This window comes from Roseiflexus sp. RS-1 (genome assembly GCF_000016665.1).
Lineage (GTDB): Bacteria > Chloroflexota > Chloroflexia > Chloroflexales > Roseiflexaceae > Roseiflexus.
In genome coordinates this window covers 115,343-173,013 of sequence record NC_009523.1, presented here as the reverse complement: position 1 = coordinate 173,013, position 57,671 = coordinate 115,343, and the positions used below count along the sequence as shown (strand labels likewise).

43 protein-coding genes and 1 pseudogene (2 of these 44 running past the window's edge) are annotated in these 57,671 nt (G+C 61.3%); 20 read left to right on the top strand and 24 right to left on the bottom strand.

Annotation, left to right across the window (positions count from 1 at the left end; all coding sequences use genetic code 11):
• A protein-coding gene (locus ROSERS_RS00695) for an alpha-amylase family glycosyl hydrolase (RefSeq protein ID WP_011954936.1) crosses the window boundary here: on the top strand, positions 1-902 show its 3' portion. The gene continues 1,297 nt to the left of window position 1, outside the view; only the last 902 of its 2,199 coding nucleotides appear in the window; its start codon lies beyond the left edge, outside the window; its stop codon occupies positions 900-902.
• A gap of 74 nt (positions 903-976) precedes the next feature.
• Here the strand turns inward: ROSERS_RS00695 and ROSERS_RS00690 are convergent, their stop codons facing one another.
• Positions 977-2,254: an NAD(P)/FAD-dependent oxidoreductase gene (locus ROSERS_RS00690; protein ID WP_011954935.1), complete on the bottom strand. Its 1,278-nt coding sequence runs from the start codon at positions 2,252-2,254 to the stop codon at positions 977-979.
• Between the two features lie 80 nt (positions 2,255-2,334).
• Between ROSERS_RS00690 and ROSERS_RS00685 the strand changes: the two genes are divergently transcribed.
• Both ROSERS_RS00685 and ROSERS_RS00680 read left to right on the top strand, forming a co-directional pair.
• Positions 2,335-3,087, top strand: a complete 753-nt coding sequence (locus ROSERS_RS00685) for a sugar phosphate isomerase/epimerase family protein (protein ID WP_011954934.1) — start codon at positions 2,335-2,337, stop codon at positions 3,085-3,087.
• 71 nt (positions 3,088-3,158) lie between these two features.
• Positions 3,159-4,274, top strand: coding sequence for an STAS domain-containing protein (locus tag ROSERS_RS00680; protein ID WP_011954933.1), 1,116 nt, complete (start codon positions 3,159-3,161; stop codon positions 4,272-4,274).
• 200 nt (positions 4,275-4,474) lie between these two features.
• Here ROSERS_RS00680 and ROSERS_RS00675 read toward each other — a convergent pair.
• The 7 genes and pseudogenes from ROSERS_RS00675 to ROSERS_RS00645 all read right to left on the bottom strand — a co-directional run bounded on the left by ROSERS_RS00675 (position 4,475) and on the right by ROSERS_RS00645 (position 21,192).
• Positions 4,475-7,218: pseudogene (locus tag ROSERS_RS00675) on the bottom strand (cation-translocating P-type ATPase).
• A gap of 1,401 nt (positions 7,219-8,619) precedes the next feature.
• A complete protein-coding gene (murJ, locus tag ROSERS_RS00670) occupies positions 8,620-10,206 on the bottom strand; it encodes a murein biosynthesis integral membrane protein MurJ (protein ID WP_011954932.1) in 1,587 nt (528 codons plus the stop codon).
• Positions 10,207-10,216: 10 nt separating this feature from the next.
• On the bottom strand, positions 10,217-11,278 hold the full coding sequence (locus ROSERS_RS00665) for an LCP family protein (RefSeq protein WP_011954931.1): 1,062 nt from the start codon (positions 11,276-11,278) through the stop codon (positions 10,217-10,219).
• A 67-nt stretch (positions 11,279-11,345) separates the two neighbouring features.
• A complete protein-coding gene (locus ROSERS_RS00660) occupies positions 11,346-12,389 on the bottom strand; it encodes an NAD-dependent epimerase/dehydratase family protein (protein ID WP_011954930.1) in 1,044 nt (347 codons plus the stop codon).
• Entirely contained in the window at positions 12,386-15,100 is a 2,715-nt protein-coding gene (locus ROSERS_RS00655) for a valine--tRNA ligase (protein ID WP_011954929.1), read from the bottom strand. Before ROSERS_RS00655 ends, ROSERS_RS00660 begins: the two co-directional genes overlap by 4 nt.
• Before the next feature lie 134 nt (positions 15,101-15,234).
• Positions 15,235-20,430, bottom strand: coding sequence for a caspase family protein (locus ROSERS_RS27085; protein ID WP_011954928.1), 5,196 nt, complete (start codon positions 20,428-20,430; stop codon positions 15,235-15,237).
• Positions 20,431-20,718: 288 nt separating this feature from the next.
• Positions 20,719-21,192 carry a hypothetical protein gene (locus ROSERS_RS00645; protein ID WP_011954927.1) on the bottom strand — a complete coding sequence of 158 codons (474 nt, stop codon included), beginning with the start codon at positions 21,190-21,192 and terminating at the stop codon, positions 20,719-20,721.
• Between the two features lie 44 nt (positions 21,193-21,236).
• Between ROSERS_RS00645 and ROSERS_RS00640 the strand changes: the two genes are divergently transcribed.
• A complete protein-coding gene (locus ROSERS_RS00640; RefSeq protein ID WP_041332634.1) occupies positions 21,237-21,428 on the top strand; it encodes a hypothetical protein in 192 nt (63 codons plus the stop codon).
• A 500-nt stretch (positions 21,429-21,928) separates the two neighbouring features.
• Here the strand turns inward: ROSERS_RS00640 and ROSERS_RS00635 are convergent, their stop codons facing one another.
• From ROSERS_RS00635 to ROSERS_RS25655, 13 genes are all read right to left on the bottom strand, one after another.
• Positions 21,929-22,786 (bottom strand): IS630 family transposase, encoded by an 858-nt coding sequence (locus tag ROSERS_RS00635; RefSeq protein WP_041332632.1) that lies wholly within the window; start codon positions 22,784-22,786, stop codon positions 21,929-21,931.
• 31 nt (positions 22,787-22,817) lie between these two features.
• On the bottom strand, positions 22,818-23,093 hold the full coding sequence (locus ROSERS_RS26560) for a helix-turn-helix domain-containing protein (RefSeq protein WP_041332630.1): 276 nt from the start codon (positions 23,091-23,093) through the stop codon (positions 22,818-22,820).
• Between the two features lie 912 nt (positions 23,094-24,005).
• The gene (locus ROSERS_RS00625; protein ID WP_011954925.1) at positions 24,006-24,560 is read right to left on the bottom strand and encodes a hypothetical protein; all 555 of its coding nucleotides are present in this window, start codon (positions 24,558-24,560) and stop codon (positions 24,006-24,008) included.
• Between the two features lie 29 nt (positions 24,561-24,589).
• Positions 24,590-25,501 (bottom strand): DNA-methyltransferase, encoded by a 912-nt coding sequence (locus tag ROSERS_RS00620; RefSeq protein ID WP_011954924.1) that lies wholly within the window; start codon positions 25,499-25,501, stop codon positions 24,590-24,592.
• A 67-nt stretch (positions 25,502-25,568) separates the two neighbouring features.
• Complete coding sequence (locus ROSERS_RS00615) at positions 25,569-26,903, bottom strand: TRAP transporter large permease (RefSeq protein WP_011954923.1); 1,335 nt, start codon at positions 26,901-26,903, stop codon at positions 25,569-25,571.
• A 9-nt stretch (positions 26,904-26,912) separates the two neighbouring features.
• Complete coding sequence (locus tag ROSERS_RS00610; protein WP_011954922.1) at positions 26,913-27,509, bottom strand: TRAP transporter small permease subunit; 597 nt, start codon at positions 27,507-27,509, stop codon at positions 26,913-26,915.
• Positions 27,510-27,715: 206 nt separating this feature from the next.
• A complete protein-coding gene (locus ROSERS_RS00605) occupies positions 27,716-28,627 on the bottom strand; it encodes an AEC family transporter (protein WP_011954921.1) in 912 nt (303 codons plus the stop codon).
• Positions 28,628-28,762: 135 nt separating this feature from the next.
• Positions 28,763-32,050, bottom strand: a complete 3,288-nt coding sequence (locus tag ROSERS_RS00600; protein ID WP_011954920.1) for an O-antigen ligase family protein — start codon at positions 32,048-32,050, stop codon at positions 28,763-28,765.
• A 38-nt stretch (positions 32,051-32,088) separates the two neighbouring features.
• Positions 32,089-33,888, bottom strand: a complete 1,800-nt coding sequence (gene recN, locus ROSERS_RS00595) for a DNA repair protein RecN (RefSeq protein ID WP_011954919.1) — start codon at positions 33,886-33,888, stop codon at positions 32,089-32,091.
• Between the two features lie 86 nt (positions 33,889-33,974).
• Entirely contained in the window at positions 33,975-34,604 is a 630-nt protein-coding gene (locus ROSERS_RS00590) for a CDP-alcohol phosphatidyltransferase family protein (RefSeq protein ID WP_011954918.1), read from the bottom strand.
• Positions 34,605-34,653: 49 nt separating this feature from the next.
• Positions 34,654-35,559: a ParB/RepB/Spo0J family partition protein gene (locus ROSERS_RS00585; RefSeq protein ID WP_011954917.1), complete on the bottom strand. Its 906-nt coding sequence runs from the start codon at positions 35,557-35,559 to the stop codon at positions 34,654-34,656.
• Positions 35,556-36,362, bottom strand: coding sequence for a ParA family protein (locus ROSERS_RS00580; RefSeq protein WP_011954916.1), 807 nt, complete (start codon positions 36,360-36,362; stop codon positions 35,556-35,558). The genes ROSERS_RS00585 and ROSERS_RS00580 overlap by 4 nt, the downstream gene beginning before the upstream one ends.
• Entirely contained in the window at positions 36,343-36,507 is a 165-nt protein-coding gene (locus ROSERS_RS25655) for a hypothetical protein (protein WP_157040911.1), read from the bottom strand. The genes ROSERS_RS00580 and ROSERS_RS25655 overlap by 20 nt, the downstream gene beginning before the upstream one ends.
• Positions 36,508-36,650: 143 nt before the next feature.
• Between ROSERS_RS25655 and ROSERS_RS00575 the strand changes: the two genes are divergently transcribed.
• From ROSERS_RS00575 to ROSERS_RS24565, 14 genes are all read left to right on the top strand, one after another.
• Positions 36,651-37,232: a bifunctional nuclease family protein gene (locus ROSERS_RS00575; RefSeq protein WP_011954915.1), complete on the top strand. Its 582-nt coding sequence runs from the start codon at positions 36,651-36,653 to the stop codon at positions 37,230-37,232.
• Between the two features lie 523 nt (positions 37,233-37,755).
• Complete coding sequence (locus tag ROSERS_RS00570) at positions 37,756-38,445, top strand: response regulator transcription factor (protein WP_011954914.1); 690 nt, start codon at positions 37,756-37,758, stop codon at positions 38,443-38,445.
• 53 nt (positions 38,446-38,498) lie between these two features.
• Positions 38,499-39,647: a sensor histidine kinase gene (locus ROSERS_RS00565; protein WP_011954913.1), complete on the top strand. Its 1,149-nt coding sequence runs from the start codon at positions 38,499-38,501 to the stop codon at positions 39,645-39,647.
• 116 nt (positions 39,648-39,763) lie between these two features.
• Entirely contained in the window at positions 39,764-42,046 is a 2,283-nt protein-coding gene (locus ROSERS_RS00560) for a VC_2705 family sodium/solute symporter (RefSeq protein WP_011954912.1), read from the top strand.
• Positions 42,047-42,488: 442 nt separating this feature from the next.
• Positions 42,489-43,004 carry a hypothetical protein gene (locus ROSERS_RS00555; protein ID WP_232282732.1) on the top strand — a complete coding sequence of 172 codons (516 nt, stop codon included), beginning with the start codon at positions 42,489-42,491 and terminating at the stop codon, positions 43,002-43,004.
• 19 nt (positions 43,005-43,023) lie between these two features.
• Complete coding sequence (gene thrS / locus ROSERS_RS00550) at positions 43,024-44,811, top strand: threonine--tRNA ligase (RefSeq protein ID WP_011954910.1); 1,788 nt, start codon at positions 43,024-43,026, stop codon at positions 44,809-44,811.
• A 16-nt stretch (positions 44,812-44,827) separates the two neighbouring features.
• A complete protein-coding gene (locus ROSERS_RS00545; RefSeq protein ID WP_011954909.1) occupies positions 44,828-45,079 on the top strand; it encodes a hypothetical protein in 252 nt (83 codons plus the stop codon).
• Complete coding sequence (locus ROSERS_RS00540) at positions 45,069-46,244, top strand: CinA family nicotinamide mononucleotide deamidase-related protein (protein ID WP_011954908.1); 1,176 nt, start codon at positions 45,069-45,071, stop codon at positions 46,242-46,244. The genes ROSERS_RS00545 and ROSERS_RS00540 overlap by 11 nt, the downstream gene beginning before the upstream one ends.
• A gap of 34 nt (positions 46,245-46,278) precedes the next feature.
• Positions 46,279-47,007, top strand: a complete 729-nt coding sequence (locus ROSERS_RS00535) for a DUF4013 domain-containing protein (RefSeq protein WP_011954907.1) — start codon at positions 46,279-46,281, stop codon at positions 47,005-47,007.
• 15 nt (positions 47,008-47,022) lie between these two features.
• Entirely contained in the window at positions 47,023-47,745 is a 723-nt protein-coding gene (locus ROSERS_RS00530; RefSeq protein ID WP_011954906.1) for a DUF4013 domain-containing protein, read from the top strand.
• On the top strand, positions 47,745-48,311 hold the full coding sequence (locus tag ROSERS_RS00525) for a CDP-alcohol phosphatidyltransferase family protein (RefSeq protein ID WP_011954905.1): 567 nt from the start codon (positions 47,745-47,747) through the stop codon (positions 48,309-48,311). The genes ROSERS_RS00530 and ROSERS_RS00525 overlap by 1 nt, the downstream gene beginning before the upstream one ends.
• 33 nt (positions 48,312-48,344) lie before the next feature.
• Positions 48,345-49,322, top strand: a complete 978-nt coding sequence (locus tag ROSERS_RS00520; RefSeq protein WP_011954904.1) for an isoaspartyl peptidase/L-asparaginase family protein — start codon at positions 48,345-48,347, stop codon at positions 49,320-49,322.
• Positions 49,323-49,325: 3 nt separating this feature from the next.
• On the top strand, positions 49,326-49,592 hold the full coding sequence (locus tag ROSERS_RS00515; protein ID WP_011954903.1) for an acyl-CoA-binding protein: 267 nt from the start codon (positions 49,326-49,328) through the stop codon (positions 49,590-49,592).
• Between the two features lie 448 nt (positions 49,593-50,040).
• A protein-coding gene (locus tag ROSERS_RS24565; protein ID WP_085979421.1) for an IS5-like element ISRfsp3 family transposase occupies positions 50,041-51,098 on the top strand; the annotation gives its coding sequence in 2 pieces (ribosomal slippage) (positions 50,041-50,572 and positions 50,572-51,098; 1,059 coding nt in all).
• Between the two features lie 293 nt (positions 51,099-51,391).
• Here the strand turns inward: ROSERS_RS24565 and typA are convergent.
• The 3 genes from typA to ROSERS_RS24560 all read right to left on the bottom strand — a co-directional run bounded on the left by typA (position 51,392) and on the right by ROSERS_RS24560 (position 56,181).
• The gene (gene typA, locus ROSERS_RS00500; RefSeq protein ID WP_011954901.1) at positions 51,392-53,233 is read right to left on the bottom strand and encodes a translational GTPase TypA; all 1,842 of its coding nucleotides are present in this window, start codon (positions 53,231-53,233) and stop codon (positions 51,392-51,394) included.
• A 147-nt stretch (positions 53,234-53,380) separates the two neighbouring features.
• Positions 53,381-54,355: an ROK family protein gene (locus tag ROSERS_RS00495; RefSeq protein WP_041332618.1), complete on the bottom strand. Its 975-nt coding sequence runs from the start codon at positions 54,353-54,355 to the stop codon at positions 53,381-53,383.
• Between the two features lie 80 nt (positions 54,356-54,435).
• On the bottom strand, positions 54,436-56,181 hold the full coding sequence (locus tag ROSERS_RS24560) for a lamin tail domain-containing protein (RefSeq protein ID WP_157040910.1): 1,746 nt from the start codon (positions 56,179-56,181) through the stop codon (positions 54,436-54,438).
• Positions 56,182-56,407: 226 nt separating this feature from the next.
• Here ROSERS_RS24560 and trxB point away from each other — a divergent pair, with 226 nt between their 5' ends.
• Positions 56,408-57,370, top strand: coding sequence for a thioredoxin-disulfide reductase (gene trxB, locus ROSERS_RS00480; RefSeq protein WP_011954898.1), 963 nt, complete (start codon positions 56,408-56,410; stop codon positions 57,368-57,370).
• A 21-nt stretch (positions 57,371-57,391) separates the two neighbouring features.
• Positions 57,392-57,671, top strand: partial view of a molybdopterin molybdotransferase MoeA gene (locus ROSERS_RS00475; protein ID WP_011954897.1) — the start only. The gene runs 974 nt beyond the window's last position; the window shows 280 of its 1,254 coding nt (coding positions 1-280); its start codon is at positions 57,392-57,394; the stop codon falls past the right edge of the window.

The window sequence follows — 57,671 nt, the reverse complement described above, 5'->3', positions numbered from 1 at the left end:
TGATGGAACAGAGCGGTATCGACGGTTTTCGCGTGCTGGTTGCACGCGATGTGCCGCCGGGATGGCCCCTTGGCGCAGCGATCAGCGGCGGCAGCAGTATGGGCGTGGTGCGTCTGATCGAGATGTTGTACGCCGCAATGCGCCAGGTTCGACCCGACGCGGCGCTGGTCACCGATCTGGCAGGACCGATGCTTGCGCCCTGTCGGGATCTGATCATCGACAAATCGGCGCACCATATGTTTACCTATCTGGCAATTGGAACGCTTGGCGCAGCTGAGATGCAGGAGTGGCTGATCGACAACCTGGCGATCGGTGATTCGGGAGGGCTGCGTGCGTGTTTCACCGAAAGCCATCATTCGTGCGTGAGCAATCCGCTGGCTGATGTACTCCGGGGTTCACGCCCGGCACGCATGATCCTTGCTGGCATGGTAGGGTGCGGCTACGTGCCGTTGATCCGCGCCGGTCAGGAACAGGAACCCGGCGACCGTGACGGTATCACCCGCCTGCTCCACGCACGGGCGCGCAGCGTTGCGTTGCGCCGCGGCGCAATCGATCCGAACGGTGTGCGCTGCGACGACCCGGCAGTCTTTACGGTGCTGCGACGACACCCGGAAGAGTGTGTTGTCACGCTCCTGAACGTCAGTCCCCTCCATCGTCAGGTGACGCTTGCGTTGCCGCTTGCAGACCTGCCGGATGGCGACTGCCTCATTGATGACCTGCTCGATGGCGATCCGCCGCAGAACTCAACGGATGCGCTTCGGCGCGACGATCTGGCGGCATTGTCGATCACGCTGGCGCCATTCGCCGCGCGCATGCTGGCGTTGCGTCCCGCACCGCTGCATCCCGACAACGGCATTGTCGATCACACCGTTCATTCGGATAACGTATCACGAGAGTCGTAGGGAGCGAAGCGATCTCCTGTCAATGAACGTCGTGTGCCTCAGGCGGCGGCTGAAATTGAGTCTCGAGATGCCGTTTATGCCTGCCGGTCTTCCATCACCGCAGCTGCACACTTTTCACCGCTGATCATCGCAGCATTCAGGCTGCTCGCCTCGGTAAACTCACCCGCGAAGTACAGTCCCGGTCGCCCGCTCCGATTGTCGGGCAGGAGAGGATGAATGCCCGGCGCCTGGGGAAACTGTGCATAGGAAAGGCGATAGATGCGCAGCGGTTGATACCCTTCGAGCGCCGCCAGCGCAGCGGTATCACCGGCAAACATGCGCCGCAGATCGGCAAGCGCCGCGCGGGAGAGATCCTCATCACTCAGCGAACTCGCGCCAAGCACCGAAACGCTGAGCAGGTGACGACCGGGCGGGGCGTACTCCGGCGCGACATTGCTGAGCATCTGCGCGTTATTGACCAGCGCATCAGAAGCGGCGTTGAGGACGATCTTGCGTCCCTGATAGACAGGTCGATCGCCGCCGAAGTAGAGCGTGATCGTCTGCAACGCGCCCTGCGGCATTGGCAAACCGCTCAACCGCGCCGCTTCCGGCGCTGGCGTGGCGACCACCACCGCATCGGCAGACAGTTCTTCCCCTGATTCCAGTCGCACGCCGGTCACCCGCCCGCTGGAGTCGATGAGTGCGGTGACCGGAGCGTGCAATCGGATTAGACCGCGTTCGCGCAGCGGGGTGCCAAGTTGTTCTGCAATTGCGCCCATGCCATGCGCCGGCAGCGCTGCTGCGCCCTCACTGAGCATCTTGAAGTCGAACCGGAAGCATTTGGCGCTGGTACGCAGGCTGCGGTCGAGAAAAATGCCGCCGTAGAACGGTCGAAAGAAAACGTTGATTGTCTGTTCGCTCAAGCCGCAGCGCCGGAGATACGCCAGCGTTGTTTCGTCATCGCCTGCCAGCACTGCATCGATTGGCTGACGGCGCAGACGCTGTGCGAGCAGCAGGATGCGCAATTTATCGAACGGCGGGACAATCGGAGCGAGCGCGGCATCGATGGCTGCCGTCGGATCACGCAATGGATCGGTCAGAACAAAACGTCTACCATGGAGACAAATGATCGCGCCCGGATCAAAACGCCGCAGATGCAACCCTTCCATATCAAGATGGCGGCGCGCCGCCGGGTACGCCTCGAATAAGACCTGAAACCCCCGGTCGAACGTGAAACCGTCGGCGTAGTCGGAGCGCACGCGCCCGCCGATGCCATCACCGGCTTCAACAACAGTGACATTTACCCCAAGCGAGTCGAGTATGCGGCCACAGGTCAACCCTGCAAGCCCTGCACCAACAATCAGCACATGCATAGTTGCGCTCGTTTGACAAAACTAACGATACGTGAAACCATTGACAGACGGTGTACATTATATTCTAAAGGATACATCGTATGGCTACGAACCCGCTATCGCTTCAGATGTACACCCTGCGCGACCTGGCATCCGTCGATTATGTTGGGACGCTGAAGAAGGTGAAAGAGATCGGGTATGGCGCTGTCGAAGTGGCAGGCGTTGGCAGCATGGGCGCTGCAGAACTGCGCCGCGAACTCGACGCAATCGGGTTGATCGTGTCGGGCGCTCATGTGCCAATCCAGGCGCTGGAGGGTCAACTCGACACCGTTCTTGCAGACATGCAGACTCTTGGCGCGCCCTATCTGATCTGCCCCTGGATGCCGCCAGAGCGCCGCAGCAGCGCCGACGACTACCGTGCGCTGGCGCGCGTCCTCAATGGCATCGGTGAGCGGGTCAGCCGCGCCGGGTTGACCTTCTGCTACCATCACCACGATTTTGAGTTGCACCCCTTTGGTGACACGACTGGACTGCACATCCTGTTGCACGAATGCGATCCGCGCCACGTGGCGTTCGAGATCGATGTGTACTGGGCGGCGTATGCTGGCGTCGATCCGGTGCAGTTGATCGGCGAGTTCGCCGGGCGCGCGCCGCTGGTTCATCTGAAGGACATGGCACCCGGCAGCCGCACATTCGCCGAAGTTGGCTCTGGAACGCTGGACATCCCTGCGATCCTGAATGCCGCGCGCAACGCCAGTGCGCAATGGTTCGTCGTCGAGCAGGATGTCTGTCAGCGCCCGCCGCTCGAAAGCGTGCGGATGAGTTACGAGTACCTGCGCGGGTTGGCGATGTAGACGTTCCGGATACTGATGGAAACCTGTGCATTGAGTGATGAACATCAGGAGAACGAAGAGGAGGCAGCGCCATGCATCATATGTCGAGGTTGATACGTGTCCGCCACACTGATGAAGATGTACAGCGAAGAGGCGTCAATATCATTCTCATAGCAGCCGGGCTGCAAATCATGGCGCTCTTGCTGACGATCTATGCTGGCTTTGCCGGGCGTCTGTCGACACAAGTTCTGATACCGGTCGCTATCAGTCTCATCGTCCAGACGATAGTAATCGTTCTGGCGCGCAGAGGTTCTGTCGATCTGGCAGGGGGAATCCTCGTCGGTATGGCGATTATCGGTATCACGGGCGGTGCGATCTTCAGTAACGACTCTCTCATCACGCCGATATTTCTCGTGACTCCGCTGCTGATGGCTGCTGCTGCGCTGCGACCGGTCTGGATTATCGTCGCGCTCGTCGGAGTCCTGACAGGAATGGGGCTTATCTATACTATGCCATTACCTGAGGCGATTGCTGCACTACGGTCGGCGATCTTTGTGGTTAGCGGGCTGATCATCCTGTTCGCTGCGCTTATTGGCGTCCTGACAAGTGTCGGTCACACTCATCTCCAGCGCCGGCTGCACGACGAAGTAAAGCGCGCCAATCTGGCAAACGCGGAACTGAAGGTTCTCAATGAAGAACTCGACCGGCGCGTTCAAATGCAAACCGAGGCGCTTCGGAAAACGTTGCAGGAACTCGAACAGCAAACGTTCCATCAGGATCAGTTGCTGAAAGAAATTGCCGGGCAGCGTGAAGTGATCCGTGAACTCAGCCTGCCTATCCTGCCGGTAGGGCGCGAGGTGCTGGTGGCGCCGCTGATCGGGGCGCTGGATCAGGAGCGGATGCAACAGTTGCAGAGCCAGGTTCTGAAACGGGTAGAACGCATACACGCCCGCCTGCTCATCCTGGATGTCACCGGCGTCCCGATCATTGATACCCATGTCGCACAGGGTTTGATGAATCTTGTCCAGGGGCTGCGGCTGCTCGGCGCGAATGTCGCCCTGGTCGGGGTGCGCCCGGAAGTTGCACAGACGATTGTTGCGCTCGGCGTGCACCTGCGTGATATCGAGGTGTTCAGCGACCTTGGTTCGGCGTTGCAGCGCGCTGTGAACCGCACTGGGGCGCGGCGGGACTTTTCAAATCTGTCATAGAATCGTCATCGTTATGCACAAATTGTGGATAACTGTGGATAGAATCCTAAATGTTGGATTACATTCTTCCGTCACACCACAAAAAGGGCGCACCGCTGTTTATGGCATTGGGATGAACCTTTCTGCCCGAAGCGGGCACCCCGTGCAACACCATCGACACAGATGATGGTTGCCGGACTCTTCCGTTCTGCACCATCACGTCACGCTTCAGAGTCCACGCTGCCGAACCAACCCCGACGCTCCATCCACTTGGCGAGTTCCAGCACCGGCACAACCGTAACCGCCAGGCCCGCAACGATCAACCAGTCTGTCGGCGACAGGGCATAGGTGCCGAATGCGTCATGCAGGAAGGGCAGATAGACGATCAACGACAGCAATACCAGTTCCCAGATGATCGCCAGGTTGAGCCATTTGTTGGCAAAGGGCCGCCGCAGCACCGAGTGTCGGTCTGAGCGGAAGTTGTAGGCTTTGAAAAACTGGATCAACACCAGCGAAACGAACGTCATCGTCATTGCCTGTTCCAATCCGCGCCCCGAATTCAGCGCCCAGATGAACAGCCCCAGGTTGACCAGCGCCGACCAGACGCCGCCGAGCGCCATCAGTGTCACGACCGGGCGGGTAAAAATGCCAATGCGCGGGTTGCGCGGCTTGCGCTTCATCAGATCTTCTTCGGGCGGATCGACAGCCAGCGCCAGCGCTGGCAAGCCGTCGGTCGCCAGATTTAGAGGATCTGCACCGCCGAGAGCGGCAGAGGCAGACCGAGGAGCGTCGCGCCTGCCATCAGCCCAATCTCGCCGATGTTGGACGAGAGCAGATACATGAGGTATTTTTTGATATTGCTGAAGACGCCGCGCCCTTCTTCCACCGCCGCGACAATCGAGGCGAAGTTATCATCGGTCAGGGTCATCGCTGCCGCTTCTTTGGTCACATCGGTGCCGGTGATGCCCATTGCAACGCCGATGTCAGCGCGCTTGAGCGCTGGCGCATCATTCACGCCGTCACCTGTCATCGCCACAATATGACCGTTCGCCTGCCAGGCGGTGACGACGCGCAGTTTGTGCGCTGGCGAGACGCGCGCATAGACGCTGATGTTCTGGACCTGGCGCTTCAACTGTTCGTCGGACATGGCTTCCAGTTCGGCGCCAGCGACGATTCGACCGCCATCGAGCAACCCCAGGTCGCGTGCAATCGCCTGCGCAGTCAGTGGGTGGTCGCCGGTGATCATGACCGGGCGAATACCCGCCTGAACGCAGGTGGCGATCGCATCCCGCGCTTCGGGACGCGGCGGATCGATCATCCCGATCAGTCCCAGAAATGTCATCCCGGTCGCAGCATTGTCTGGCGTTGCACCCGGCTTGAATGCAACGCCCAGCACCCGTAGCGCCTGGCTCGCCATGTCCTGCGCCTGGCGCATGATCTGTTCGCGCCTTGCATCGTCGAGCGGTTGAACGCCATCGGCGGAAAGGACGAAATCGCACCCTTCGAGAATGACCTCCGGCGCACCTTTGGCGTATGCCGTGGCGTCCTCCGCCGTCTGGTGCAGGGTGGTCATACGTTTGGTCTCGGATGAGAATGGGATTTCGTGGATGCGGGGGTTTTCCGCATCGAGCGCATCTTTCCACAAACCGGCTTTGGCTGCGGCGACGATCAGCGCGCCTTCGGTTGGATCACCCTTGATCGCCCAACTTCCCTCTTCTTTTTTCAGCAGACGCGCATCGGAAGCAAGCGCAGCCGCTTTCAGGGTGAGCAGCAACGGTTCAGGCGGCGCTACCGGGCGATCTTCAAGGAAGAATTCGCCATCGGGTGCGTACCCTGCGCCAGAGATGACAAAGGATTGACCGGCAGTGAACACGGTGCGCACCGTCATTTCGTTCTTCGTCAGCGTCCCTGTCTTATCGGTGCAGATCACCGATGTGCTGCCCAGCGTCTCTACTGCTGGCAGGCGCCGGATGAGCGCGTTACGTTTTGCCATCTTCTGCACGCCGATTGCCAGCGAAATGGTCACGACCGCCGGCAACGCCTCCGGCACGACTGCGACTGCCAGCGCGATACCAAAAATGAGCATATCGATCACCGGCTGGCCGCGCAGCAGCCCGAGCGCCACGATCAATCCCACAACGACGAACGCCGCGCGCGCCAGCACGTTGCCGACCCGGTCCAGGTTTTCCTGGAGCGGTGTGCGCACTGTCTCGACCGTCTGAAGCATGCGGGCGATCTTGCCGAACTCGGTGTGCATCCCGGTGGCGACAACCAGCGCCCTGCCCCGTCCATAGGTGACCGATGTGCCGGCATACACCATGTTCCGTCGATCCCCCAGGGGAAGGTTGTCATGCCCCAGCGGATGCACATGTTTTTCGACCGGCACGGATTCGCCGGTCAGCGCCGATTCTTCGACCTGCAGGTTGATTGCTTCGATCAGACGCGCATCCGCCGGGATGCGATCGCCGGTGGACAACAGGATGACATCGCCCGGAACCAGTTCGCGCGCGGGAATACGCACCTCTTCCCCATCCCGCATCACTGTCGCAGTCGGCGCAGTCATCTGGCGCAGGGCTTCGATCGCGCGCTCGGCGCGATATTCCTGAACGAAGCCCAGGAGAACCGCAAATAGAACGATGACCGCAATAACGACCGACTCGAGACCATGCCCCAAAAAGAATGAAATAACCGTCGCGATAAGCAGAATGATGATCAGGACATTCTTGAACTGTTCGAGCAGGATCTGCCACGGCGAAATGCGTCGCGTTTCCTGCAACTCGTTGGGACCATACCTCTCAAGACGTTTTCTGGCTTCGCTGCCGGTCAAACCGTCAGGTGTGCTCCGGAGCAGGTCAAAAGCGTCTGGAGCGGGAACAGCATGCCAGAGATGCGTAAGCGCCAGGTCTCCCCTGGATGGATCAGACGCCGGACGATCAAGGTCCGGTTGGACGACTGGAGGTTTCATACACGCGCCTCCCCCTTCTGACTGCAAAAAGAAAAGACCACCGCTCCTCAGGCGATGGTCTTGCGGTTTCGTTCAGGCAACCGGGAAATCTCTTTCCGTGGTGACGACTGCCTGACCCGGACAACCGGGCGCTACTCCCCATCTGTTGAAGTAGAGTATAGCCAGAAGGGTGATTACCGTCAAGTCACATTCCGTCCACGAAGCGCAGGCATCCCGCCCTCACGCGGCGTGGGTTCCATCGCTGCATCAGCATTCCTCAGATACGTTGACCATTATTTCCGCCGTGTCGCGCGAGGACCTCGCTGCTGGTTGAGTGTAGACCGAAATGATGTTCGTTGAGTAATTATTCTGCTCTCGCCCGCGCAGGCGGGCTTCGCATTCCATAGCCGAGGGCTTCAGCCTCACGGCAAGGGCGCATACCGGATGTATTTCTCAATCTCCATTATGTCAGTCGGTAAGAGAAGACATCCGCCATCGTCCCTGTCGTCGGGCGTGACCCGCGGCAGTGCGGGCTAAAGCCCTCCCTGAGCGCACGGAAGCCCCTGCGGGGCTGGCGTTTCAGGTATCCCTGCCATATGCCGGGAGGACCTGGGTTGATCCAGCCCGCAGGGCTTGCCCGACCTCAGCCGGGGCTTCAGCCCGCCGGAGGCGAAGATTGAACGCTCCAGAAATCCAGGTAAGGGGCAACGTCAGTCTCCGCATGCGGGCGAGGACGCCCGCGCACCCAGGCGGATCGCGCGCATCCGGCGTGCACATTTCACCAGTCTCCGTATGCAGGCGAGGACGCCCGCGCACCCAGGCGGATCGCGCGCATCCGGCGTGCACATTTCACCAGTCTCCGTATGCAGGCGGGGACGCCCGCGCACCCAGGCTCGCAAGCGGGCGGGGACGCCCGCGCACCCAGGCTCGCATGCGGGCGAGGACGCCCGCCCACTCAGGCGGATCGTGCGCATCCGGCGTGCACATTTCACCAGTCTCCGCATGCAGGCGGGGACGCCCGCGCACCCAGGCGACGCTCAGTCTGCCGTCTCCGCAAGCGGGCGGGGACGCCCGCGCACCCAGGCGGCGCTCAGTCTGCCGTCTCCGCAAGCGGGCGGGGACGCCCGCGCACCCAGGACGCATATGGTTCAATCATTCTGCACATCGCTCTAAATGCTCAATCTCCATGAGCCCGACGGCACGAGGCGTATACCGGATCAAATTCTCAATCTTCATTAGCCCCACGGCAAGCTCTCCTGTCGGGTGTCGTGTATCGGCTATTCCTCTGCCCAGCAGCAAGCTCTCCTATCGGCTATCGGCTATCGGCTATTCCTCTGCCCAGCAGCAAGCTCTCCTATCGGCTATCGGCTATCGGCTATTCCTCTGCCCCGCGGCAAGAGGCGCATACCGGATGAATGCACCCTATTTGGTAGATTTGATGTGACTGTTCGCGCCACGACGCTGAACGAGCCGCTGGCGCAGCGCCGCAAGCAGAAAGTCGAGCGCTTCGATCCGCAGCGCCAGACATATCCCGGCATACGTCAGCGTCGCAACGCCACCGGCGACTATCAAGGCAACTGGCGGTCCGGCAAACGCCAGAGCGCCACTCAGCACCCAGGCGACTCCGAAGAGCGCCAGGCTGGCGATCAGGCACTTCCAGAGGGTCTCGCCGATGCGAAGACTGCCGAGATCGACCAATCGCCGCGAGAGGAGATACAGGATCAGCGCGTGCCCGATCCACTGCGCAGCATTCGCCAGGATGAGCGCCGCCACCCCCAATGGCGTCAGAAACAGAAGCGGCAGCGCCGTCGCCAGATAGATCAGGATCGCCGCTCCCTGCACCAGATTTGGCGTCAGTGTGCGTTGTCGGGCATAGAACGCGAACAGGATCATCTGATCGAGCGCAGCGGCGGGTAATCCGGGCAGGTAGAGCAGCAGCGCGCGCGCCGTCGCCTGCGTATCCTCGCTGCCAAACGCGCCGCGTTGATAGAGCAGCGCGACGACTGGCTCTGCCAGCGCTGCGAGACCGGCAGTTGCCGGGAGGATGAGGAGCAGCACTACGTTGATCCCCATCGCAAGCGTGCTACGGAACGCTGCCTCATCGCCGACGCTCGCCTGACGCGAAAGGGTTGGCAGAACGGCAAACGACACGGCTGCCGCCACCAGACCGAGGGGGAACTGGATCAGTGCCGTGGCGTAGCGCATGGTCGGGATGGCGTCTGGCGTCAGGCGCGAGGCCAGGTGGCGGTCGATAACAATCCCGACGACCGAAAAGCCGATCCCCAGCGCAACCGGCGCGTAGAGCGCAAGAATGCGACGCACACCGGGATGCGCCAGATCGAACGTCAGGAACGGAATATGTGTCGCATCGCGCAGACCCGGAAGTTGCAGCACAACCTGGAACAGCGCGCCGATCAGCACCCCGACGACCAGGCTGAGCGAACCGAGCCATGGTTGAAGCAGCAGCGCGCCCAGGATGATCCCCAGATTGAACGCGCTGGTGGTGAATGCCGGCAGCAAAAATCGCTGCCGGGCATAGAGCAGAGCGGTGATCAACCCTGAGAGACCCATGAAGAAGACTGCCGGAAGCAGCAACCGGGTCATCACAATCGTCTGATCACGAAGGTCGGGTTCAAAACCGCCCGCCAGCAGCGTCACGACCATCGGTGTCTGCCAGATGAGGATGCCCACCACCAGTGCAATCGCCCCCAGCGCCAGGTTGATGACCGTTGCGGCGACCTGCCAGAAGGCGGCTTCATCTTCTTCAGCGTAGGCGCTGAACACCGGCACCAGGGCCGCGCTGATCGCGCCATTCACTAGCAGGTCATACACAATGGTGGGAACGGTGGAGGCGGCGGTGAAAGCGGCAACATCGGCGCCGCGCCCGAAGAGGCCCGCAATGACCGCCTCGCGTACCATGCCGATGAGCCGGCTGGCAATGTTACCGGTCGCAATCAGCAGCGCCGCAACCGCAACGCGGCGGACAACCGCACCCGAAGCGTGGGGCATGGCGCCATTCCTACGGCGTCGGCGCGCCGCCAGCAATCATGCGGTCCACCATTTCACGAACCGCTTCGGGATCGGCGGTGAAGGTATCGGGGTTGCCCAGCGTAATAATCATCTTCGAGTCAATCGCATACCGCTGGATATTATCGAGGTCGAGCCGGGGCGCGACACGCGCCAGCCGGATCATCTCGCTGCGTGGTATATCGGTGCGCACATAGTCGCGCAACGCACCGGTGTAATCGTCGATCTTATTGATCTGCGACAACAGCCCTCGTTCGCGCACCCGTGCGACCAGCGCAAGCAGCACCTGCTGCTGCCGTTGATTCCGCCCAAAATCGCTGTCGGCGTGACGGGTGCGGGCGTAGATCAACGCGCGTTCCCCGTCCATCCATTGCGGTCCTGGATCGAAGTGCACCTGCATGGTACGCACATCGCCGGGGAACGCATCGACCGGATAACGCGGGTCGTCAATTGCTTTCGGGACATCGATGGAGATGCCGCCAACCAGATCGATCACCTTACGAAAACCATCGAAGTTGATCAACGCAAAATGGTGAATTGGGACGCCGACCAGATCCGAGACGGTTTGTTTGAGCAGTGCGGCGCCATACCCCTTGCCGAGGCGCGTTTCACCGATCAGGTAGACCGAATTAATCTTCCGTCGCCCGAACCCCGGCGTCTCAACTATCAGGTCGCGGGGGAACGAGAGCATGCTGACGCGGCCTGATCGTGGATTGATGTGGATCAGGATGATCGCATCGGTGCGACTGATCTCCTCGCCGATCCGCGCATCGGCGCCGAGCAGCAGGATATTGACCGGATCATCATTTTCTGGCACGCTCGTCGGCGCGACGGTCGGCGTCACAACAACCGGAACATCAACTGTTACGGGGGCGCTGCCTGCGGGTTCGGGTGTTGGTGCAAGCACGACGGGCGTGACAATCATCGCGTCCACATCGTCGAGCGCCTGTTTCCACTCAAACCCGAGGCGAGCAATGGCGACGAGAGCAATGATCGTCGTCACGCCGATCAACCCGAGAACGAAACGGCGACGCACAGCGTGGTGTCGTATCAAGCGCAAAACTCCGCTACGCTTTCAGGCATTCGCTCTGCTACTATACCACATATCTAACAGAGCGATTTCAGAAGAGGATCTTCGCCAGCCGCAGCACGCCCTGCTTCCAGGGGACGCGGTGCGATACGCCGGAAACGCCCTCGAACTCGTTCAGGTGCTCAATATACCAGCGGTAGTTACGAACGAGCGCTTCCTTATTTGAGTACTTCGGCGTGAAACCCAGGACTCGTTCGGCTTTCTCGATTGACACGAACGAGTCGGTGGCAGCGGTTTCGTACACCCACTTGTAGAGCGGCGAGAGGTGCAGCGCCTCCAGAATGCGCAACGCCCAGATCACCGGCGCTGCCGGGAGGGGGATGATTTTCTTCCCGAATCCGGCAGCATCGAGCACCGCCTGATAATCCTCGCGCATTGTGGTAAACTCTTTGGCGCCGATGTTGAACGTGTCATTCACCCGGTCGCGATCAAGCGTTGCGCACAGGTAGATCGCCTCGCACAGGTCTTCGACATCGAGCAACTGATAGCGATTGTTGCCGCTCCCGATCATCGGGAAGTTTTTCCCATCCTTTGCCCAGTCGTAGAGCAGCGCGAATACCCCCAGGCGCTCCGGACCGACGAACGATTTGGGGCGGATGATCGGCACGCACATCCCCTTTGCGCGGTACTCCAGGCAGATCTGCTCGGCTTTCACCTTCGCCTCGCCGTAGGGACCGACGCCGTGAAGCGGGTCGTCCTCGCGCAGCGGATGATGGTCGGGAATGCCATAGACGGCGGTTGAAGAGATGTGGATCACCCGCTCGACGCCGTGCTCGAAGGCTGATTGCAGCACATTGCGCGTGCCGTCAAGGTCGGTGGAGAAAATGTCTTCCTTCCTGTACAACGGCAAAGCCGCCGCCGTATGAACGACGATCTGCACGCCTTCCATCGCCCGATCAACACTTGAGCGATCACGGATGTCGCCTTTGATGGCTTTGATCCGATCCCGTTCGGGATAGTTGAAATCGGCGATATCGAGTGAAACCACGTGATGTCCGCGCGCGAGCAGATAGCGCGTCAGATTAATGCCAAGGAAACCGGCGCCGCCGGTGATCAGGTACGTAGACGCTGTCATGGATGGAATCCTTGCTGCGCCAGGCGATCTTGCAGACGGGCAATGGTTTCGCGCACAGCTGCCAGGCCGTCGCGTTCGCGTTGCACCACTGTCGCCGGCGCCTTTTCAACGAAACCAGGGGTAGCCAGTCGCGCTTCGCGTCGCGCTGCCTCAGCCAGAGCGGCCTCCAGATCCTTGAGCAGGCGCGCGCGCTCGGCTTCCAGATCGATCATGCCGGCGAGCGGCAGATATGCCTCGACGGAACCGATGACGAGGGTTGCGGCATTCGCGGGGCGTTGATCGATCGCCGCACCAATCGTCAACTGGTCGTCGGCGATCCGCGCCAGGCGCGCGATCACGGCGCGCTGCGCTTCGATCAGCGGCGTCTGCGCGCCTGCCACAATGGTGGCGGCGATCAACCGCGCCGGCTCGACTTTGTACTCGGTCCGAATGTTGCGGATGCCGGTGATCAGCGCCTGGACGAGCGCCCACTCCCGTTCGATGCCATCGTCGATCCAGGCTGCATCCGGTTGCGGATACGGCGCAATCATGATCGACGCCGGGGTTGCATCAGTCCGATAATTGCGCACCAGATACTGCCAGGTCTCCTCGGTCACGAACGGCATGAAGGGGTGGAGCAGGCGCAGAGCGCCTTCCAGCGTCGTGTAGAGCACGGCGCGCGTCGATTCCTGGAGGGCATCCTGTTCAAATTGCACCTTGGCGACTTCGACATACCAGTCGGCAAATTCGCTCCAGAGGAACTCCTGGATGCTCCGCCCGGCTTCGCCAAAATTGTACGACCGCATCAGGCGATCAACATCGGTCACCAGGCGATGGTAGCGCGACAGAATCCAGCGGTCAGCCAGCGTCGCCGGTCGGGGATCGCCGGGGGGCGTGTGCGCATCCAGTTTCGACAGCACAAACCGGGCGATATTCCACGTCTTGTTGGCGAAATTGCGCGCCGCCTCGATGCGCTCCGGGTTGAGGTTCAGATCCTGACCGGGTGAACTGCTGGTTGCCAGCATGAACCGCAACGCATCGGCGCCGTGCTGCTCGATCACATCGAGCGGGTTCACCACATTCCCGTAGGTCTTCGACATCTTGCGACCATCTTTGTCGCGCACCAACCCGTGGAGATACACGGTGTGGAAGGGGGTCTTGCCGGTCAGGTAGCACCCCATCATCATCATGCGCGCCACCCAGAAGAACAGGATGTCGTACCCGGTCTCCATCACGCTCGTCGGGTAGAAGCGCCGCATATCGGGCGTATCGTCGGGCCAACCCAGGGTCGAGAAGGGCCAGAGGGCGCTGGAGAACCAGGTATCGAGCACATCGGGGTCTTGCACAAGCCCCTCACCCTGCGGATCGGGGTCGTCGGGACCGGGGACGATCATCTGACCGTCGGGCGTATACCAGACCGGTATCCGGTGCCCCCACCAGAGTTGCCGGCTGATGCACCAGTCCTGGATGTTTTCCAGCCAGTGGAAGAAGACCTTCTCGAAGCGTTCCGGCACGATGCGGGTGCGTCCTTCGCGCACCGCCGCAAGCGCCAGGTCTGCCAGCGGTCTGGCGCGCACGAACCACTGTTCGCTGAGGAGCGGTTCGACGACTTCACCGCCGCGCTGACTGATACCCACCGACATCCGGTGCGGACGCGCCTCGACCAGCAACCCTTCGCGCGCCAGGTCGTCGAGCAGGCGCTGCCGCGCCTCGAAGCGGTCGAGACCGGCGTAGGGACCGGCTTCGGCGTTGAGGGTCGCATCGGGATTCATGATGTTGATCATCGGCAGATTGTGCCGCTGACCCACCAGATAGTCGTTCGGGTCGTGCGCCGGCGTAATTTTCACCGCGCCGGTACCGAACTGCGGATCGGCATACTCATCGGCGATGATCGGGATCAGGCGCCCTATCGCCGGAAGCACGACCGTTCGCCCGATCAGATGGCGATAGCGTGGATCATCGGGGTTCACCGCCACGGCAGTATCGCCCATGATCGTTTCAGGGCGGGTGGTGGCGACGGTGATGAACTCCCGCGCGCCAGACGCCCAGCGACCGCTGCCCCACGCAGCGGGATGCCAGCCATCATCGGCGAGCGGATAACGGACGTGATACATCTGCACGTCGCGTTCCTCGTACTCGACTTCGAGATCGCTCACGGCGGTTTGCAGGTTCGGCGACCAGTTGACCATCCGGTAGCCGCGGTAGATCAGGCCATCGTCGTACAGCCGCTTGAACGCCGCACGCACAGCGCGCGAGAGCATCGGGTCGAGCGTGAACCGTTCACGCGTCCAGTCGCACGATGCGCCCAGGCGCCGCAGTTGACGGGTGATTTCGCCGCCATACTTCTCTTTCCACTCCCAGGTACGGCGCAGGAACGCCTCACGACCGATCTGCTGGCGCGTGACGCCTTCACTCTGCAACAAACGCTCGACCTGCAACTGCGTCGCAATACCGGCGTGGTCAGTTCCGGGCAACCAGAGGGTCGGATCGCCGAGCATTCGATGCCAGCGCGTCAACACATCCTCGATGGCCACGAACATCGCGTGCCCCATGTGCAGTTCACCGGTCACATTGGGCGGCGGCATCGAGATCACAAACGGCGGGCGGTCGAACGTCTCAGGCGGCGTAAAGAAGCCGCTACGCTCCCACCAAGCGTAGAGGCGCTGTTCCACGCGCTGCGCTTCGTAGGCTTTTGCCATCTCAGGCAGTTGCTGCGTATCGGGCGTATCCATAGCACTTCGCTTACCGGATCATCACTCGCAAAAAAGCGCGCAGCGCGCATAGCGCGCCACTGCGACGGTGCATGTATTATAGCGGATTCTGAGTTCAGCACAAGGCAGGCGGATGCCGCGCCGTTCTACTGCCGCTAACCGGCGCGCACGACTCGCTCTACCCAATTGAACGCCTCCGGCAGATCGCCGCCTAGCGTCGGGTACGCACGCAGTAACGAGGCATCAATAGTAAAAAGTTTAGTCAACTCGTCAACAGTCTGCGCCTGCGCCCATGCGCTGACCAGCAGCGCCATGGCGTCATCAATCTGACCGGCGCGGATCAACGCCTGCGCCAGGGCGCGCAGGGCCTCGGCGCGCTCGCGGAGGTCGGCAATCGCCTCGGCGGTCTGCCGGGCATACGCCCACTGCCCCGCGTGCGCCAGCGCGCCTGCCATAGCCACCAGCGCCCTGGCGCGCTCGTAGGGGTCGGCTATCGCCGCCGCGACCGCCCGCGCCTCCTCCCACTGCCCCGCTGCCGCCAGCGCGCCTGCCAGCGCACGCAGCGCTTCGGCGCGCTTGTAGGGGTCGGCAATCGTCTCGGCGACGGCGCGGGCGGCGGCAAAGGTCGCCTGCGCCGCCTGGGTATCACCCGCCTGCGCCAGCGCGCCTGCCACATCCCCCAGCGCTTCGGCGCGCTGGCTGGGGTCGGCTATCGCCGCCGCGACCGCCCGCGCCTCCTCCCACTGCCCCGCCCGCGCCAGCGCGCCTGCCACATCCCCCAGCGCTTCGGCGCGCTGCCTGGGGTCGGCTATCGCCGCCGCGACCGCCCGCGCCTCCTCCCACTGCCCCGCCGCCGCCAGCGCGCCTGCCATAGCCACCAGCGCCCAGGCGCGCTTGTCGGGGTCGGCTATCGCCGCCGCGACCGCCCGCGCCTCCTCCCACTGCCCCGCCGCCGCCAGCGCGCCTGCCAGCGCCACCAGCGCCCAGGCGCGCTTGTCGGGGTCGGCTATCGCCGCCGCGACCGCCCGCGCCTCCTCCCACTGCCCCGCCCGCGCCAGCGCGCCTGCCACATCCCCCAGCGCTTCGGCGCGCCAGAAGGGGTCGGCTATCGCCGCCGCGACCGCCCGCGCCTCCTCCCACTGCCCCGCTGCCGCCAGCGCGCCTGCCACATCCCCCAGCGCTTCGGCGCGCTTGTAGGGGTCGGCTATCGCCTCGGCGCTCTGCCGGGCGGCGGCGAAGGTCTGTTGGGCATCCGTCCACTGCCCCGCCCGCGCCAGCGCGCCTGCCAGCGCACGCAGCACCCCGGCGCGCTGGAGGGGGTCGGCTATCGCCGCCGCGACCGCCCGCGCCTCCTCCCACTGCCCCGCCGCCGCCAGCGCGCCTGCCAGCGCCACCAGCGCTTCGGCGCGCTTGTAGGGGTCGGCAATCGTCTCGGCGACGGCGCGGGCGTCGTCCCAGCGTCTCGCCCGCGCCAGCGCGCCTGCCACATCCCCCAGCGCTTCGGCGCGCTCGTAGGGGTCGGCTATCGCCGCCGCGACCGCCCGCGCCTCCTCCCACTGCCCCGCCGCCGCCAGCGCGCCTGCCACCTTCCGCAGCGCCCTGGCGCGCCGGAAGGGGTCGGCTATCGCCTCCACGACCGCCCGCGCCTCCTCCCACTGCCCCGCCGCCGCCAGCGCGCCTGCCACATCCCCCAGCGCTTCGGCGCGCTGCCTGGGGTCGGCTATCGCCGCCGCGACCGCCCGCGCCTCCTCCCACTGCCCCGCCGCCGCCAGCGCGCCTGCCATAGCCACCAGCGCCCAGGCGCGCTCGTAGGGGTCGGCTATCGCCTCCACGACCGCCCGCGCCTCCTCCCACTGCCCCGCCCGCGCCAGCGCGCCTGCCACATCCCCCAGCGCCCTGGCGCGCCAGAGGGGGTCGGCTATCGCCTCCACGACCGCCCGCGCCTCCTCCCACTGCCCCGCCGCCGCCAGCGCGCCTGCCACATCCCCCAGCGCTTCGGCGCGCCGGAGGGGGTCGGCTATCACCTCCGCGACCGCCCGCGCCTCCTCCCACTGCCCCGCCGCCGCCAGCGCGCCTGCCAGCGCACGCAGCACCCCGGCGCGCTCTCTGGGGTCGGCTATCGCCGCCGCGACCGCCCGCGCCTCCTCCCACTGCCCCGCCGCCGCCAGCGCCCGCGCCAGGGCGCGCAGGGCCTCGGCGCGCTTGTCGGGGTCGGCTATCGCCGCCGCGACCGCCCGCGCTCCAGCAAAGGTGCGCTGCGCCTCCTCCCACTGCCCCGCCGCCGCCAGCGCGCCTGCCACATCCCCCAGCGCCCTGGCGCGCCAGATGGGGTCGGCTATCGCCGCCGCGACCGCCCGCGCCTCCTCCCACTGCCCCGCCGCCGCCAGCGCGCCTGCCACCTCCCGCAGCGCTTCGGCGCGCCAGAAGGGGTCGGCTATCGCCGCCGCGACCGCCCGCGCCTCCTCCCACTGCCCCGCCGCCGCCAGCGCGCCTGCCACCTCCCGCAGCGCTTCGGCGCGCCAGAAGGGGTCGGCAATCGTCTCGGCGACGGCGCGGGCGTCGTCCCAGCGTCTCGCCTGCGCCAGCGCGCCTGCCACCTTCCGCAGCGCCCTGGCGCGCCGGAAGGGGTCGGCTATCGCCTCCACGACCGCCCGCGCCTCCTCCCACTGCCCCGCCGCCGCCAGCGCGCCTGCCACATCCCCCAGCGCTTCGGCGCGCTCGTCGGGGTCGGCTATCGCCTCCACGACCGCCCGCGCCTCCTCCCACTGCCCCGCCCGCGCCAGCGCGCCTGCCACATCCCCCAGCGCCCTGGCGCGCCAGAGGGGGTCGGCTATCGCCTCCACGACCGCCCGCGCCTCCTCCCACTGCCCCGCCGCCGCCAGCGCCCGCGCCAGGGCGCGCAGGGCCTCGGCGCGCTTGTAAGGGTCAGAGATCGCCTCGGCAGCAGCGCGGGCACGACGGAACGCCTCCAACCCGCCGGCAGCGCCGCGTTCCAGCAACGCCCGCCCCACTGCGGTCAGCACCTCTGCCCGTTGTTTCGGATCGCTCAGCAACTCGGCGCGGTCACGCGCTTCGGCGCCTCGCCCCATGGCAACCAGTGCTGTGAACAGTTCCGTCGGCCATGCGTCAACTTTACCCGTCAGGCTGACCCGCAGCAGACTATAGCGCCAGGCCCGCGCCAGCCATGTCGCCATCTGCTGCCGGTCGCGATCCGACGCATCCGCTATTGTCTGCCGCACCCGATCAAGGTCGGCAATGTACGCCCGCAGGCTAGGGTCGGCACGCCGCTTCGCTGCGCCGTACTCATCGGCGTCTAACAGACGCCAGACGTCGTCATACTTCTGCGCCGCTGCCAGATGCGTGACCAGGTGGGTTTGCCCGTAGGCACGCCGTTCCTGTTCGGCAAGATCGGTTGTTGGTTGCCAGAGATGCGCCAGATCACGACCGCACCACGCTGCGATCTGGGCATGACAGGTGATCAGTTCGTCAGCGGCGAACGTCTCCGTGCGCAAATAGTCAATCAGTTTCAGGTGGATCAACCCGTACCTCGGTTGTCCCTGTACATCGCGCACACCAAGCAGCCCCCCCAGGCGCTCAATCGCGGTCTGGATACGATCCTGAGAGACGTTAAGAATCTCGCGCAGAGCGTCGCGGCTGAGCGGCTCCTGGGCAGCCAGCAAGGTGCCCAGCAGGGGGCGCAACACCCTCTCCCACAGGTTCCAGTCGCGCTGCAACCGGTCCAGTGTTGGCGTGAACAGGTCGCGTGGATTGGCGATGACCCGCCGGAGCAACGCGGCGATTTTAGTGTGTGGTGTCTGGCGTATCTCCTGCGCCAGAAATGCCAGGTCGAAGGCATTACCGTGCAGCGCATGGTAGAGTTCCGATTGCTCATGCGCGCTGAGCGTCACGCCGCGATCACGCAGCAGCTCGCCAAAGTCGGCTTCGCTCAGTGGCGGCAGGCAATATTCGCAGTGCGGGGTGCGTAGTTTGAGCGGCTTCAGCGTGTCGTCGGGACGGGTGCCGATCACCAGCACCACACCGGGCGGCAGCCGTTCGGGCAGGAAGCTCAGATCGCGCCGTCCAGCCAGGTCAGGTTCGATCTGATCCAGCCCGTCAATCACCAGTGTCAACGGTCGTTGGGCTGCCAGATCGTTCAGCAGAATCTCGAAGCTGTTGTACAACGCTACGACACTGTCGCCATCGGGCAGGTAGGTGAGCGCATCGGCTTCGCGTTCGGCCAGGGTCAGCAACTCGGCGACCAGGTGACCGAGCAGCGCAGCCTGTTCTGAGGGTCCGGGGGTAAAGCGGATGAAGTAGGCGGGGGTTGGTTCAGGTTCACGGTGGGCGATCAGTTTCGCCAGGATGCTGCTCTTGCCCTGGCCGGCAACGCCGGTCACCAGCAGGTAGCCGCCGGTGGCGCGCAGACGCTCGATCTCTTTAGAAAGTTCACGCAATTCGGCTTCGCGCCCAACAAAGCCGCGCAGCAACTCGTCGCGGCGGGCAGCGCTGCGCGGCGACCGCCAGCGTTTGAGTCGCTGTTGCGCCTCGGCGCGCCGTTGCTCAGCCTGCTGCGCCTCCCGTGCCGCTCGTCGGGCTTCGCGGTGATCGGCGAGCACCCAGTGGTAATCACCTTTGTACTCGGTGAAGGGATGTGACCGGTCGGGGTGCAGAGCAGCATGCTTTTTCACGGCATCTATCAATGCCGGGACCGTGACTAACCCATCACCCTGACCGTCCTTATCGCGCAGACACGCCACCACTGCCTGCGTCAACAATCCGCCACGGTCATCTTCGTAGGCTTTCTCGCCCGGTACAGTTGCCGCCAGATAGGCGCGCAGGCGTCCGGTTGGAACGGTGACGCCGCGAAAGTGCTGTTCAATCGCGTCGCCGATAGATCGCCGCTCGGCAGCCTGTGCGACATTACCGGCAAAGCAGCAATCGAGCGCCAGCACCACACTACGCGGCTTATCCCAGGCGAGCAACTGGGTGTACCACCAGTCGAGGGAGAGGTAGTAGTTGGGGTCGCCGGTAGCGATCTCGCTCTCGTAATCGGCACTGACCAGGAAGGTCGTACCATCGGGGTGTCCAGCCACCGGAGGAATCCAGGCCCCGTGACCAGAAAAGGCTATGAAGAGATCACTCTCGCTGTCAGCCTGCCGTCGCAATCTGGCAACAGCCTTGCGGATGGCATCCGTTGTCGCCTGTTGCCCGATCAGCGATTGCACCGCGAAGCCGCAGTCATGCAGTGCGCTCGCCAGATCATTCGCATCGCGTTCGGCGCTGCGCAGGGGAGCGAATGTCGGATCGTTCTGCGGGCGATTGACGCCGATGATGAGTGCGCGTTTCGACATAGGGCGGTCGGCAAGGAATGGTGTGATGTCTGATCTCGATATTGTTCACTATTGTACACGATAGGGTTGAGGTGGGGGAAGATCCGAGGCGCGTTTGCCCCCTCATCCCCCCGTCCCCCTTCTCCCACAAGAGGAGAAGGGGGAGACGGGGCGTCTTGATGCCCGAAATTGGAGAAGGAACGCCGTTGCCGTCGGGCTGAAGCCCTCGGCTAAGCAAGGCGAAGCCCGCCTGCGCGGGCTACGGCGGATTTTGTATTCAAAGACCATCAGAGAAGAACGCCCGCTCCCTCAATCGAAGGGGGATGGCGGCGGCGGTGGCGAGCCGACCTGAACTTCAACGCTCAGTCGGTCAGGCTCGATCTGGTCGGGAAACGTTTCGCGCAGCAACTGTTCCAGCAGCGCCTGATCGCTGTCGGGAGGCGGTGTGCATGTGGCGTCACCGCAGGTCACAACGACGACGATCGGTGGTTGGTCTCTGGGGGTGCTCGTGTCGCTTTTGCTGAGATTCTTTACCTCCTTCAACAACTGGGCGACGGTAAGCGCCAGGGTTGCAAGTGGAATCAGCGGTTGTGCGGCGTTTGCGGTCTCCACCAGCCACTGATACAGATCGCCGCCCCGCGAACCGTCGTACACCGGTTCGATCCGCTGGTTCTGTTGCACAAGACTCGCCACCACCTGGCGCGCAGTTGCGCTGACCAGCGCCGGGCTTGCGCCGGCATGCGGCGCTGCCCGGAAGATGAGTTTGATACTGGCATACGGCATGACACGCTCCCCAGAGTCTTTCAAGTCCTCATATGAAGACTGAGATGATACACTCCTCCGAATTATACAACCATTGCCGGTTCAGCGTCGCCATTCCGCCGGGGGTCGCCGAGGTGACGCTGCGCTACCGTCCGTGGGATGCGCCGCTGGGCGTCACGCTCTGTGTCGTCGGGGTGGCGATCTCGATCTGGATGTGGCGATCCGAACGTCCAGATACGCCAGTCTCGCCGGTTTGAGCGAAACGTCGGTCGAGAGCGAAGGGCGGCATTGTGCGCTCTGGGTGTGCGGGCGTCTCGCGTCGAACCGGCGTATCTGGCGAAGGCAGTCTATGCGCGCCCCGGGTGCGCGGGCGTCTCGCCACGCCCGTGGGGGGGTAACCGTCAGCACGTTATGGATGCCCCGGGTGCGCGGGCGTCCCCGCCCGCTCCAGACCGGAGATTGCCGGAATTGCCGCCGTCGCTTACCTGCTCTATGGCGAAGGGCAGCATTATTGAATATGCCGAACGTTGTGGCCGTGGGGCTGAGGAATAGCCGATAGCCGATAGCCGATAGGAGAGCTTGCTGCTGGGCAGAGGAATAGCCAATACACGACACCCGACAGGAGAGCTTGCCGTGGGGCTAATATTGAGAATTTGATCCGGTATACGCCTCGTGCCGTCGGGCTGATGGAGATTGAGCATTTATTCCGCTCTATCGCGCTAGCCGTGGGGCTGATGGTCTTTGAATAAATAATCCGCTATCCGAGACCGACATACTGTAAAAGCTTTGACGAGCCGGTTGCAAACGACGCGAAGAAGGCATCCAGATGGCTGCGCAACTGATCGAGATCCGTCGCCCAGCGATGCACGCGGGTGACCTCCTGACGCATCCACCGCCACAGCTTCTCGATCGGATTGCACCACGACGCATACGTCGGCAACGGCATCAGTTGGATGGGCAGGCGGACATCTCCAGCCCGGCGCACGGCCCGTCCACTGGGCGTGGCCGGCCAATTGCCAGGACGGGAAAACGCCCAGCGGGTCGTTTGCGGCTCGAGCGCCACCAGGACATCCGGATGAAAATGGACCGGCCAATTATCCAGAATGACATCGATGCGCTCAGCCTCAGGATAGGCAGCGTGCAGATCCTGGTAGAATCGCACCAGCGTCGCCAGGCCAATCGTCTTCGCCCGCCGGGTGACCACCTGGCCCGTCACGACGTCCAAACTGCCCACGATGCGCAGGTCACCATCGGTCGCCCGACTCCGTTCCGCCCGCACCTGATCGGCGCCTGCCCGTCCATACCCGTTGGCCAGGGTCGGGCGCCGGGTGACCGTGACTTCATCCAGATACACGGTCACCACCTGGTTGGGGTGCGCGCGGGCATCCTCCACCACGTCCGCAATCTCCTGCAGTTTGGCCTGATCGTGAGGATCAGGGCTATGCCCATGACTGCGGGCGCGCTGCCAGGTGATGCCCAACCGATCCAGGATGCGGGCGATCCCGCGCAGCGCGGCGTCGCGTCCCCACACCAACGGGCTGCGGATGGCGTCCAGGGTCCAGCGCGTCTGGGTCAGCCCACACTGCCGCGGGTCACGGCGGACCAGATGCTCCACCTCAGTCGCCGCCGTCTCGGGGTCATGGTGGTCAGGGGGAAAAAGCGGGCTTGCGCCCGCGTCCGTCCCGGATGGGGAGGCTATCGATGCCCTCGGCTTCCCAGCGATTCAGCCAGCGAGAGACGGTTTCCGGATGGCGCGGACGCAGCAAGCGTTCGCGCGCCACGACGGCAGGCGGTACGCCGGACGCGATGAGCAGTAATGCCGCCGCCCGTTCGCGCAAATAGGGCTTGGGAGCGTGATCGCGCAGGTCTTCGAGGGCCTCCCGTTCCTCGATGCACAAGTGAAGGGTCCGGCGTGCCGGCATCGCAACCTCCTGAGCAAGGCTTGACACGGATGAATATTAGTATAACGGAATATTTATTCAAAGTCCATAAGCCCTCGGCTATGGAATGCAAAGCCCGCCTGCGCGGGCTACGGCGGATTATTTCCTCAAAGACCATAAGCCCTTGCTGAGGTCGGGCAAGCCCTGCGGGCTGGATCAACCCCAGTCCTCCCGGCATATGGCAAGGATAACCGAAACGCCAGCCCCGCAGGGGCTTCCAGGCGCTCAGGGAGGGCTTATGGAGATTGAGCATTAAATCCGCTCTACCGCGCTAGCCGTGGGGCTGAAGCCCTCGGCTAGCCAAGGCGAAGCCCGCCTACGCGGGCTATACCGGACTATTTACTCAAAGACCATTAGCCCGCACTGCCGCGGGTCACGCCCGACGACGGGGACGACGGCGGATGTCTTCTCTTACCGACCGACATGCACGGCGGTCGCTGCGCGGGGAGCGCGATGGTGACTGCGGTCATCCGAGGAGGTTCAACCTCTATGAGAACTGCTATACATCCGCTATCCCGAACGAGCCGTCGGGCTGATGGAGATTGAGCATTAAATCCGCATTTTTTATGTACGTCCCGAGTGCGCGGGCATCTCGCCCGCTCCAGATCGGAAGATTGCCGAAATTGCCGCTCGCATGCATCAGACCTGCTCACACAGAGGCGCTAAGGTGCAGTGCGTGGATGCGCAGCACTTACAGGGCCCGTTGGATAAGGCTGCACCTGTTGCCGCAAGCGGGCATCTTGTGCGACACGGCAGACTCAGGCAATGGTCGACGCATCTGAGACTCCGTGGCCACCCATCAACAGACGTCTGCGCTTCTCGCGCCACGTAGCACGATAATTTTGCACTTCGCTACAGTAACAGGCTCCGCAACCGGCGACTGACGATCTGGCATCAGAGATTCGCCTGCCATTTCCGCATAATTTCGTATGCTTCTGCGAGGCTTCCGCCGTATGCTGTTAACCACTCAGGAGGAGACGCTACTGTGACTTGAAGCCAGAACGTATCAGTGCCGCGCCTTCCGGTATGCTGAGGAGTGTGGCCAATGACGTACTGTCGAAGAACATCTTTCGAGATCACCCAGCAATGCGCGTCGAACGGCGAAATGCCGAGGCAGATGACATACTCGTAATCCTGATCGCGAATTTGCTGGAAGTTGTAGATACCACTCTCCCAAAGCATTGAGAATTTGATCTCAACACGCTTTCCAGCAATGACCCGGTCTACCTCTGGTTTTCTGCTTGACGTGACATCAAGTCCTTTTGCCGCACACCAACCAGCCACAAGCTGCTCGCCGATCCTGCCGCGCTGCCGGGAGGGACGTGTCCTAATCCATCCGAATGGGCTATCAGCCCAGGGGTCATTATCCTCATCGCGAACATAGTCTTTCCTTAACATGCCTGCGATTGACACGAGTGTCTGGACATCAGGATCTTTGATCTGTTGCATCCGTTCACCTGATCCCGTCTTGTAGGCATTTAGAACAGCCTATATTGCTTTTCGCCCTTCTGGTACGGCATCGGATCGAAACCGACCCACGTAATACCCCTGATACCATCGAATCGCCTGGCCATCACCTGGAGGGCTTCCTGGCTGTTGTCCACCAGAATGAAACGCCGACCCAACTCCAGCGCCGCTATCCCCGTCGTCCCGCTACCGGCGAAGAAGTCGAGCACGACTGCCCCTGGGTGAGACGATGCCTGGATGATCCGGCGGAGAATCCCCAGCGGCTTCTGGGTCGGATACCCGGTCTTCTCAGAACCGTTCGTCGGAACAATCGTGTGCCACCATGTATCGGTTGGGAGTTTCCCGCGCGCCGCCTTCTCAGGTCCGACCAGTCCCGGCGCCATGTACGGGATGCGCTCGATTGCGTCCAGATTGAACACATGCTGACCGGGAACCTTCGCGTAGAGCAGGATGGTGTCGTGCTTGGGAGGCCATCGGTCCCTCGGACGCCCGCCGTAGTCATAAGCCCAGATAATCTCGTTCAAAAAGCAGGCGCGGTCGAAGATGGCATCCAGCAGCACCTTGCAGTAATGCACCTCGCGGTAGTCCAGGTGAACGTAGAGGCACCCATGCGGCGCCAGAATACGGTGCGCCTCGACAAGACGCGGTTCCAGGAATGCCAGGTAGTCGTCGAAGAGATCGGCAAAGCGCTTCTTCCCTACAACAATACTCTCGTAGCGATGTCCCTGGAAGCCGACACGGTCGCCGCTTTCAGAGCGCACGGTCTTGAGCTGGGTGCGCTCCTGGACTTTTCCGGTGTTGAAGGGGGGATCGATGTAGATCAGGTCTACCGATTCCGACGGAAGGGTGCGCAGCACGTCGATGTTGTCGGCAAGGTAGATTTTGCCGACAACATCGTCCTCAAGGAGATTCGTGTTCATCATTCCACTATTTCCTGCCTTCCCCGCAGCGAAGGAGCGGCAGGCGCATTTGTCATATTCCACACCGGCGCTACCCCGCGACCCGCTCGACCAGCCAGGTAACGGTGCCGGGGAACAGAATGACCAGGATCAGCACAACGAGTTGCAACACCATGAACGGTATTGCCCCTTTGTGAATATCGGCAGTTTCCACTTCCTTTGGCGCCACACTCTGAAGGTAGAAGAGCGAGAAGCCGACCGGTGGCGAGATGAACGCGGTCTGGAGATTGACCGCCATCATGATGCCGAACCAGACCATATCGACGCCGAGCGCACTTGCGGCGGGAACAAAGAGCGGCATGACAATAAAGCAGATCTCGACGAATTCCAGGAAAATGCCGAGCAGGAAGACAACGATGTTACTGACAATAATGAACGCCAGCAACCCGCCCGGAAGACCGGTCAGAATCTCGGTGACAAACTTTGTGCCGCCCAGACCATCGAACACCAGGGAGAAGAACGTGGAGCAGAACAGGATCATAATCACCAGCGTACTGGTGCGCGCCGTGCTGAGCGCCGAGTCTGCCAGCAACTTCCAGCTCAGGCGCTTATTCGCCCAGGCGAGCAGGATCGCACCGACCGCGCCAACCGATCCAGCTTCAGTCGGCGTCGCCAGACCGAAGAAAATACTTCCGAGCACGGCAAAGATCAACGCAATTGGCGGTACCAGCGCCTTCATCGATTTGGCGAACAGCGCCCATCCACGGATCTGGCGCATTTCCAGTGGCAGAGGAGGCGCGAGGTCTGGTTTGAGATAGGCGATGACCAGACAGTAGAGCGCATACGAACCGGCCAGCATCAACCCCGGAATCAATGCGCCGGCGAAGAGATCGCCGACCGAAACGCCGATCTGATCGCTGAGCACCACCAGCACCAGACTCGGCGGAATCATCTGCGCCAGCGTTCCCGATGATGTGATCGCGCCGGTCGCCAGGCCTTTGTCGTACCCCAGGCGCACCATGATCGGTAGCGAGATCAACCCCATCGCAATGATCGTCGCAGCAACAACGCCGGTGGTGGCTGCCAGGAGCGTCCCCACTGCAACAACGGCGAGAGCGATGCCGCCGCGTAGCGGACCGAGCAGAATGCCAACGGTTTCGAGCAGCTCTTCAGCCAGCCCTGATTTTTCGAGCACCGAACCGAGATAGATGAAAAAAGGGATCGCCAGCAACGTAAAGTCGGACATCGTCCCAAACCAGCGGTTCGGCAGCAGGCGGAGCAGGTCGAGTTTGAACGCATCGAGCGACAATCCGATCAACCCGAAGACAATCGCCGTTCCCGCAAATGAGAAAGCCACCGGGTACCCGCTAATCAGGAGAAAGAAGAACCCGACGAACATGGCGATAGCCAGCCACTCGTACCCCATCGTACTCTCCTATTCGACTACAGGTGCATGGTACTCTTCGATCTGCGCCGCCTGTTCGGCGCGAACAGCATTGGTCACAATCGCAAGGTATTTGATCGCCTGGGAGATCGCCTGCAAAAGGAGTAGCACAAAAGCGACGATAATCATCGACTTGATCGGCGCCCGTGGGAGACCATCAGGATCGGGCGACATCTCCCAGGGTCCCCACCTGCCGTTGGGCAGGCGTCCCCAGGAAAACATAACCGGATTGAAAGTCACAATAATCGCAATGATACAGAAGGGGATCAGGAAGAGCAGCGTTCCGGCGAGATCGATCAGGGCGCGGCGCTGTGGGGTCCAGTTCGCGTACCAGAAATCGACCCGTACATTCAGGTTGTGCTTCAAAATATAGGCAAAACCCAGAAAGAACATGATCGAGAAGAGATACCACTGCAACTCGATAATGGCGTTCGAGGTGAGACGGACGCCGATGAAACGCCCGACATAGCGCGCAACAACGTTGACAAAACCGATCGCCACCATCGCCATGACAATGTACGCCGTCTTGCTGCCAATCCATTCATTGAGCGCATCGATAGCATCGCTCACGCGCAAGAGGAACTGCATAGAACGCTCCTGACGCTTTTGTACGGATACCCGGAATGCACCGTTACCACTCTATAAAAAACGTGCAGATCAAAGTACACGTGTAGCCCTGTGCACAGGTACGCACTATCCATGCGTAGCGCACGTATATCTATGACGCGCATCAGACGGACATCACGGGAAGGCAGAGATAAGGATCCGACAACGTTTATTATACCATAACTCTCTCAGACAATCGCCAGAACGATGGTCAATGTGACGATGCTGAGCAGGGTGGAAAACAGGACGGTGGTGATAACAAACTCCGGCAGCAGATCGTTCTCGACCGCAATGATCGACGCGAGCACGGCGGCTGGCATGGCTGCCTGCAACACGCCAACCGCGCGCTCGATGCCGTCGAGACCGAACAGCGGCGCCAGCGCCAGCGCCAGCGCCGGACCTGCCGCCAGGCGGACTGCCGCCGCCAGAACGGTATCGAAGGTGAGGCGCGGCATACCTGCGCCCGAAAGTTGAACGCCGAGCGCCACCAGCATGGTTGGGATCATTGCCGCAGCAAGCAGACTGATCGACCGTGCGATGAGGGGTGGGAGTTCGATCTGCAAACTGTTGACCAGCAGTGCGGGCGGCACTGCGATCAGGGCTGGCGTTTTGACAACAGCAAGGGCTGCGCGCCAGGCGCTGCCGCGGTGCCAGTTTGCCGCCGCCACCCCAACAACGAAGGCAATGCTGGAAATCGCCAGGAAATAGACGGTGCCGGCAACCAGCGCCTGATCGCTGCCGGGAAAGCGGAATTGAATGATAGGAATGCCAAAGTTGCCAACATTGCCAAAAATGGCGATCAGCATATACGCAGCCACCATTTTCGGCGGGCGCCGCAGCGCTGTTGCGACCAGATAGCCCACAGCCGCACAACCCAGGTGAACGACAATCGTATATGCCACCATTTGCCCGGCAAGGGTTGCGCCAATGCGGGCGCTGCTCATGACGTCGAAGGTGAACGCGGGAATAAGAATAAAGTACGAGAAACGGGTCAGCGTCCGCGATTCAAGGTTGAGACGCGGACCGGCGACGTAACCAAAGGACACCAGCAGGAACACCGGCGCGAGCACGTTGAGGAAGATCGACAGCAGAGCAGGCACATCGCACTCCACACAACAGACAGAGCGAACACTGATCAACACCGTTCCGCCGATTCGGAATCGGCGAAACGGTGTTCAAACAGACGCTCCATGGCGAGCAGAAAGGGGTTTCTTTCCTGATACCGACAACCATCATCAACCGCCCGCGCGTTGTCGGAGATAACCGAGCAAGGCTTCGATCGCAGCGCGCTGCTGGTCGGTCGTCTCCTGGCGTTGCGCCGCACGCGTCAACAGTTCCTGCGCCTGTTGCGCCGCCTGATCGTAGCGCAGCAGATCACTGAGCACGATCGTGTAGTTCTGGCGCGCTTCCAGGTTGTCCGGTTGCAAGCGTACCGCTTCGGCAAACGCGGTTGCAGCGGTTTCGAGGTCGCCAGCGCGCACCGACAGCAATCCGATGATCGACGACAGTTGCGGGTCATCGGGGCGGGAAGATCGCGCCGCCAGGTAGCCGTCGCGCAGGCGTTTCATCTGATCAGGATCAGAGGAGAGCGCTGCGGCGATGGCGGTGATCTGCCCATCGAGCGCGCGCGGGTCACGCTCCAGCACCATCAGGTAGTGATCGACAGCGTCGGCGAATTTCCCCTGCGTGCGCAGGATGTCGCCCATCCGCAGAGGCGTATCGTTGTAGAGCGGGTCGAGCCAGCGCGACTTTTCGAGCAACGCCAGCGCCTGATCGTAGTCGCCGGATCGGGCGACGGCGGCAGCGTACTCGTTCAGAATGGCGACATCCTGTGGCGCAATTGCGTGCGCTCGTTGATACCATTCTATCGCCTGCGTCAGCGCTTCGCGATCCTGACCACCGCTCAGGTTCTGGTACCAGAAATTGTACATGCGCGCCAGGTTGGCAGCGTGATCCTTGTTGAGCGGCGCCAGTTGCTGCGCGCGCAGCAGAACGGCGCGGGCATAACTCAGCAGTTCCATCGGCGTGCGTTGCAGCACAAACGACTGCAGCGCCGCCGTGTCATCGAGTTGCAGCAGCGTTGCAACGCTGGCATTCGGGTCGATCTGACCGAGCGATGCACCGTTCTGGCGCGCCTCATTGACGCGCAGCGTGACCATGGTCATCAGCGACCGACCAAGGGTCAGGTAGTAGAAGTCCTGATCCGGCTCCATGCGGATCGCGTCGAGCAGATAACTGGCGCCGATGATCTGTTGTTCCAGCCTGCCGCCCGGATTGTCGATATACCCCTGCGCCTGTTGCAGCCGCATATCCGCGAGCACGCTGTCCACATTGAACGCCCAGACGCCCAGCAGGGCGATGATGAGAATCACGGCGTACACGGCCATCGCCGCTGCACGCCCTTCCTGGCGGGTGCGTGACGCAGCCGGTCGAGCAGGCGACGATCCGCGCCTGACCGCCTCGGCGCGTCGCCCGCTGCGCTGACGGGCAGATGTTGTCGCTTTCTCCGGCGCTCTGTCTTTCGGCGTTCTGCTTGAACGGGTCGCGTTATCGGGAGTTGGCGCTCCAGGCAAAGCTGATGCCTTCTCCGGCATGGTCTGTACAGGCGGCATACCGGGCAGGCGGTACATGCCGGCGATTCCGCCAGCAGACACGACAACCGCAAAAGACACCCATTGGAGCATCAACGTCGATACAATCGGGATGCCGGTCAATCCCTCAACCGCGTGCGCCGTCACGGCGGCAACCGCAGCGATGATCAGCACCTGCAACCCCCAATCGTCCAGGTGCGTCATCAGACGCCACGCCAGCGCGAAGAAACTGAACAGGAGAAAGAGGTAACTGATCAGCCCGAGCAACCCTTTGTTGATGATCTCATCGAGATACGCCTGGTGGGATCGATCCGGCGATGCTGATCGTGCTTCGAGGCTGGTGAGCGATGGGGGGTAGAACGGGTTGTACGCCACAAACATGGTTTCGGGACCCCATCCGACGATCATGCGCAATGGGTCGGAGCGGATGAGACCGGCGGCGCCGCCGGCTTTATCATCGCCGAACCAGATCAACCAGCGCACCCGTCCTGTGCCGCTCTCCACTTCGAGCAGACGCCCCATGCGACCGATGTACGGAACATCGCGCAACTGCTGAAAGACCGGCGCATCAGAAAGGTTGAAGGCTGCCAGGAAGCCGCCCAGCGCAATCGCCAGCGTCACTTCACCGATCAGCAACCCGCGCCAGAGTCGCACACGCGCCGGGTTATCCCGACGCGCCCGGTGCAACGCGAGCACAATCAGCAGGGTAAAGAACACAAACAGGGCTGCAAAGCCGCCGATCCAGGGTCCGCGACTCTGGGTAAAAAAGGTGGCGATCAGCAGCAGGGCTGTGATCACGAATGCACCGACCGCTTCGAGTGCGTAACTGAGGCGCGATGGAGTGTCGGGGCGCCGCGGAAGCAGAATCACCAGCGCATAACCGGCTGTCATGAGCGCGGTCGCAATCCCCAACCAGAGTGGCCACTCAACCCCCGGCCGCCCCTCCAGCGGAACCACCCGCTGGTTCGGTCCCTGCCCCAGCGTATACGAAATGCCGAGAAGGATGACGTATCCGAGCAGCAGGATGCCTGGTATCAGCGTCCCGAATGTCAGGCGCTCAGCGCGGTGCGGCGCCAGTGCGATCAGCAGAAACAACCCGCCCGCAACCACCAGCGCACCGGGGTAGACCCACCAGTAGCGCAGATCGGCGGCGCGCACCACTGCGCTGAACATCATGGCGGCGAAAACCAGCGCCAGCGCGGCCAGCGCCAGGAGCGCATACGCCGCTCCCCATCCGAGATCGACCGACGGCTGCGAAGGGGAGACCTGGCTGCTGCGCGCATGATGCACGGCAATAATGCCGCGATAGAGCGCGTAGGGCAGCACCATGATCATGTACGCTGCCACAAAGATCGAATTTCCCATCGTGGAAGCGACGCGGGACACCACATCGCCGCGCCAGGGGAGCGGATCGAGCTGAAGATGCTGCACGAGACCGTAGCCAGCGGCGATCAGGCTGGACAGGATCATCACGACGACCAGGCGATCAAGTTGCGCGCGACGACGCAGGTAGAGCGCAATCAGGACGCCGAGCATGATATAGGAGAGGTTCGTGAATGTGCCTTGCAAGCGCTGGTAGGACCCCCAGAAACTGACCGCTGGCGCGACCGACACCACTGTCGCCAGCACGAAGACCGCAGCATAGATCAGGGTTGGAACAGCGAGCGGCACAGCGGCGACACGACGCCACCAGGAGGCGCCGTTTGCGTCCCCGTCGGCAGGAGGGCGTGAGGCAGAGATTTTTTCGAGTGCATGGATCAGCGCCGCTGCCAGCATGATCATCACAATCGAGCGCAGCGTCGTGGCTTTATCCGGCTCGAAGTGACGGGCTGACAGCAGATTGAAGTATGTTGGTATCAGGAGCAGCGCGAGCAACCATCCACCCTCGATCACACGCTCGCACCAGACTGCGACAGGAGATGGACGTAACACCTGAGAACCTCCTGCTAGTTAATCCTCAAGCCAGTTGATCATTGCTTGACCTCAACGTGAAGTGCGTCAGGTGACAGATTGCGATCAGTCCGCTGTTTGTACGCCCGCGCCCGTTCGAGCATATCCAGAGCGCTCCGAAGACTGTGTTCGCTCACCGGCGTACCATCGAGCATGGCAGCAATCTCATGCGCTCGCTGGGCATCGTCGAGTTGCGCCACCACCGTGCGCGTTCGGCCGTCACTGAAGAGTTTGGCAATTGCGTAGTGCGCATCGGCGAATGCGGCGACCTGCGGCAGGTGCGTGATGCAGATGACCTGATGCCGGTCGCTGATGCTCCAGAGTTTCTCGCCCACCACCTGACCGGCGCGACCGCCAACGCCGACGTCGATCTCATCGAACACCAGGGTCGGAATGTCATCAACGCGCGAAAGGATCGATTTCAACGCCAGCAGCAGACGGGCGCTTTCGCCGCCCGACGCAATCCGCGCCAGTGGCTTGAGCGGTTCGCCGGGGTTGGGCGAGAGCAGGAATTCAACCGTATCGACACCGGAGCGATCAAACGACCAGCGGCGCTCAACGCCGTTCTCGATGATTGGAACCCCTTCCGGATCTTCAGTGCGTTCCAGATTGACTGCGAAGCGCACATGTGGGAGAGCGAGATCGCGCGCTGCCTGTTCGACCGCCGCTGCCAGGCGATCACCTGCTTCACGCCGCCGTTGCGACAACTCGCCAGCGAGACGACCGATCTCATCGAGCAGGCGTTGTTCTTTCGCTTCCAGGTCAGCCAGATGCTCCGCGCTGCGGGTCAGGCGTTCAATCTCCGCCTCAGCGGATGCTGCGCGCTCCAGGATATGCTCGATACTGCCGCGATACTTTCGCTGCATATCGCGGATCAGCGTCAAACGATCCTCGATAGCATCGAGACGAGCCGGATCAAACTCCATGGAATCGCGATAGGCGCGGATGCGCGTTGCCAGATCCTCAACACTGTAGAGCAGTTCAGCCGCCTGTTCGGCTGCCTGGCTCAGCGTCGGGTCAAGGCGGGCGAGTTCGGTCAGCGCATCGTTGATAGCGCCCAGGAGTTCGACGGCGGGTCGAGCGGCGCGTCGCCCTGTCTCATCGCCGGTATACAGGAGCGCATATGTCGTTGTCACCAGTTCTGTAATGCGCGCACCATTCTGAAGCAGCGCACGCTCGCGCAGCAACTCCTCCTCTTCACCCGGACGCAGACGCGCTGCTCGAACGTCCTCGAGCAGGAACGTCAACTCCTGGATGCGCTCAGTCCGACGCTGCGCTGCGCGCCGCAACGCATCGAGTTCGTCGCGCACCTGGCGCAGCGCCGCAACCTGCGCCGCAACCCGTTCACGCAACGGTATCAGACCGCCGAACCGATCGAGCATCTCGCCGTGGGTGCGACTGTTGAAGAGCGAAAGACCTTCGTGTTGACCGTGAATATCAACCAGGCGGCTGCCAATATCGCGCAACACGGCGCTGCTTACCGCACGACCGTTCACGCGCGCAACACTGCGCCCGCTCTCACGGATGATCTCGCGTGACAGGATCACCTGATCGTCGTCGTCGCGCAAGCCATACTCATCGAGGAGCGCGAGGAGATCGGGGCGATCGGCGATGCTGAAAATCCCCTCAACCCGCGCGCGCTCACTTCCGGCGCGCACAAACGAGGGGTCAGTCCGCTCGCCGCGCAGCGTGCCTAGCGCATCGATAATGATCGACTTGCCAGCGCCGGTTTCGCCGGTCAGGACATTGAACCCGTCGCAGAAGCGCAGATTGAGGCGTTCGATAATCGCAAAATCGCTGATGTTGAGTTCAAGCAACATGCACGTGACGGCGTATGCATCACACCTGACTGCACAGGTAGCAAAATTGTACCACAGCCGGTTGCGGCATGGCTTCGATCACGCGCTTACTTCCCACGTTCCACCGCCTGGATCGGGCGTTTGGCAACCGGACTGGCGCGACTCTGCATCCACACGTAGATGAAGCGCTGGATGGCTGTGATGTTGCTCAGGATCGCAAGACACCACAACATAAGCGTCACCCAACCGGTCAGCAATCCGAGAACGATCAGCACGATCCGTTCAGGACGCTCGAGCAGCCCCACCTTGCAATCGAAGCCGCATCCTTCGGCGCGCGCGCGGATATAACTGGTCAGCAGCGAACCTGCTGTTGCCGCGAAGATCAGCAGAGTCTCAACCGTGTGAACAGTCGAACGTTCGAAGTAGATCAGAAGCCCGAGGAAAATAAGCATATCCGCATAGCGATCAAGGGTGGAGTCGAGGAACGAACCGAAGCGACTGGCCTGATTCTTTGCCCGCGCCAGCGCGCCATCGAGCACATCGAAGAGACTGGCGAACGCGACGATCAACCCGCCGATGAAAAACTGTCCCGATGCCAGCCACCAGACGCTGGCCAGTGTCAACAGCAGATTCAAGAGTGTCAGCGTGGATGCGTGCAGACCGGTGCGTCCAAGCGTTCGCGCCACCAGATCGCCCGTCCACTGACGAATGCGCGTGTTGTATCGCTTCGTGAACATCGACTCAACCTCAATAGTATCAGCAAGGGGGTCGCCTCGGAGAGGACGATTACCTGCCCATCGACAGGCGATCAAAAAACTCCTGCAACTTTTCCCCGGTATGGAACACGATAGTGACCCGAAGTTCGCGTTCGCTGCGAACCAGGCTCACCGGCGTTCCCAGCAGACGTTCGAGTTCACGGCGGATCGCCTGGTCATCGGGGGACGGATCGGGACGCGCAGCGCGTTGACGTCTGTCGGGCTTCTCAGCGTCCAGGCGCGGGCGAACAGCCGACAGCGCACGATGAATATCGCCGGTCGTCCGGGCGTAGTCGGTCAGACGCTCCACCTCGCGGACATTCAGGTCGTGATCGATGATCGCCGCCACAGTCGCTTCCTGCGCCGCCTGATCGACAAGCCTGAGCAGTGCGCGTCCGTGACCGGCGCTGATCCGTCCCGCCAGCAACGCCTGTTGCGCCACCGGCGCCAGTCCCAGCAGGCGGCGTGTATTGGCGACCGCCTCGCGACTCCGACCGACCCGTTGCGCGATGGCTTCATCGCTCAAACCAAATTCATCTTTCAGCGTCTGATAGGCGTGCGCCTCTTCGAGCGCATTCAGATCGGCACGCTGAATATTCTCAATCAACGCAATTTCGAGCGCCTGCTGGGGAGTGCTTTCACGAACGATAACCGGCACGCGATCAAGACCAGCACGCCGGGCAGCGCGCAAACGTCGCTCGCCAGCGATCAGTTCATACCGACCATCATCACGTTCTGTGACGATCAATGGCTGGATGATCCCGTGTTCGCGGATCGACGCTGCCAGTTCATCGAGCGCGGACTCATCGAAATCCGAGCGTGGTTGATACGGATTGGCATCGATACTATCGATCGACGCCTCGCGCACGATCGTGCGCTCGGTGTCGCCGGGGATCAATGCTGCCAGACCGCTGCCAAGCCCTCGAGGACGTTTCATCGCGCAACCGCCTGTCGATCAATACGGCGCATCACCTCATCGGCGAACGCGGCATACGCCTGCGCGCCGCGACTGGAAGGATCATACTCGGCAATGGTGCGTCCGTAGCTGGGCGCTTCACTGATGCGCACGCTGCGCGGGATGAGCGTATTGAAGATGCGCTGCGGGAAGTAGCGCCTCACCTCCTCGACCACCTGCTGCGCCAGATTGGTGCGGCCATCGAACATGGTCATCACCACCCCCACAATCGTCAGACGCGGGTTGAGATGATCACGCACCCGGTCGATTGTCCCCTTCAACTGTGCCAGTCCTTCAAGCGCCAGGTACTCGCACTGAAGCGGAACAATCACACCGCGCGCAGCGCAGAGCGCGTTGAGCGTCAGAAGTCCGAGCGATGGCGGACAATCGAGGACGACCCAGTCGTACCCGGCCACCTGACTGAGCGCATCGGCAAGACGCCACTCGCGTCGTTCGGCGGAGACCAGTTCGACCATCGCGCCAGCAAGGTGTTCATTCGCCGGTACGATATCCAGTCCGTCACGACCGGTTGAGCGGATCGATCGGTCAAGACCGGCGATGCCGACCAGGACCTCATAGGTTGAGAAGCGCAGATCGCGTTTGGCGACTCCCAGGCTGGTTGTGGCGTTTCCCTGCGGATCGCAATCGACCAGGAGCACCTGTTGACCGCGACTCGCAAGTTCGCCTGCGAGATTGACCGCCGTCGTCGTTTTCCCGACGCCCCCCTTCTGGTTGGCCAGGGCAAGAATATACGGTTCGGAAGAGCTAATCGCCGCCATCGCCATACTGTTTCACGTGAAACGCACGCGCCCCGCCGACGCCGCTCCATTGTAGCACGAGGCGACACTTTGCGCGAACCGCGTTGTCACAGGTTGCACCAGGCGAATTGCTCACATATGACTTGATCGCCGACGGCTTGGACCATCCCATCCGCTGGCTATCCTTAAAGACTCTTTTGCATCCACCTTGACGTACCAACTCACACCGTGTTAGTATGGAGACTGACGCTACTATCAGACATCTTTACGCTTGCTGCGCGCAAACGTGCAAGCGATCCTCAGAAAGGTCGACCGATGATCCGTGTAACTGTTGACAGCATCCGCGTGAGTCTGCTGACACAGCACCGTGTCGTCGTCCTGCGCGAAGCCGAGAGTCGGCGCTATCTGCCGATCTGGATCGGCGCCTTCGAGGCGGATGCGATTGCGCTCGCTATGCAGGGGCACGAACCACAGCGCCCGATGACGCACGATCTGCTCAAATCGGTCTTCGGTGAACTGGGCGCGACGATCAGCCACATCGTCATCAATGACATCCAGGATAGCACCTTCTTTGCGCGGATCGTCGTCGAGCAGGGCAGCCACACCATTGAGATCGACTCCCGTCCCAGCGATGCGATCGCGCTCGCGGTTCGCGCCGATGCGCCGATCTATGTCGAAACGCATGTCTTTGAGGCTGCCGGTGTGCTCTTCGACGAGGAGGAAACCACCGCAGCCGATGAGCAACCGATGAGTGCAGCGCGACCTTCCGCAAGCATGGCTGAGACTGATGAACCAGATGCCGACACATCCGCCGATGAGGGCCTGTCGCTTTTCCGCGATTTTATCAACACCCTGGACATTGATGACGATGAAAAGAATAAGGGGAAGAACCAGTAGCAGGCTGACGATACGCACACTCGTCGTTGCGGGATGCGTCCTCCTGGGTTCAGGAGGACGCACCTGTTCAGCAGGTCGTCTCTGACTCTTTTTGTGGAAAACAAGGGTGATTTTGTGGATAACGCCATGATTATGTGGATAAGTCGGTGGATCGGGTGTGCCTGGGAGGTGGAGGCATAGGGAGAGATCGGTCAATCCACCCATGCTCTCTGGACAAAAGGGGAAACAGTTCCACTTTTCGTCCCAGGGATTGCAGCGCGTCCTGGAGCATGCTTCGCGTCTTCTTCCACTAATCCACACCCACTACTATCACGACGGTCTTTCTTCTCAAAATAAGAACATGTTCTGGGGATTCCCGGAGCGTGAGCCCTGGAGTTGTATTCGACGTCGGTATGTGCGACCCTGCTTTTCTTCGCCGCTGCATTGACAGCACGCCGACTCTATCGTATACATAAGGTAACAATAATCTTGCTCCCGACACACCCATCCGCGCGCCGGATTCGCTTACGGTGAGGTAACCGATATGGCCGCTACGATCCTCGTTGTTGAGGATGAGGAGCCGATTCTGAATCTGGTCGTCGCCTATCTCAAGGCCGACGGCTTTGTCGTTCATACTGCGCGCGATGGTGAATCGGCACTGCAACAGGCGCAGATAGTGCGTCCTGACCTGGTTGTGCTCGACCTCCTGCTTCCCGGAATTGATGGTCTTGAAATTTGTCGCCGCTTGCAGCACGATGGCGGTCCGTATGTCCTTATGCTCACTGCGCGTGCAGAGGAGGTTGATAAGGTCGTTGGTCTGTCGGTGGGCGCCGATGACTATCTGACCAAACCATTCAGCCCGCGCGAACTGGTAGCGCGCGTCAAGGCGATCCTGCGCCGCCGGCGGCATACGGGGGCGGCGCCAGCTGAGAATACGCTCCTGACGTTTCGCGATCTTCAAATCGATGTTGCGCGACGAGAGGTGCAGCGGCGCGGCGTGCCGGTGACGCTGACGGCGCGTGAGTTCGATCTGCTCTACACGCTGGCTGCAATGCCGGGACGTGTGTTTACGCGCGAGCAACTCCTGGAACGGGTTTGGGGTCACGATTTCGACGGCGTTGATCGCGTTGTTGATGTGCATATCAGTCTGTTACGCCGGAAACTTGAGGATGATCCCGCTGAGCCGACGCTGATCCAGACGGTGCGGGGGGTTGGATATAAGTTTACCGGTTGATCGGGTCGTTCAACCGTTAGTGCGGGATTGATCCACGTTGTGTGTGACCGCATATGTCCTGGTTTCATCGACTCCGCTGGAAATTGTTTGTTTCCCACGCGATCATTATTGTGATCGCGGTGGTCGTGCTGCTTGGCGCCGCGCAGATTCTGGTGCGCAGCAGCATGATGGAAAGCGCGACCCTGGCGTCATTGTCCGCAGGGGATGATCTGCTGATTGCGTCAGGTGAAGTCGCCGTGCAACGCCGGTTTCAGTCTATTCTTGAACAGGCGCTGTTACTCGCAAGTTTTGGTGCGCTCGCCGCAGCAGTCGTCGTCAGTCTGTTCGTCTCCCGGCGCATCGTTGAGCCGTTGCAGGATCTGACCGCCGTGAGTCGTCGGTTGGCGCAGGGGTACTACCGTGAGCGGACGTTCATTCATTCCGATGATGAACTGGCTGAGTTGAGCCAGAGTATTAATCATCTGGCGGAGGCGCTCGATCGCACCGAACAGCGTCGCCTGGCACTGATCGCAGATGTGGCGCACGAGTTGCGCACGCCGCTGACCACGATTGAGGGGTACATGGAAGGCTTGCTGGACGGCGTTATTGCACCGGACGAGCAAACATTCACGCTGATCCGCCATGAAGCGGCGCGGTTGCGTCGTCTGACCGAGGAACTTGGTCTGTTGTCACGCGCCGAAGCTGGCGAACTGCGCGTCCAGCCGCGCCTGTTCGATCTCTGTACCATGTTGCAGGAGTTGATCGCTCGCTTTCAGCCGCAGTTCGCCGCCTGCGAGGTCGAGTTGCGTCTGTACCTGTCGGTTCAGTCCCTCACCGTCTATGCCGATCCTGATCGCCTTATGCAGGTCATGGTGAACCTGCTATCGAATGCGCTGCGCTACACCCCCGCCGGCGGTCTGGTGGAGGTGTCGTTGACGCCGCTCGGCGAGTATGTGCGCATTTCGGTGCGCGACACCGGCATCGGCATTGAAGCCGAACATCTGCCGCTCATTTTTGAGCGCTTCTATCGCGTGGACAAGTCGCGCACGCGCAATAGCGGCGGAACTGGTATTGGATTGACCATTGCCCGGCACCTGGTGTATGCCAGCGGCGGTGAGATCTGGGCGGAAAGCGATGGCGCCGGCAAGGGATCGACGTTTCATGTCACCCTGCCGACCGCCGTCGTCTACCAGCCGGTTCAGATCGCTGTTGCGGATGGCTGAACCGGACGCAGGGTCGTTTGTGGCGTTGGAGAAGCCGAACGTACAGGTATTCGCCTGTTCAGACCCGGCATAGCAGGAGGCGCACGCTGAACTGGACCGGTCTGTTGGTTGGGGGCATGTTCTGGCTCGCGATGGTCTCCATCGCGCTGCTGCTCCTGACATTGCTGTTTCCGCAACTTGAACGCCGCGACGAAGAGCGTCCCCGCACACTGACGCCGCCGTATGTGCCCCGTCGTCAATCTGAGCAGCCCTCTATGCCGGCGGTGACGATCGTTGAAACCCCGAAAACTGCGAGTCTCTCCCGTTCAGTGCAAACTGCCTACTGGTCGGCAAATACGCGGCTGATTCGCATCTTGCTGCTGGTATGGGGCGGGAGTGTGTTCTTACCAGCCATGTTCGCGGCTGAATTGAACCGGATACGGGTGTTGACCGGCTTTCCGTTGTCCTACTTTCTCGCTGCACAGGGCGCTCCAATCCTTTTCCTTGTCCTGGCTGCACTCTATACCGCGATCATGACACGCCGCGATCGTCAGTTGGGAGGGCGCCAGGTCGATCCATCCCTGCCGGTTGCCGACGCAATGTTGCCGGTGGCGCTGGTGATCGGCGGCGGTGCGCTGATTGTCGTTGTCGATGTGGTGTTTCGACTGCCGGTGACCATCATTGGCTGGGGCTTGATCATCCTGACGATCGTGGTCTATGCTTCAATTGGCATCCGCGGCCGCGCCCAAGACCTGGAAGCGTACTATGTGGCGGGGCGACGCATCCCGGCGTTGTTCAATGGGCTGGCGATCAGTGCGGACTGGATGAGCGCGGCGACCTTTATCTCGCTTGCCGGTACGCTCTGGATGTTGGGCTATGAAGGGCTGGCGTACATCATCGGCTGGACCGGCGGATATGTGTTGCTGGCGCTGCTGCTGGCGCCCTATCTGCGCAAGTTCGGACAGTACACCATTCCTGAGTTTATCGGCGCGCGCTATGCCTCGACTGTCGCACGCCTGGTCGCCGCGATTGTGACGGTTATCGTTTCGTTCACCTATTTGACGGCGCAGGTGTCCGGGATTGGTCTGATTATGGGGCGCTTTCTTGGCGTCAATTACCTGTTTGGCGTTGCGATCGGTCTTGGCGCGGTGCTGTTCTGCTCCTACCTGGGAGGAATGAAGGCGGTCACATGGACGCAGGTTATCCAGGCGATCGTGATCGTGGCGACCTATCTGATCCCTGCCGCACTGCTGTCGCTCAGAGATACAGGGGTCGCTCTGCCGCAGATCATGTATGGCGCTGCCTTCGATGTCATTGCCGATCTTGAATCCACCCAGAATATCCCAAAATCATATGCCGAACCATTCAATGACTGGTCGGTCTGGCAATTTCTGGCGCTGGCGTTCTGTCTGATGTGCGGCACTGCCGGTCTGCCTCATATCCTGGTGCGGTTTTATACGACGCCGTCGGTGATCCATGCCCGGCGCAGCGTAAGCTGGGCGCTTTTGTTCATTGCGCTGGTCTATCTGACCATCCCGGCGTATGCCGCCTTCTCGCGCTGGGAAATCCTTGCGCACGTCGTTGGTCAGTCGGTGCGTTCGCTGCCACAGTGGGCAGTGAACTGGGGGAATGCCGGACTGTTGAGCATTACCGACCTGACGACGCTTGAAGGAGAGACGGTGGCGACCGTGCCGGGATGGGCGAAGAGTCTGCTGGAAAGCGGGGGGCTGCAATTTGTCGATGCGAACGGTGATGGGCGCATCCAGATCGAAGAGTTGAGCGGGCGCGCGGTTACTCCCACGTCGATTGACGGCATCTTACAGTACAACGAGTTGAAAATCAGCCCCGATCTGGTCGTGGTCTCGACGCCTGAAATCGTTGGTCTTCCTGGCGCCGTCGCTGCACTGGTGATCGCCGGCGGGCTGGCGGCGGCGTTGAGTACTGCCGATGGATTGTTGATCGTCATTACGTCGTCGGTGGCGCTCGATGTCTATCAATCGTTGAACCGGCACGCACCGGCGCGTACCTTGCTTGCGATCGGGCGTATCGCCCTGTTCCTGGCAGCGGTGCTGGCTGCGCTCACCGCACTGCGCCAGCTGGGTATTATTGTCGAACTGGTTGCATGGGCGTTCTCCATCGCGGCGGCAACCCTGTTCCCGGTGCTGACGCTCGGCATCTTCTGGCGACGCGCCAATCGTCAGGGGGCGATTGCCGGCATGATCACCGGTCTGCTCGCCGTTGCCGGCGCCATCGTCATCAACCTGTTGAGTCCATCCACGAATTTCCTTGGTATTTCCGGTCCCGCAACCGGTATCTTCGGCATCGTCGCCGCACTGGTCATGACCATCGTTGTCAGCCTCCTGACCCCCCCGCCTCCGCCAGCGACCCAGACGTTGATCGATGCCGTTCGACGTCCGTAGAACGTGGAGACGCTACAGAATGGCGCTCTTGACATGCGCATCCCGGTCGTGTACCATGCGGGCGTGTGTATGGTACATCGATAGTTTATCCGTTTGCGTTGACGAGGACGAGTAGCTGTGAGACCGCCTTCAGGGAGGGCGCGCCGATGACTGTGAGCGCACCCGGCGATAGATGCAGCGAAAACCACCTCCGAGCCGCTTCTTGAACGTCTCCGACAAGTATGGAAGCGCGGGTTCGCCCGATACAGCGATCACGAGGGAAAGCGTTGCGGCATGCTGACATGGGCCAGCGCAACGCTGTTCCAAACATGGGTGGAACCACGAAGCGACCCTTCGTCCCATCAGGGGATGAGGGGTTTTTTATTCGAGAAGGACGATGCGATCTCGCTCGACACGATTTCAAGCGCGCCCGCGGCGCAGTCTTTCCTGCCTGGGGTGGACTGTGGCGCTTATCTGGTTGTTGGTGGCGCTGGTGGCGCTCTACCTGTTCTGGTTGCGTCCGTCTCTCAGCCGCATGATCGGCGAACAAACCGCGCTACGGCTCGATACCGGAGGTTCTGCGGCGGAAACCGGCGTGCTGCCGACTCTGGTCGCCGCGCTTCCTGCTGGCGAGATGCGGATTACCGAACAAGAGGCGAATGCCTACCTTCAGGCGCATGCCGATCTGCTTGCGCCGATCGAACAGGCAAGCCTCCGGTTCGTCTCCGATGGTCTGGAAGTTGATGTGCGCGCCTTCGGTCTCGATGGCACGGCGCGTATGGGGTTGGCGCTCCAGAATGGTCGGGTCATTGCGCTCAATCCGCGTCTTGACGGTCCGCTTGGCCGTCTCGTTACCCTCGACGAACTGCTGGCGCCGCTTGAGCAGCAGTTGAACGACCAGCTCAAAGCGCAGGGGCGCCGGATCACCGATCTGCGAATCACCCCCGGTGTATTGGTCGTCACGTTAACCGACGCATAACGATAACGAGGTTTTGCGTATGCCAGTCAAACCAGAAACAGATCCCTACTACCGTCTGCGCCATTCTGCTGCGCACGTGATGGCGCAGGCAGTGCTCGAAATCTTTCCCGAAGGGAAAATCGCCATTGGTCCGCCAATCGAGGATGGGTTCTACTACGATTTCGACCTGCCGCGCCCATTGACACCTGATGATCTGGAGGAGATCGAACAGCGAATGCGCCGTATTATCGCCGGCAGACATCCATTTGTCTACCGTGTTGTCGATCCTGATGAGGCGCGAGCGCTCTTCCGGGATCAACCATACAAACTGGAGTTGATCGAAGGATTGTTGCACGGTCAGGACGAGTATGGCGAACAGAGCGGGTCGAGCACTGTTATTTCGACGTATAAGCACGACACGTTCGAGGATCTCTGTCGCGGTCCGCACCTGGAACACACCGGACAGATACCGCCGGACGCCTTCAAACTGATGAGTGTGGCCGGCGCCTACTGGCGTGGCGACTCGAACCGACCCATGCTGCAACGGATCTACGGTACTGCCTGGAACAGCAAAGAAGAACTCGATGCCTACCTGCACCGTCTCGAAGAGGCAAAACGGCGCGATCACCGTCGTATTGGAAAAGAACTGGGGCTGTTCTACTTCTCCGATGATATTGGACCCGGTCTGCCGCTCTTTACGCCAAAGGGCGAGATGCTGCGCCATCTCATGGAGTCATACGTGCGCGAGGTGCAGACGCGCTACGGGTACCAGCATGTCTGGACCGGGCATATCGTCAGGGAGGCGCTCTACAAGAAGTCCGGTCACTATGAGGCGTACCGCGAGAACATGTTCCCGCCGATGGTCGAGGATGAAGAGCATATCTACCGGCTCAAACCGATGAACTGCCCCAGTCATATGACACTCTACAAAGAGATGGGGATCCACTCGTACCGTGACCTGCCGCTGCGTTTCGCGGAATTTGCAACGCTCTACCGCTATGAGGATCGCGGAACGCTGACCGGGTTGACGCGGGTGCGGGCGCTGACGCAGGACGATTGTCACATTTTTTGCCGTCCTGATCAGATCGAGGAGGAATTCGGCCTGGCGCTGCGTCTCATCCGCGAGGTGCTTGAAACCTATCGGTTCACCGATTATCGCGTGCGCCTTTCGTTGCGTGGCGCGGGCGGCAAGTATATCACCGACGACGAGGCGTGGGACCTGGCGGAACATGCGCTGCGCACGGCGCTCGACCATTACGGTGTTGAGTATGAGGAAGCGCCCGGCGAGGCGGCGATCTACGGTCCGAAAGCCGATTTTCTGGCGCGCGATGTGCTTGGTCGCGAGTGGCAATTGTCGACCATTCAGGTGGACTTTATTCAACCACGTCGGTTGGGTCTTGAATATATCGCCGAGGATGGACAACCACGCACACCAGTGGTGTTGCACCGCGCCGTCACCGGGTCGACCGAACGTTTTCTGGGTGTTCTGATTGAGCACTATGCCGGCGCGTTTCCGCTCTGGCTGGCGCCGGTTCAGGCGATTGTCATTCCCATCTCCGACGAGCGGCACAGCGCATACGCCGCCGAGGTCGGACGCCAGTTGACAGCGGCTCAGTTGCGGGTCGAGGTCGATCTGAGCAAAGATCGCATGCAAGCCAAGATCCGACAGGCGCAGTTGCAGAAGATACCGTATATGCTTATAATCGGCGACAGGGAACAGCGCGCTGGCGCGGTTGCGGTACGAACCCGATCCGGCGAGGACCTTGGCGCGATGTCGGTTGCGGCGTTCATTGAGCGCGCCCGGGCTGAAATCGAAGCAAAGGCATAGCAACAAGGAAGCATCGATGAAGCGGTTTGTGATCGGCTTTGCTGTCGGTGTGACCATCGGCGCGGCTGCCGTCGCAATTGGAACGTCGCGCTTTGGCGGGGTCGAAGCGCTGGCTGCACGGGTGCGCGGCGCAATTGCTGCCGGTCGCCAGGCGATGGAAGCCTGCGAACAGGACATGTGGGCCGATGTGCGCCGGCGACGCGCCTTCGGCGCTGCGCATACCGGACCAAATCCGCCCGATCCGCTGGGGGCGCCGTATGAACGCTGAAATCCTGGCGGTCGGTTCGGAGTTGCTGCTCGGTGAGACGGTCGATACCAACAGCGCCTATCTGGCGCGGCAACTGGCGTCGATAGGCATCGACCTGTTTCGCAAGTCGGTCGTCGGCGACAACGAAATGCGTATCGCCGCAGCCATTGACGAAGCGCTCAATCGCGCCGATCTTGTCATCTGCACCGGCGGGCTTGGTCCAACGGTCGATGATGTTACCCGTGAGGCAGTGGCGCGCGCCCTGCAACGACCGCTGGTGTTCCACCAGCACCTGCTCGATCAGATCGAGGCGCGTTTCCGCGCTTTCGGTCGGTCTATGCCGGAGAGCAATCGTCGGCAGGCGTATGTTCCTGAGGGGGCGCGCATTGTCGAAAATCCGCGCGGCACCGCCCCCGCCTTCATTGTTGAGGATGCTCGCGGGACTGTGGTGGTTCTGCCTGGCGTTCCTTCCGAAATGCGCTACCTGTGGGAGAACGCCATTCTGCCGTACCTGCGCGACGAACGTGGTGAAACCGGGATCATCCTGGTGCGCACACTCCACGCCGTCGGTCTCGGCGAGAGCGTGATCGGCGAAAGGCTTGCCGACCTGATGGCGCAGACGAATCCGACTCTCGGCATTTCCGCCAAGCACGCCCGGTATGAATTGCGCATCGGCGCCAAAGCCAGCAGTCGCGCAGCCGCCGAAACGATGATCGCGCAGGTCGAGGCGGTCATCCGTGAGCGCCTCGGTTCGCATCTGCTTGGTGATGAACGGCTTGATCAGACTGTCGCCCGAATGCTCCGCGAGCGCGGGAAGACGCTTGCACTGTATGAGGGCGCGGTGACGGCGCCGCTCTACCGTGCATTGAGCAAAGAAGCGCTCGAAAGCGTGCGCGGGGTTATCATGCATCCCACCGACATCCCGGCTGATGATGATGCGGCGCAGAGTCTTGCGCGCACCGGCGCCATTGACGTGCGTCATCGCTGGCGCACCGACATCGGACTGGCGTTGCAACCGTCCGGTTTGATCGCCTCTGATGGCTTCGCAACGGTATGCGTGGCAATTGCGCATACCGGCGGGGTCGATGAATGGCAACGCCGCTTCGATATGCGAAGTGACGATGTCTGGGACTTTGCCGGAACGATGGCGCTCGATGCGCTGCGCCAGCACCTTGCGTCAGCATAGGTGCTGGTTGATTGCTCCATTCTTGCGTGACTGCATGAATCTTCGCACTGCTATCCGAACCGTCCACAGCGACCCGCTCTGGTGGCGCAAAATCCTGATCGGTGGCGCGTTATTCATGTCGATCATTGGTGCGCCGTTTGCTGGCGGGTGGATTATCGAGTATATCGATAATTCACGGAAAGGGTATGCCACGCCGCTGCCTCCCTGGTTCGACTGGTCGACGCGCTGGATTATGGGCATGTTCGCCTGGATCATCGATTTTCTGTTCTATGTGATGCCGCTCATGATCGCAGGCGTTCTCTTCTTCTGCGTTGCATTTTCAGCAGTGTTGAGCAACTCGCCCGGGCTTGCCGGGCAATTGTTCGCAGTGCTGGGCGCCATTCTCGCTCTTTACCTGACATTCGTCTTTCTGAGCAGCGTTTCGATGGTGGGGCGTCTGATCTATGTGCAGGACGCTTCGCCGGAGCACGCCATGAGCATGCGCGCCATGCGCGAGGCGTTGCGCCCCGGAGCGCGCGCTGTGTATTTTCGCGCCCGCCTGGCGTCGCTGCCCGCATACCTGCCGGCAGTCGCGCTCGGTGCGCTGACGTTCCTGGCTGCCAGTCGTTTGACCATTCCCGGTACGTTGCTGATTGTGGCGCTGCTGATCTGGTTGACGTTGAGCGCGTTGCTGTATGCGCATCTCATCGTCGTCCAGATCTATGTCGCTGCGGAACGCGAACTCGAACGGCGGGGACTGGCTCGTGTCCGTGAGTTGGTGTAGAAAGGAGAAGGAACGATGGAAATCGGCAAGGCGTTCAGCTTCGTGACCGAAGACGAACAGTGGATCACCAAGGTGCTGATCGGCGGTCTGATTCAATTCGTGCCGTTGTTGGGAACAATCGCTATTTTGGGGTACTCCTACCGTGTGGCGCTGAATGTGGCGCGCGGCAATCCGCGTCCGCTGCCAGCGTGGGGCGAGTTTGGCGACTTCCTGGGACGAGGTTTCATGGCGCTGGTCATCCAGATCGTGTACCTGCTGCCACTCATCGTGCTCTATGGTGTTTTTGCGTTCCTGACAGGTGCAGCGGCAGTGGCAGCAGGAGACTCGGATGCAGGTGCTGGGGTTATCGGTTTGCTCGGTTTGTGGTGCCTCATTCCGCTCCAATCGGTCGTAGCGCTGGTGTGCGGCTTTGCAGCGCTGGCGGCGATTATGCGCTACCTGGCGACTGACTCGCTCGGTGAGGCGTTCAAGTTTGGCGAGGTGATCGCAACTCTGCGCAATCATATCGGGTCGTTTCTGATGATTCTGGCTGTAGGCATCCTGGCAGGTCTGGCTGCCGGTCTGGGTGTGATCGCCTGCGGTATCGGCGTTCTCTTTACCGGGTTTTATGCGCAGTGCGTGATCGGACACGTGATCGGTCAGGCGATGCAGCGCATCTTCCCGCCGCAGCAACCGGTCTATGCCGCGCCCGGCTACTACGGTCCGCCGCCGGGATACGGACCTCCGCCGTCATACTGATGAATCCTGCACGTTTGCGCCACGCATTCAACTGGCGTGAAGCGCTCTACCCTGCCAACCTGCTGACGCTTGCGCGTCTGCTGATGTTGCCGGCTGCGCTGCATGCCATGCAACGCCCGGAACAACGCTGGCGCGCGCTGAGTATTCTCGGCGCAGCGATGTTCACCGACGCTGTTGACGGCGCGATTGCGCGCCGTCGGCACGAGGTGTCGCCGCTGGGAAAACTGCTCGACCCGGTCGCCGATAAGGTCATGATCGATGCAACGGCGGTGACCCTCTCACGGGTGCGCGGTTTTCCGTGGTGGGCGACGACGCTCATTCTGGGGCGCGATGTTGCGATCATCCTGGGCGGCTTGTTGATCTACCGTCGGCGACGGATCATTGCGACGGCGCATCCTGCCGGGAAAGCAACGACGCTGGCGCTGACGCTGGCAATGTTACTCTACATCGCCGATGGTCCGCGCAGCGGGCGCCCTGCGCTATATGCAGCGATGGCGCCCTTTGCGCTCTCGGCGCTGGTCTACCTGCGCCAGTTGATCCAGGCGACCGGCGAGGCGTCCGATTGATCCCATGGGTTGAACACCGGTACGGAGGAAGAAGTGTCGCTCGCTCTGATCGTCCATGGCGGCGCGTGGGACATTCCCGACGACGAGGTGGCGCCGCACCTGGCAGGATGCCGTCGTGCGCTGGCTGCCGGATGGGAAGCGCTGACGAACGGTCGCAGCGCGCTCGATGCTGTTGAGATTGCAGTGCGTATCATGGAGGACGATCCAACGTTCGACGCCGGCGTCGGTTCGGTGCTCAACCGTGATGGTCTGGTTGAACTCGATGCCGCAATCATGGACGGCGCGACGTTACGATCAGGCGCCGTCGCAGCAGTGCGCGGCATTCGCAACCCGATCTCACTGGCGCGTCGCGTCCTCGAAAGCGAAGCGGCGCTGCTGGTTGGTCGCGGCGCCGAACGTTTCGCCGATACGGTGGGCATTGAACGTTGCGCCGACGAGGATATGATCGTGCCGCGTGAACGCGCCCGTTGGGAAGAACTGCGCCGTCTGGCAGCATACCGCACGCCGGACGCCTTTCAGCGCCCGCCGGGTGAGGTTGCCGGTCTGCGCGGCATCGTAGCGGGTGGTGATCACGCGCCCGACCACCCCGGTCTGCGCATCCAGCACCCCGGCGACACTGTCGGCGCTGTGGCGCTCGACCGCTACGGGAACCTGGCTGCCGCCGTCTCGACCGGCGGCACGCCGTTCAAACTGCCGGGTCGCGTCGGTGATACGCCGTTGATCGGCGCCGGTCTGTATGCCGATGTGCAGACCGGCGGATGCGCATCGACCGGATGGGGCGAGTCGATCATAAAGGTATTACTGGCGAAGACCGCCACCGATTTCCTGGGCGCCGGGTACGCGCCCGTCGAGGCGGCGCGCGCTGCAATCGAACGGCTCGAACAACGTGTCCATGGATTAGGGGGCGTCATCCTGATCGACGTGCGCGGTCGGGTAGGATATGCGTTCAATACGCCGCGGATGGCGTATGCGTATCGTGTCGAAGGTGGAGCAGAAGTAGCAGGAGTATGAACGATGAGCAGTGATCTGGAAACCCGATTCACGGCTGCAGCGGAAGCAGCCACGCGCCTGCCGAAGCGTCCCGACAACGAAACAATGCTGCAACTCTACGCACTCTACAAACAGGCGACCGTCGGCGACGTCAGCGGATCGCGCCCGGGAGGACTGGATTTCGTCGGACAGGCGAAGTACGACGCATGGGCAAAACTCAAAGGGGTTGCGAAGGATGCCGCAATGCAGCGGTATATCGACCTGGTCGAGCGGTTGAAGGCAGGGCGGTAGGATGGCTGGATGCCGAAAAGGGTCGAGACGGGATCATCCCCGTCTCGACATATTTTTCCGATCTGGACACGTGGTTGCGACAACGCACGACAATGCGCTTGAACGTGATTGAGAAACCCGTCGGACAAAAGGGATGTGCCGTTGAAGCGTTGAGTCGTGGAACACTCGATTGCCTGGGCGGGACGCAATCGTTTGGCGAGTAAAGAATACAACCGCAATCCAGAATCGAGTGAAGCCTTTCTTTATCCTGGTTCTATCGAAATGCTCCTGAGCAGGCTCTATCCGAGAGTATAGTTTCTGATTACGCTCTTAGGCGCTTTTTGAATTATGGAACATATACAGGTAGCTCTCGAACTAAAAATTCTCCAGCGCAATTTTTGATAACAGTAGACATCATCAAGATTTAGTGATATACTATTTTTGTACAATCTGAAAATGGAGAAAAACGATGTGTAAGTATCGATCCATTATCGAAAATCCGGAGAAATTACGCTCTATGACCGGACTGACCGTTGAAGAGTTCCACGCGCTGGTTCCGATCTTCCACGCCGCATTTGAAGCGTATATGAAACGTCGCACGATTGATGGCCGCGTCCGATATTGTCGTCGCTACGTCTCGTATGCAAACTCGCCGCTTCCGACAACAGAAGATAAATTGCTCTTTATTTTGACCTACTTAAAACAAAACCCAACGCAAGTGATGCACGGACACCTCTTTCAAATGAGCCAATCAAACGTAAGCAAATGGGTGCATCTTTTGCACGGAGCGCTGAACTATGCGCTTTCACAGCAAAATCTCCTGCCTGCGCGCACTGCCGACGACCTGGCGAGGCGATTGCAGGAAGAACCGTCGTGTGAAGAACCGTCGTGTGAAGAACCGTCGTGTGAAGAACCGTCGTGTGAAGAACCGTCGTGTGAAGAACCGTCGTGTGAAGAACCGTCGTGTGAAGAACCGTCGCATGCGACAAAAGCGCCCCCCTTTTTATCCATGACGGCGTAGAACGTCCCATTCGCCGTCCAAGCGACAAAGTCGACCGGGAGTTGTATTACAGCGGTAAGAAGAAACGACATACGCTTAAGAACGTTCTCATCATTGATGAGTTTGGCTCTATTCACTTTTTGAGTGACACCTACGAAGGAAGGGTCCACGATAAATGTATTGCGGATGAAGCGGGATACACCCTTCCAAACGCGAGCATTCTCTATCAAGACGCCGGATTTCAAGGATTTACCCTGCCTGGCGTCCAGATTATGCAGCCAAAGAAGAAGCCGCGCAATGGAACCCTCACGCCGCAGGAAAAGGAGGAAAACCGGCGTATCTCATCCGTTCGCGTTCGTATTGAACATGTTATCGGCGATATCAAGCGGTATCGAATCATTCACGACATTATCCGCTTCAGTTGTTCCGAATTTCGGGATATGGTCATGGAAACATGTTGCGGGCTGCATAACTTCCGAATTTGGCTGAAACGCAAAAAGCAGTCCAAAAATCAAAACGAATCTTGATGAAGTCTAATGATCTCCGCACGCAGCCACGCGACTATAAGATGCGCTGCCGCGAACACCTCGGAGAATCCGGGTTGTCGGCTTGCTTGTCGGTCGCGGGCGTAATATCGAGGAGAGCAGTCTGGCTGGATGCGAGGGTCAGGGAACCGCGCCAGTAACGCAGTTCCTCGTACCACTAACAAGCCAGGCGCCGGGTCTTCGATCATCTACGCCATCCGTTTACCTCCTCCGCCGAACGGTCGACATAACCCGCTTGCGACGAGCGCAGCGAGGAGCAAGTTGGGTTCATGCGATTACCGCTCCCCTGCCAGCATCATCTCGCGCCGTTTCTGTTCACGCTGACGCTCATTGAGGGTCAGCAACCGCTTGCGCAGGCGGATGCTCTTGGGGGTCACTTCGACCAGTTCATCATCGCTGATATACTCGATAGCATCGTCGAGGCTCAGGATGCGCGGCGTTTCCAGCCGGATCCCTTCTTCCGCCGTCGAAGAACGGATGTTGGTGAGATGCTTGCGACGACAGACATTCACCTCCAGGTCGCGCTCGCGGATGTGCTGCCCGACGATCATACCCTCGTAGACCTCGGCGCCGGGTGTGATAAAGAGCGTGCCGCGCTCCTGCGCCTGGTTGAGAGCGTAGGCCGTAGCGACACCGCTTTCGGAAGCGATCAGCGAGCCGTTGGTGCGGGTGACGATCTCGCCCGCCAGCGGTTCATAACCGATGAACAGCGAGTTCATCACCCCCTCGCCGCGCGTCGCCGTCAGAAACGTCTGGCGAAAACCGAGCAGACCGCGGGTAGGAACGTGGAAGATCATGTGGACCAATCCGCCGTCACGGATGCTCATATCGCGCATCTGTCCGCGCCGCTGTCCCATCAACTCGATAACCGCGCCCTGATACTGTTCGGCGACTTCCAGTTCGACCTGTTCGATCGGTTCGTACTTAACGCCATCGATCTCTTTGAAGATCACTTCGGGGCGCGACACCTGAAACTCGTACCCCTCACGGCGCATCGTTTCGATCAGGATGGTAAGATGCAGTTCACCGCGTCCGCTGACGGTGAAAGCGTCGGGCGAGGCGGTATCGGCGACGCGCAGCGCCACATCGCGTTCGAGTTCCTGATAGAGACGTTCGCGCAGTTTCCGCGACGTCACGTGTGTCCCTTCACGTCCGGCAAACGGGCTGGTATTCACGCTGAAGGTCATCCGCACCGTCGGCTCTTCGACAGCGATTGGCGGCAGCGGTTCCGGATGATGGGCATCGCTGATCGTATCCCCGATACCGGCGTCGCCAATCCCGGCGATAGCAATAATGTCGCCTGCCGTGACTTCTTCGACCTCACGCCGCTCCAGCCCATTGAAGACGAAGAGTTGACCGATCTTTGCCGTAGTGACGCTGCCATCGCGTGCAATCCGCGCCGCCATCTGCCCTTTGCGCAGCACACCGCGCCGCAGGCGTCCGATCAGAATCTTTCCCTTATAATCGTCGTACACCGTATTGGTCACCAGCAGTTGCGCCGGTCCGTCCGGATCGACCTCCGGCGCAGGTATCTGGTCGAGGATAGCGTCGAACAGCGGCTCGAGCGAGTCGTGGATTTTGAGCGGTGATCGACCGGCAACCCCTTTGAGCGCATTCGTGTAAATAGTTGCAAACTCCGCCTGCTCATCGGTGGCGCCAAGTTCGATGAACAGGTCGAACGTTTCGTTGACAACGTGGTTAGGGCGGGCGTTGGGACGATCAATCTTGTTGACGACGACAATCGCGCGATGCCCCGCCTGCAATGCTTTGCGCAGCACGAACCGCGTTTGCGGCATAGGACCATCGACAGCATCGACCAGCAGCAGCACGCCATCGACCATATTCATCACACGTTCGACTTCCCCGCCGAAGTCGGCGTGTCCTGGCGTATCGACGATATTGATCTTGACGCCGCGATAGGTGACGGCGGTATTCTTCGCCATAATTGTAATGCCGCGTTCGCGCTCGAGGTCGTTCGAGTCCAGCACGCGCTCAGCAACCTGCTGATTATCGCGGAAAATGCGACCCTGACGCAGCAACCCATCGACCAGCGTGGTCTTGCCGTGGTCCACATGGGCAATAATCGCAATGTTCCGAATGTCGTTCCGTCGGATCATCTCATTTACCCGCAAAATACCCCGGCCATTGCGGTCGGGGCGAAAATCCTGAAGCAACAGATGCGCCTGATTCACGCTTGTAGCAAGAGTGTACCATAGAACCGGACCGGCGTCCAGGGTGCTGATACCTTGATACCGTGGGGCGGATCAATCGCGCATGCTCTCGAGCGCCAGCGCCACTGCCCCGATTGCCACACTGTCGGCGCCCAACATGGCGGAGACCACCTGCACCGGTCGTTCGACCGCTTTACCGATATAGGTGTGCATCCGTTCCCGGATGGCGTTGATGAACTCCTCGCCCCCGTTGCGCGCCACAACCCCGCCGATGACCACCATCTGCGGGTCGATGAGTGCGACGATCTGAGCGATCCGTACTGCCAGCACGTCAATCGCTTCGGCGACAACCTGACGCCCCACCGGATGATCGCTGAAGATGTCGCTCAACAGGTTTGTGTGGAAGCCGAGTTCTGCCGCGCGACTCAGCAACCCCTTGATCGATACGTGCTCTTCCAGCGTTTTGGGCCGTTCACCGGGACGGGTCGGATCCACCGGACCGATAACCGCATGTCCGATCTCTCCGGCGGTTGTCGTTGCGCCGTGGTACAGGCGCCCGTCGAGCACCAATCCGGCGCCAACACCGGTACTCAGGTGAATATACACCATGTGCTGGGTGTCGCGCCCAACCCCAAATGTGGCTTCCGCCAGAGCGATCAGGTTGGCATCGTTATCGACCACGCACGAGGCGCCAAAAGCGTTTTCGAGCGCTTCACGCAGCGGGTAACGTTCCCAGCCCGGCGCACGCGGGGAGAGCAGAACGATACCCTGCCGCACATCCACCGGTCCGCCGAAACCGGCGCCAACCCGAACCAGGTGTGCGGAGGTGACACCGTGCGCTGCCATCAACTCATTTCCCAGATCGATGGCGCCCCCGACCAGTTCTTGCGGCGATTCGTTTGCCGGCTCGCGATGCATCGCATGAAAGGTGTGCCGGCTGAGATCCACCAGTGCTGCCCGCAATCCGTAGCTGCCGATATCGAAACCGAGGACGCATCCCTGACCGCCGAGCAGACCCCAGCGGTTGTGTGTCAATCGCTCCTGGATGAGCGGCGTCGGATCGAGCATGGCAACCTCCCTGCGATAGCGCAACAGTGCGAGCGAGTGCGGTTTGGAAACGCAATTATAGCACAGTGAACCATGCTGCGTCATATGTCGTATGACCATTCCGCGCCGCTGTCATCCGCGTTGCTGCGGTTCGCTGTCTGGCGCTGCCGCGATCGCGCGCCAAGCCATCCAGCGGCGATCATCATAAGAACGCCGACGCTTATCCTGATGGCGATCAGCGGTGAAGCGGCGATGGGTGCAGATGTTGTCGCACCTGGAGGAGACACCGTTGCCGACGGTGTGGCGGAGAGAGTGGCTGAAGAAGGAAGCAGTGCGCCATATTCCGCCCGTTCTCCCGACACAACGAATGGCGCAGCAGTCGGTAACCCCCCTGGCGCCCAGGCAGGCAGACGGTCGTAGGGGCGACGTGTGACGAGGGGTGCGACGCTCTCCTTTCCATGCCCCGTTTTACCGGTCGATGGCAATGCGGTTGTTCTCGAATCAGGCGGAGCAGCGCTGCCCGTTGATGTTACGCGGGTCGGTGACAGGGTACGGGTCGGTGACAGGGTGCGGGTCGGTGACAGGGTGCGGGTCGGTGACAGGGTGCGGGTGGGGGATGAGGTTCGAGTTGGCGATGGCGTGCGCGTCAGGGTTGGCGTCTTCGTCGGGGAGGGTGTGCGCGTTGCTGTCAGTTCGATGCCTGCGGCAGGTTCGCGCGTTGGCGAAGGTGTGCGGGTCGGCGAGGGGGTGCGGGTTGGCGAGGGCATCCGCGTTGGCGAGGGGGTACGGGTTGGCGTTGGTTCGTCAGTGGCGGTCGGCTCGTCGGTCGGCGAAGGGGTGCGGGTCGGCGACGGCGTGCGGGTTGGCGACGGCGTGCGGGTCGGTGAGGGCGTCCGCGTCGGCGTCGGTTCGTCGGTAGCGGTCGGCTCATCGGTCGGCGACGGGGTGCGGGTCGGCGACGGCGTGCGGGTTGGCGAGGGCGTCCGCGTCGGCGACGGCGTGCGGGTCGCTGTCGGCTCCTCTGTTGCTGTGGGTTCCTCCGTCGGCGAGGGGGTGCGGGTCGGCGAGGGCGTCCGCGTCGGCGAGGGGGTGCGGGTCGGTGAGGGCGTCCACGTTGCTGTCGGTTCGTCAGTGGCGGTCGGCTCGTCGGTCGGCGAGGGTGTCCGCGTCAGCATCGGTTCGTCGGTTGCGGTCGGCGACGATGTCTGCGTCACTGCTGGCTTAACTGTCGCCGTCGGTGTATCGGAGGGCGTTGAAGGAAGAGGAGTATCAGTTCCAATGACGGGCGTTGTTGGTTCCGGCGAGGGAGCGGGTTCTGGTGTGCCGTCAGGCGTAACGGTTGGCGAGGCGGTGTCGGCAGGTGACGGTGAGGGCGTAAGCGACGGCAATCCTGGCGGCATGTTCCATTGACCTGGCGACGGATCGCTTCTGACCCAGACGGCGCTGGCATCCGGGATGCGTGCAAAACTTTTACCAACTGTTGCCGAAGTGTAGGGGGCAACGTCAACGGGAACGCCGGAGGCGTCGAGCAGTGTCACTGCATCCGTGCCGCTATTGTTGAGGATGTGGGTCTTCAGTTCGATAACCAGCAGACTGTATGGCGAAATGATTGTGCCGGATGGAATGATGGTCTGTGGTCCGCCCGGCGTATCATCGTCGATCCTCCAACCGCTCACGTCGAGCGGTGTGTCGCCGCAGTTGACAATCTCGACCCATTCCGGTCCGCTTGCAGGAGCTGGCATGAATTCGTTGATCAGTGCAACCGGAGGGTCGGCGGTGTATGCCGGACCGGTAACGAACATCCACAGCATAGCCAGGATTGTTAGAATCAGGAGCGACCGGCGCATAACCCCTCCTGCTGCAAACACAGAACCTGCGTCGATAGTGCCACAGGTGCGCCATTCACAAAAGATGGACAATTGTCCCTGTCGGGAGTGGCTGTTTGGGGTGCAGGCAACAGTACGGCAATCCCCTGGCGGTGCCGAATCTGTCGACGTAACTTTTTCGAGTGTGGTATCATCATAAGAGCGGCGGCGCAGGGAAGCCGTTCATTCAATTCAAGGAGTCTGCGACATGCACAGCAAAGTCGTCATTATTGGTTCTGGTCCGGCGGGATTGACCGCAGCCCTCTATGCGGCGCGTGCAAATCTCGAGCCGCTGGTGATCCGGGGGTTGCAGCCGGGCGGCTTGATTGCAACGACGAGCGAAGTCGAGAACTATCCCGGCTTCATCGAAGGAATTGGCGGCTTCGAGCTTGCCGATAATATGGAAAAGCAGGCAGCGCGTTTTGGCGCTCGTTATATGGATGCGATCGTCGAACGTGTCGATCTCTCGCAGCGCCCGTTCCGCCTCGTCACCGATAGCGGCGAGGAAGTGACGGCTGATGCCCTGATCATTTCAACCGGAGCGTCGCCGCGAAAACTGGGGGTTCCGGGTGAGGAGCGGCTGGCAAACCGCGGCGTGTCGTACTGCGCCACGTGCGATGGCTTCTTCTTCCGCAACAAGAAGGTCGTGGTGGTCGGCGGCGGCAACAGCGCCCTGGACGAAGGGCTGTTCCTGACGCGCTATGTTTCGGAGTTGAAGATTGTCCACCGGCGCGATGCGCTGCGCGCTGACCCGATCCTTCAGGAACGCGCGTTCTCCAACCCGAAGATTACGTTCGTGTGGAATTCGGTGGTCGAGGAAATCCTGGGGGACGACAAAGTGACGGGCGTGCGGGTGCGCAATCTGAAGACCGGTGAGGTTTCGATTATCGAGACCGACGGTGTTTTCCCGTACATCGGGCATATTCCAAACACGTCGTTGTTCAAGGGTCAGCTGGAACTTGACGAGAATGGATACATTCTTGCCGATCACCGGACGCGCACCGCGATTCCAGGGGTGTTCGCAGCGGGTGATGTGGTCGATCATATCTACCGCCAGGCGATCACGGCAGCCGGTGAGGGGTGCAAGGCGGCTATGGAAGCGACCTGGTTCCTGAGCGAACAGGAGCATGCCGCCCGAAAGTCGGCTGAACTCGCCACGACGCCAGCATAAGAAGCGAACAGAGGTCCGGGTATGCGACGCGAATCGCCCTATCCGATGGTTCCGATCGACGAGGCGCAGCGCATTATCACTGCGCATGTCGCACCGCTCGGCGTCGAGGAGATGGACGTTCTCCGCAACGCCGCCGATGGTCGTGTGCTGGCTGAGGATATCTATGCAACCGATCCGTTGCCCGATGTGCCGAAAGCGGCAGTCGACGGGTATGCGCTGCGCAGCGCCGATGGCGTCGCCCCGCGTCGTGTGATTGCCGAAGTGACTGCCGGTGCGGCGCCGGGGCTGCGCGTTGAGCCGG

What these genes read in the sequence shown, in the direction of transcription:
- ROSERS_RS00690 (WP_011954935.1), bottom strand. Translation starts at nt 2,254, where the DNA reads ATGCATGTGCTGATTGTTGGTGCAGGGCTTGCAGGGTTGACCTGTGGC.
- ROSERS_RS00685 (WP_011954934.1), top strand. Translation starts at nt 2,335, where the DNA reads ATGGCTACGAACCCGCTATCGCTTCAGATGTACACCCTGCGCGACCTG.
- ROSERS_RS00680 (WP_011954933.1), top strand. Translation starts at nt 3,159, where the DNA reads ATGCATCATATGTCGAGGTTGATACGTGTCCGCCACACTGATGAAGAT.
- murJ (WP_011954932.1), bottom strand. Translation starts at nt 10,206, where the DNA reads ATGCCCCACGCTTCGGGTGCGGTTGTCCGCCGCGTTGCGGTTGCGGCG.
- ROSERS_RS00660 (WP_011954930.1), bottom strand. Translation starts at nt 12,389, where the DNA reads ATGACAGCGTCTACGTACCTGATCACCGGCGGCGCCGGTTTCCTTGGC.
- ROSERS_RS00655 (WP_011954929.1), bottom strand. Translation starts at nt 15,100, where the DNA reads ATGGATACGCCCGATACGCAGCAACTGCCTGAGATGGCAAAAGCCTAC.
- ROSERS_RS27085 (WP_011954928.1), bottom strand. Translation starts at nt 20,430, where the DNA reads ATGTCGAAACGCGCACTCATCATCGGCGTCAATCGCCCGCAGAACGAT.
- ROSERS_RS00645 (WP_011954927.1), bottom strand. Translation starts at nt 21,192, where the DNA reads ATGCCGTATGCCAGTATCAAACTCATCTTCCGGGCAGCGCCGCATGCC.
- ROSERS_RS00640 (WP_041332634.1), top strand. Translation starts at nt 21,237, where the DNA reads ATGATACACTCCTCCGAATTATACAACCATTGCCGGTTCAGCGTCGCC.
- ROSERS_RS26560 (WP_041332630.1), bottom strand. Translation starts at nt 23,093, where the DNA reads ATGCCGGCACGCCGGACCCTTCACTTGTGCATCGAGGAACGGGAGGCC.
- ROSERS_RS00625 (WP_011954925.1), bottom strand. Translation starts at nt 24,560, where the DNA reads ATGCAACAGATCAAAGATCCTGATGTCCAGACACTCGTGTCAATCGCA.
- ROSERS_RS00620 (WP_011954924.1), bottom strand. Translation starts at nt 25,501, where the DNA reads ATGATGAACACGAATCTCCTTGAGGACGATGTTGTCGGCAAAATCTAC.
- ROSERS_RS00615 (WP_011954923.1), bottom strand. Translation starts at nt 26,903, where the DNA reads ATGGGGTACGAGTGGCTGGCTATCGCCATGTTCGTCGGGTTCTTCTTT.
- ROSERS_RS00610 (WP_011954922.1), bottom strand. Translation starts at nt 27,509, where the DNA reads ATGCAGTTCCTCTTGCGCGTGAGCGATGCTATCGATGCGCTCAATGAA.
- recN (WP_011954919.1), bottom strand. Translation starts at nt 33,888, where the DNA reads ATGTTGCTTGAACTCAACATCAGCGATTTTGCGATTATCGAACGCCTC.
- ROSERS_RS00590 (WP_011954918.1), bottom strand. Translation starts at nt 34,604, where the DNA reads ATGTTCACGAAGCGATACAACACGCGCATTCGTCAGTGGACGGGCGAT.
- ROSERS_RS00585 (WP_011954917.1), bottom strand. Translation starts at nt 35,559, where the DNA reads ATGAAACGTCCTCGAGGGCTTGGCAGCGGTCTGGCAGCATTGATCCCC.
- ROSERS_RS00580 (WP_011954916.1), bottom strand. Translation starts at nt 36,362, where the DNA reads ATGGCGATGGCGGCGATTAGCTCTTCCGAACCGTATATTCTTGCCCTG.
- ROSERS_RS25655 (WP_157040911.1), bottom strand. Translation starts at nt 36,507, where the DNA reads ATGGGATGGTCCAAGCCGTCGGCGATCAAGTCATATGTGAGCAATTCG.
- ROSERS_RS00575 (WP_011954915.1), top strand. Translation starts at nt 36,651, where the DNA reads ATGATCCGTGTAACTGTTGACAGCATCCGCGTGAGTCTGCTGACACAG.
- ROSERS_RS00570 (WP_011954914.1), top strand. Translation starts at nt 37,756, where the DNA reads ATGGCCGCTACGATCCTCGTTGTTGAGGATGAGGAGCCGATTCTGAAT.
- ROSERS_RS00565 (WP_011954913.1), top strand. Translation starts at nt 38,499, where the DNA reads ATGTCCTGGTTTCATCGACTCCGCTGGAAATTGTTTGTTTCCCACGCG.
- ROSERS_RS00560 (WP_011954912.1), top strand. Translation starts at nt 39,764, where the DNA reads ATGTTCTGGCTCGCGATGGTCTCCATCGCGCTGCTGCTCCTGACATTG.
- thrS (WP_011954910.1), top strand. Translation starts at nt 43,024, where the DNA reads ATGCCAGTCAAACCAGAAACAGATCCCTACTACCGTCTGCGCCATTCT.
- ROSERS_RS00545 (WP_011954909.1), top strand. Translation starts at nt 44,828, where the DNA reads ATGAAGCGGTTTGTGATCGGCTTTGCTGTCGGTGTGACCATCGGCGCG.
- ROSERS_RS00540 (WP_011954908.1), top strand. Translation starts at nt 45,069, where the DNA reads ATGAACGCTGAAATCCTGGCGGTCGGTTCGGAGTTGCTGCTCGGTGAG.
- ROSERS_RS00535 (WP_011954907.1), top strand. Translation starts at nt 46,279, where the DNA reads ATGAATCTTCGCACTGCTATCCGAACCGTCCACAGCGACCCGCTCTGG.
- ROSERS_RS00530 (WP_011954906.1), top strand. Translation starts at nt 47,023, where the DNA reads ATGGAAATCGGCAAGGCGTTCAGCTTCGTGACCGAAGACGAACAGTGG.
- ROSERS_RS00525 (WP_011954905.1), top strand. Translation starts at nt 47,745, where the DNA reads ATGAATCCTGCACGTTTGCGCCACGCATTCAACTGGCGTGAAGCGCTC.
- ROSERS_RS00515 (WP_011954903.1), top strand. Translation starts at nt 49,326, where the DNA reads ATGAGCAGTGATCTGGAAACCCGATTCACGGCTGCAGCGGAAGCAGCC.
- typA (WP_011954901.1), bottom strand. Translation starts at nt 53,233, where the DNA reads ATGATCCGACGGAACGACATTCGGAACATTGCGATTATTGCCCATGTG.
- ROSERS_RS00495 (WP_041332618.1), bottom strand. Translation starts at nt 54,355, where the DNA reads ATGCTCGATCCGACGCCGCTCATCCAGGAGCGATTGACACACAACCGC.
- ROSERS_RS24560 (WP_157040910.1), bottom strand. Translation starts at nt 56,181, where the DNA reads ATGCGCCGGTCGCTCCTGATTCTAACAATCCTGGCTATGCTGTGGATG.
- trxB (WP_011954898.1), top strand. Translation starts at nt 56,408, where the DNA reads ATGCACAGCAAAGTCGTCATTATTGGTTCTGGTCCGGCGGGATTGACC.